Below are 55075 nucleotides of genomic sequence, written 5' to 3' on the forward strand. Positions count from 1 at the left end.
GCGCGAAATCTTCGAGCACTGTATCTGGTACTTCCTCCGCGACGGCGGCGCTCCCGACGTGTTCGTGTCTGACGACGATGAGACGTTCTCGCTCAAGGACTTTGTCGAAGAGCTCGGGCACTCCGAGACTGCAGCGTCGTTCGAGGTCAAGGGCCAGACGTTCGAGATGCTCAACCTGCGCCTCAAGACCTCGGCCCGCAACGCGACGCCGCGCCTGCACTGGTGCGCCGCGAACCGGGTCGTCAAAGACGAGAGCATCGCGGGGAAGCTGCCGGGCCTCTACGCGCGCATGAAAGACGGCACCTCAACCGAGTTCACCTACGTCTGCTACCTGTCCTCGACCTACCTCAACGACCACGTCAGGGCCGACCGCACGGACTTCGACCTGCCGGAGCGCATGGCGGGCGACGCCCTGATCGACGAGCCGACGCTCGACGACATCCGTACAGGCGTCCTGCAGGAGGTCTCGAAGGCGCTGACCGAGCCGCTGGCATCGGCGCGGGTCGCGAGCAAGGAGCGGATCCACCAATACGTGAGCACCAAGGGGCCGAAGTACCGCCCGCTCATCAAGCGCATCGAATCAGCCGGGATCGTCGTGGACCCGTCGATGAAGGACTCCGACCTCGAAATGGAGCTGCACAAGCATGCCCAGAGGATCGAAACCGATTTACTGGCAGAGGGCCAGGCCGTATTCGCGGATTCGAGCGGAGACAAGCCCGAAGATTACGACGAGCGCCTCGCCAAGTACCTCGTGACAGTGAAGGATTTCAACCAGTCCGACCTGGCGAACTACGTCGCCCGACGACGAACGACCCTCGACATCCTCGCGAAACTCATCGAGTCGGACGGCAACGGCAAGTACGCCCGCGAGGACCGTATCCATGAGCTGCTCTTCCCGATGCGGCAGGACTCGAACGAGGTCGGGGTCGACGCGTCAAACTTGTGGATCCTCGACGAGCGGCTCGTCTTCCACGACTACCTCGCGTCCGACAAGACGTTCAAGAATATGCCCGTCACGGACGATGCCTCGACGAACAGACCAGACATTCTGGCAACCCGCGTGCTCGAGCCGGACTTGCCCGTGCTCGCGTCCGAAGGACAGAAGCTGCCGCTGCAGTCGATCGTCGTCGTCGAGCTCAAGCGTCCCATGCGCAATGATGCGACGGCGGAGGATAAGAACCCCATCGCACAGTGCCTCGACTACGTCGCGCGCGTCCGTGAGGGCAAGGCGGCGACTGCAACTGGGCGACCGATCCCGTCGAGCGCGCAGGAGCCGCCGGCTTTCTGCTATGTCATCGCCGACCTGACGCCGACGATGGAGCGCATGTGCAAGCTGTCGACCCTGACCAAAACACATGACGGGCTCGGGTACTTCGGCTACATCGAGCCCTACAAGGCCTACGTCGAAGTCATCAGCTTCGACGGTCTCGTCAATGCGGCCACAGAGCGGAACAGGGCGTTCTTCGATAGGCTCGGCCTGCCGTCGAGCTAGGCGACGATCAGCGACATGCTCCTCCGCGTAGCACGGCTGCATGTCCGATGTTGTGGGACCTTCGGGGAGGTGTGCCAGAGCTAGTCAAGTGATGGAGGTCCCGATCGGCTGATCGTCAGGCTGGAGGCGTTGGACGGCAAGTTCGACCCCTGGCGTCCGGCGGAGATCCTGCTCCGCAATCCGGCGAAACTGGAGAAGCTCTCCCAGACAACGCTCCAGTGCCGGGGGTATGTCTTTAACCGAGTATGCGTGAAAGTGTGCGAGAGGTGGCTTATGTCGCGGAGGCGTTGGACCTGAGGTCTTGAGCCGGTGGGTAGGTGTCAGCGGTACCAGCCGCGGCGGGTGGGTACTTCTATCCGCGGGATTTCGTGCGGTTTCAGCGGACGTTGGGGAACCGGGCGGATGGTGTAAGGGGTGATGCGGTCCTCCTCGTGCTCCCTCTCGATCATTTCTGCGGTGCCCTTGTCAGTCCTGCGGATGTGGTCCACAGCCCATGTCAGGAGGACGTCGAGGCGATTGACTTCCGCTTCTGCAGCCAAGAGCCGTTCATGGGCCGTCACCGAGCCGTAACCGCACCATTGGCGGAGGATCTCATGAACGGGCTTTTGGCGGCGCAGGTAATAGTCGTATTCAAACTCGGCAGAAGTCGTTAACGGTTCCCGGGTTTCCCAGTTTTCAATTGTTCCGCCCCGTTTGGATTTTTCTCGAGCCACCGCTTCCTGGGCCATGACGAGGTCCAGGACCGGGGCCGGGTTCCTGCGACAGGCCAGCTCCACGACAGCCAGCGCCGCACGCGGCGATAGGAACACCTCGCCGTCGTGAACCAGCCAGGAAAATCGGGCTTGGAAGGCAGCCACGGTCTGTCCGGTGAGCGCTTCGAAGGCGACGTGATCGTGGACCGTCAACGAATCGTCGCTTGAAGCGACAGACAGCTCGGCGACCTCCGAAGGTACAACCAGCTCAAGGGCCGCCCAAAGGGCCGACGCCTCATGTTCGTCGATGGCCTCGGCCTTGAGCCGCCTCCAGCCATCCATTGCGGCATCGTACGGGACTACGTCTTCCCACGGTACCTTGAGCCGCGAGCGAGGGACGTTCTCCTCCCTGCCCGGTGGATGGCCGTGCATGTGACGGATGTCGACCCGGAATCTTCGACCCTCCTGATGCACCGCCACGATGTGCACCCGCTCGGACGGCGCATTGTCACGCTGCCTGTAGGCCCACTCTTCCCCCGGGCAGGGACTACGGGAAACCTCAGCATTTGGTTCCATAGCCGCTCATTATCCGTCCACACCAGGCTGCTGTCTCCTAGCAGATTGGTGCCAACAATTAGCCGAACGAGAAACCATCAGCTGGAACTGCGCAGGACCGGGCTTTTGTTCAAAGCTACGTTTTCGGGATGATGTCCGGCTTGTTCCTAGACTTGGGTGACGCTGTGGACGAGCATTGAATAGTGAGCGCCGCCGACACTGCCCCGGTCGATGACCAGACACGTGAATCCGCAAGACTGCTGAAGCGAGTACCTGGGCGGGCGCGGCCTCAGAAGGAGGCCCTCCGGGAGTTCGAGGAGGGTGTCGCCCAGTTGCGTCAGCATTACGACCCGGTATTCTGGCCGCTCTTCGTCCCGGAAGCCAAGAACATGTTTCGCTGGCGCGTCGAGTTGGAGTGCGGATGTAAGCACGAGGTCAACACGCACGGAGAGGACAAGTATCCGGACGATCGCCGCTTCCCCGACCTCATCAGTCAGTGCAGGCTTCCCTCCGGGGAGTTCTGGTGTACGACTGACCACGGACCTGCTCAGAAGCCGTATCGGGACATCGTCGAGTGGGTCGATCGCAAGGTCACGGAGTTCCCGGCGGACCCTGTGGAGCCGGAATACGACTGGATGGACGCCGAGGACTGGGCGAAGATCCGGAAACCCAAGCCACACACGTCGGCGTTCTGGCGGGTCAGGCTCTCCTGCGGGCACTATGAGCAAGTCTGCACTGATGTGGATTGGAAGCCCGAGGACGGGCCCAAGCTGGTGTCCGAGGAGCGCATCGTGGAAATCCGCCGTGATTTCGAGGAAAGCTGGGCGGCAGCGGATAACCCTGGATGGCCTGAAAAGGGTGTCGAGCGAGACCACATCCGGAAGATGATCGATCTGCGCTGGCCGCGCCCCGAGCCCGAGAGGGACTGCTTCACGTGTACGCAGGTGCGGCGGATCACTGGCTATCAGCGGATCGGCTGGCTCGTTACGAGGACGACGCCGGCACCGCGTCCGTCGACGAACCTCGATCGGGAGAAGATCGAGGCTCGACTCGCCGCGGCGGAGGCTGAAGTCCAGCGGCTGCGCAAGCAACTCGACAACCCAGGCAACGCTTGAATTCACAACGACGCGATCTTGACTTCGTATTTTGGGAAGGGTCGCAAGAACTACACCCCCGATGGGAACGGGAAGCGGACCAAGGACGCCTATGACGAGTTCAGCGTTCGGCAGTTCATCGCGTTCACATCAGGGGATGTTCTATGAGTATTCGTAGGGCTATCCTCGGCAGATGAACCAACATGCAGTACCGACCGAACCAGGTCAATACATATTTGCGTTCAGCCTCAGCCGAGGGTGGCTTCGGATAGCTGGGACGTGTGCAGTTGCTGCGGTGGTTATGGCCGTCGTGGCAAACGCAACAGAGCCGTTCCGAGCCCCCTTGGGAATCGCGCTAGGCGTCCTCGCGATAACCCTACTCATCGCACTTGCCATCAAAGGTTCATCACGACGGCAGGCGCAGGAACCAGCGGCAGCCCGAGCCCGCACGGGCGGGCATCGGAGGTTGTTTGGCAAAATGCGGGGCAGAAGGTCCTTAGCGGCAGAACTGGCTCTCCTTGCAGAACTCCATGCGAAGGGTGCACTCTCTGACGAGGAATTCAGCGCCGCCAAGCTCCGTACCCTTGCGGACTGACATCCAGCGGCTGCTTCGTCAGTCTCTTAGCCACTTCAGGGGCAACTTCGGCCAAGAATTCGCCCATCGTGCCCCGCAGTGAGGGAAAAGAAGGCCCACCGATGGGGGACCGGCAGGCCTTCAGCACGCCACGCTACAGCAGCGCGCATGGAACATCGACTGGACTAAGAGGTGAAACAAACGAGTTCCAAGTTGTCGTTCTTCTCTTTGTCCGGGGCATGGATCGGGGTTGTTTCCGGCGTTGGAAACGCCGCCCGCCGCACGGGAATAACGCGTCTGTTCGGCTGCTGCTATCTGCCCGGCCATGGGGCTGGGCGCTCGGTCGTAGTGTCCCGGACGCTTTGAGGGGACATTGATACTCTGGGCAGAGGGGAAAAGGGGGAACACGGAAATGGGTCTTAGAAGTCTTTTTCAACGAAAAGCCGCAACCGCGGCACCCATAGGTCCAGTCGTGGCCGCAGGACCTGTCCCAGGCGCGCCCATGTCACCTGAGCTCCAAGCGGAACTGCGGGAAGCGTGGGCAGAACTAACTGAGGCCGCCAAGGCATCGAAAGTGACAAACTTCCACGCCTGTACACGTACGGCCCGGCACTGGACCGAGGACCCGGCGGCAGTCAGGGCCATAGCGGCCACACTCCGTGAATTCCCGGATACAGACAGCCAGCAGACGACATAGTGACCTACGGGCGTTCGATCGTAGGTCACTACAGCTCACCGGAAGGCCGGCGGTCGACATTTTCACTCAGCTCCTGGGACGGTTGCAGGGAATTGACATGCGGTGGGCGAGGATTGAGCCATGGTAAACGTATCCGCGGTTTAACCGCCGTGATCTACAAGCAGATTGAGTCCGTGTCGATGCTCCACCCTGTGTCCTCATGAAGAAGATGAGGCTCCGGTACGCCGGAGCGTGTCGGCTGTGCGGTGCATCTCTTCCGGCCGGGACGGAAGCGATCTACGAGAGCGAGACGAAGACCGTCCGATGCTTGGAGTGTGCCACCGAGACCCCGGAAACAACCCCCGACCTGGAACGACTTGGTGATGTGTCGTTGTCGGCTGTATCCGGAGTAGCTGGCTCGTCAGCCCGACGCGAGTATGAGCGTCGCAAAGCGAAAGACGAGGAAAAGCTCCGCGAGAAGTGGGGTCCATTCGGCGGCATCGCAGTCACCCTCTCTGACGAACGCCAAAGCACCAAGTCCTGGGATCGAGGCGCGATTGGCGAGGAACGCCTCGGCGCTCGGCTGGATGCCCTGGCCGCTGATGGCCTGGCCGTCCTTCACGACCGACGCATCCCCGGATCGAAGGCCAACATCGACCACATAGCCATCACTCCCAGTGGAATCTGGGTCATTGACGCCAAACGGTACAAGGGACGGCCTGAACTGAAGGTCGAGGGTGGCATCTTTCGCCCCCGCGTCGAGAAACTCCTCGTCGGCCGACGGGATTGCACGAAGCTGGTCGATGGGGTGCTCAAACAGATCGACGTCGTGCGAGACCTTATTGGGGATGTTCCGGTCACCGGGGCGCTGTGCTTTGTTGAAGCCGACTGGCCCTTGATCGGGGGCGCATTCTCGACCCATGGCATTCATGTACTCTGGCCGAAACGGCTGGCCAAAGTGCTTGTAGAAGAGCCCGCCGGCGACGTTGACGTGGCGAGGATGCGTGAGACGGTTGCCTCCCGGTTCAAGCCTGCTTGAGTCAGGTGGCCGCCTCGCCGTCGGAGCATCTTCCGCTGTCGCCTTCTACGCCATGCGTTGCGGTCTCCGAGTCGGTAGCACCAAGGTTCGCATGCTGTGTCGGTGCCGGACAGTATCTTTATAGCAATTGCTGACCACATTCGAAGCGTGCACTCAAGATCCAGGAGAACCTCCACATGACGACGATAGTCGGCGACGGACAACGCTCCGCGCTGCACCAAATGAGCCGAGGCACTGCGAATGCCCTGAGCGGTGATGTTCACAGCTGGACTCCTGATGTGCACGGAGCCATATGAACGATCGCCGCATGCGCCTAGGTGATTTCTCTCAGCTCGCCCGGCAATGCCGTGAGAGCGGGTACGGATTCGCCGAGTTCCGGCAGCTGGAGAGGGTCCACCAGCTTGGTTGGCCGGATGATGTTCTGGAGCAATGGGTATTTGACCACGCCGAGAATGTCTCGTTCCTGAATGACTACGGGGAGGTCGATCTCGCCCAGATCGATTGGCAGGTCGAAGTATTGCCCGTCGACGATTTCATGGTGATGCCGACAGGACCGTCCGACCGAGGAGCCATAGAGGATTTCGCAGAGAATCCGGACCACTGGGTCGCCGTTCGCAGGTACGGCGTACACATGGGTGTGGGGCTCTGTTGGGAAGTCCACGGCACCTGGAAGCGGTGGCCGATCGTGCTGGACCGGGACCTAGTCAACCCGGGAGATTTCAGTCTTCAGCTTGTCGAAGGGCGCACCCGTGTGGGCATCCTGCGCGGCCGTCGACTGTGTGGGAGTGTGGTGGCAGACCGGCATCTGGCATGGGTCGGCCGCCGACGAGCATGAGCGGCCAGACGACTGCCCTTGGAGTGGCGATCAATTCCCATCATGAGATGCCACGATGAAGTCCTCACCTATCCGGAAGCCCTCCACCATGACCTCGCCAGCCCAGCTCGCCACGATGATCCGCTTCTACCTCGAGACCCTTGGCGAGACCAACGCGCATCACCCGTTCGAGCAGCTGTGTCTCGGTCTGACCCGCCGTCGCATCGTCAGTAACGTCTTGCCTGCGACGGGCCCGGTCTCAGCCGGCGGCGACGGAGGACGTGACGCCGAGAGCTTCTGGAGCATGGTGGCCAAGGAGCTGCCGGACACGTCACTCTTCACCGCTCTTGCCACTGAGGATGCAGTCGTTCTCGCAGTAACTGCGCAGCGCGAGAACGTTCCGTCCAAGATCCGGTCTGATCTTGCGAAGATCTGCGGCAAGGGGGAGCCGGTCGACCGTGTCATCTATTTCACCGTCGCGCCTGTCGACACGGCGAAGAGGCATGAGCTCCAGGCACACGCGCGCGAACTGCATTCGATTGCACTGCAGATCTGGGATGCGCAGGCGATCGCGAACGAGATCGCCAGTGCGGACCTGTTCTACCTCGCCGTCGACTTCCTCCATCTGCCATCCTCCCTCGCGCCCGCGCGCGAAGAGTCCCGTGATGAGCTCCCTGACTGGTATATCGAGGAACGCAATCGCTGGCGAACACCTTCAGCCCGCTCAGGCTCGATGGGGGAGTTCGTCGACCTGCGGGAAGGCCTTCGGTTCTCCAGCCTGAATCCGGAGGCGCGTGCCGACCTGCCCGACTGGCTCGCTTCGGCGCGGGCACTGAGAGATGAGGCACATAGAAGAGACGATGTGCTCAACCGCATCGACTACGAAATCGTCCTCGCAACCGGGTTCGGGCTCAACACACTGAAGCCGGTCGACGGGATCCTCCGCGGCTACTTCGGGCGGCTAACCTCCCAAGCATCCGACTCCGGCGTGCTGGTCGACGCCATCACCCTGCTGCGCCTCGTGCAGGCGACGTTGCCGCGAGGCGGGACCACCATCACATCGGATGAAGCGGAGGCATGGACCGAGGACTTGGAGAGGGTGCTTGAAGCCAAGCTGCGTGCAGCGCCCGGGATGAATGCGAAGGCGGGCCTGCTGGCAGCCGGTGCGATCCTCGCTCTCGGTCCCCGGGGCTTCACGCCGGAGGAGCTCGACGAAGTCTCCGGACCTGGTCCGTTGATGTCGGAGATCCACCAGAAACTGAGCGCCGCCAAGCGGGAAGGACGCGGGCTTCCGGGTGTGCCGTCCGACGCGGAGCTGCGCGACCTCGAAGCAGGCATGAGGCATTTGGTCGACCTCGTGGAGACCCTGCCGGAGGCTCCGATGGTACCCCTGGATGAACTCATGTCGATCTTCGATTTCACATCGCCTGCCCTGATCGACCACCCTGACTATCTCAAGGTGCGCCAAGCGCTGGACGATGTAACGATCGAGCGCTCGGGGCGGGCTTCGGCAGGAGATCGGGCACAAAGCCGCGCCATGGCTCTGCTCCAAGGAGGCCGGGCCCTAGACGCCCTTCGTGAGATTCATTCCGCGAAGTTCAGCTGGCTCAACGGCGACGCTGCCGAGGGCGCGGCCATCATGATGCTGCTCGCGTCGGCCGTATACAGCGACCTCGGACTTCCGCTGGCCGCGAAGCAGTACGCGATGAGCGCGGTATCGGTCGCAAGAATGAGCGGCGGCCCCGATCTCGCCGTCCTCGTGGCCCGGGGCATCATCCTGACTGCGACGTACGAGCACCAGGCCGGCCAGTGGCTAACCGCCACCGAAACGTTCAAAATCGGGATCTGGGCGCAGGCGCAACTGGCGGGTGATCCGTGGAGCTTCGAGCGCTATCCGTATTTCATGGACATGCTGATCGACCAGTGCCACGTCCTGCGGGCCGCGTCTTCGCTTCGCCCCGGGCTGTTGCCTGCCATCGAACGCGTGGTCCAGTCCACCGAGCTCGATGAGCTCGTCGCTCCGATGCTGGCCTCGGTCGCGCACATTGAGCCCCCCGGAGAGGATGAGACCGCAGACGCGGCGGACCGCGGGGGCCTTGGGCGGCCCTTCTCCGATGCAGGCCCGGTGCGCGAGTACAGCTGGGCCGCGCTCGGCAATGTATGGGTCGTGACCGCCCCGAACGAGCGGGCCCACGTACTCGCGGCCGAGAGATTCGTGGCGGCTGTGCAGATCACCCTCGCTGACCTCGCCGGCGAGGACCTCCTTCTCGTGCCAGGTGAGATCCGCGTCGAGGTCGAAGTCTCGGACCGGCCCGTGGAGCCCGGATCGGTGTTCACCGCGGAGTCGGAGCGCGACCGTGGCACAGTCGGGCATCGGGTGATCCTCTCCCGTTCGGGAGCCTTGGCACCCGAAGCGGACCAGCTCGAGGTCACCTCCGCTGTGCTCCAGGCGATCGTCACCCAGTCGCTCCTCGGGCAGCCGGCATTCATCGCCGTGATGGAGCGGACCTTCGAACGCGGGCTTCCGCACATGCTGACCTGCGTGCGTCCCTACGACGACCTCGTCGACGTTCACAAAGATTCGTTCTACGACGGGATCAGCGGATTGTCAGGGGGTCTCATCGGAGCCGACAGGCCGCGGTCGCCAAAGCCCGCCACCGGACTGCGCAGGAAGCTTCCGGAACATGCATCGGCCTACGACCGTGCCGCGTCCATTGATGCGATCGCCGCACGATACGAGAAAATGCTGCCACCGGTGCGGCTGACGCTCCCGCGGCTTGCTGGGGACACGGACTTCATCAAACTTGTGACATCGCTGCGTGCCGAAGGGTGGAAGGACTGGCACCTTCTCCTCGCGGTCGTCAACATTGTGGTCAATGGACGCGCAGCGCAGCGCGGCCTGAACATGACAACCTCGATTACCAAGGCCGACGTCGAACGAGTCAGTTTGCTCACGCAGGAGGAGGAACGGGAGGAGGACCCGGAGCCGCCGCTGAAGATTTTCACCGAAGACAGGATGTGGTTTCACCTCTCGAACGCCGCGCTCACGACCGTACGTCGGTGGGGACTGGAGGTGCGCCTCAACCGTGTGGACCCACGATCGTTCCTCGGACTCCTGGGCGACCGCTTCAACTACTGGGACGACGACGTTGAACATGAGCCAATCTTCACGACGCCGCGCTGATCTTCCTGTCGCATGCGTCTCCTGTTCCGGCCAGACCCTGTTCAGCCCGTCAGCTACTGACAGCTGTGCGGGTGGCCGACTGTTGGGAGCGACGCTCGTGATGTGCCTGCAGAAATCGACGCGTGCCGCCTTGTGCTCATGCCGTTCGCCACGAACCGGACCAGCGGCTCGGCATCGTTCGTCAGCACGTCCAGAACCTCATCGGGCGTGTCAGGATTCAGTGCAACGAGCAATGCCAGGTCGACGCTGCGTGCCGCCAGATCAAGAAGTACGCCGGCAGGCGTAGCGCCGTTGAAGGCGACTGCCTGAAGAACAAGCTCGTCGCTGTCTTCGGCGAGGGAAGCGAGCAGGTTTGCCGGCGAGTGAGGATTCGCAGCCACGGCTCGTCGCACGTGTGTGCTTCGTCGTTCTCCGCCGAGGAAGGAGAGGATGTCCGCGTCTGCGTTCGGGTCAAAGGCCACCAGCAGCCGCACTTGGGCCCGGCTGTTCGCAGCCATTTCAAGGAGCATGGCGCGGTTCGTCGGTGTCGGGGCTTGTTTCTGGTTGAATTCGGCAACGGCATCATCGAACGATTCACCCCGGCGGTGGAACACCTCTCGTGCTCCAGGATTCGCTAATGCAATTTCCCGCACCTCTTGTGATTCGTCATTCAGCAGGCGCTCCAGCACGTCGAGAGGGAGATTGGCCCGGTCCGCTACGCCTTGACGCACCCTTGGCGACGCATCATGCGATAGTGCAATGATCGTCGCTGGCAGAGTCGATTCGTTTCCTGAAACCCGTGTTCGGACGTACTCGTCCGGGTCCATCGAGAGCTTCTCCAGAGCGTCGACCGGCGTGCGTGGGTTTGCCGCGACGGCCGCCTGGATGTAGCGGTCCGCAACGCGGGCGAGCCTGGTCAGCACAGCGGGCGGTGTTCGCTCGTGACTCGCTGCAACGTCGCGGACATCGGGGTCCCGATGACGGCTCTTGGACAGACGGACCAGAGCCTCCTCGATCACGCCCCCCGGTACCTCCGAAGACGCCAGATCGATAACCGCGGCGAGCACACCAGGAAGACGCCAGTCCGGCGCGTCGTGCAAAACCGAGGTCGCCGTATCAGCGATGAGCTCCGTGGGCGTGCTCGGGTTCTGAAGAACCTCAAGGCGCACCTCCCACTCCGGGTCAGAAGCAAGAGCAACCATAGCGCTCTGGGGGAGCCGTTCATGCCGTGCGACGGCGCAACGGACATCGAAGTCATCATCGGCGGCCAGCCGCATGAGCACGCCGAGCGGGAGGTCATCAAGCTCCGCAAGGAACACCCGTGAACCTGCATCCCGGCTCTTGAGCATCTTCTCGATGAGTATGCCTCGGTCCTCCGCGCCGACGGACGGGTTCGCCACCAGTCGCGCACGGATTGTCGGCGACGTGCTGGCAAGCAGCTGCTCCAGCACGTCAGGGGGAGTGGAACGATGCGAGGCCAGAACCGACAGCACCTCGTCGTTGTATCGTGCCCGATCCTGACGATCCATGTTATTGAAATCGCTGGATCCGTGCGTGCGGAACTGCAGCCGTGCAGCGCGTGATGTTCCGAGCTCAGTAAGCAAGGAAGCGAGGTGGTCGTCGACCTTGTGCACCGTCCGGCAGAGCGCGCGCCAGCGGATGGCGGGGTCAGGATCCTGCAGCAGGGCGTCACGTATTCCGTGATGATCGACAGGTCGTTGCCATGCTGCCGCTCTCCGCAGCTGCGCCGGACGGTCGGCGCTCATCAGATCCGATGCGATGTCATTCGGCAGTCCTGCCCGGAGCCATGCAGGCACCTCAAGCCGGCGTTTCGCCTGCATACCCCAGCGCCAGCTCGCGTCCGGAATCGGCAGTCTAGTTGCCCATATCGCTGACGCGCCGTTGATCATCATGATGAAGTTGCAGAGCCACGTTGCGTCCGACGTCGGGCTGACAGGGGCCCTGTCGATGCTCATGATGGTGCCCGCCGGAGCGGGCATCCCAGAAGGGCGCGCTCCTGGCTGAGACAACAGGACGACCGCTCCGTCGTTCGAGCGCGCCGTCCACTGCACGCTGGCGTCCGGATCCGACGCCAGGGCTTTGATGACTTCATGCTTCGCACGTGGATTCGCGGCGACAGCGCGGCGGACCGCGACGCTCTTGTCGCGCGCAAGAGTCAGCAGGATGTCATCAGGTGCCGCTTCGTTCATCGCGACGCCTTTGCGGACACTCCATGCGCGATCCGCGGCAAGCGCACGCACCGTTGCCTCTGGTGTGACAGTGTTGCGCCCGACGCGGCTCCGGATGCTTGGGTCCTCGCTCAGGGCCAGTTTGTCCAGCTTCTCAAAGTGCGTGTGCCGATTCTCGGCGAGGATCTGGTGTTTGTGGCGCTCGGGCACTGGCTCCTTGAGCGCGATCTGCTGGTTTCCGGTGGTGCGCACAAAGCCTTCCCGCAAGGAGGGGAGGAGCATCTCCGGGTCCCCGGAAAGCAGCCGCGTGAGGCTCCACGTCGGCATCAGACCCTGGCGCGGAAGCCAGATCCCGACCTGGCGGATGCCGAGACGGTCGTCGAGGTCGAGCATGACGTACCCGAGGAGCTGCAACAGGAAGCCGCGTAGCTCGGACACGCTGAGCCGGTTGTACACCTTGCAGTCGATCAGAGTGTCGCCGATGATCCAATCAGCGTCCGCGCCGCCCACGAGCTCCGACCCCGCGAACCCGGGGTTCGACGCAAAATCTGTTCCGTCTGCGATCTCGCCGCACCATTCCTCGAGCTGCATCCGGCCGGCCTCGACGAGAGAGCCGATGTCGGCCACCATCATCGGGCTGATCTGGTCCGCGAAAGAGGGTCCGTCGCTGGCATTGTCCAGCAGCTTCCCGGTTCTGCCGCTCAGCGCCCGTGCCCCGGACCGCAGGACACGCTCGCAATGGGCAAGAAGGACTGAGGCCCGATCAAGATCAGTGTCATTCGCCGGATGGTGCAGCAATGCCTGCGCGACGTCGAATGACTCAGCGAGAACTGACACCCGATGGTGACCGTTCTCGACCCAGGCAGTGTATTCGGCTGCCCGGGCTACGCCTGCCGCGGCGGCTGATGCCCGCGGATCGAAACCACCGAGTTCGATCCGTGCACGGAAATCGAAAGCCGTGCCTGAAAGTGTGCCATCAACCCCGGCCGCCCGCGGGATAACGACTTCAGCGTCAACGAGCGCGGTGAGTCCGAGTTCGCCGGCAGCAATCCGCGCGCCCGCGGTGTTGCCGGCCGAAGCTTCAAGGCGCGGTGAGACCCGCTCAAGGTAGGCCCGCACCGGTGAGCCGGAATCCTTCAAACAGTCAGTGAGGCTCAACTCTGGTCACGCTCTAAGAAACTTGGCCGTTGGTTCATGCCCTTAGCGTACGTGGGCCCTACGACACGAGAAGATCAGGCTGCCGAAGTCTTGCGTCGTCCGAGCACCGACTTCGCCGATTCACCGCGATGCTGATCTACCCATGAATCTATGATGATCCCGTGACGATTCCTGACTTGAGCGCACTTACTCTTTCTGAGCTGCTCCAACTGCAATCGCGCATCGGACAGGAGATTATTCGCCGCGGTGTCTCCCGCACATCCGGCAGTATTCAAGGTGAGGTCGGCGAAGCTCTGGCGCTGGCGGTCTACGGTGGCGTCCTTGCGCCCCCTGGGACGAAGGGATACGACCTAACTGACGCGCTGGATCGCAAGATCCAGGTGAAGACGCGTACGTTGCCGAGGGGAGTGGACCGCATGTTCCAGTTCGACTCGCTCGACATCGATCTGGCTCTGTGCATTAGATTCGACCGGGAAACGAACGCGTTGGATTGGGCGCTGGAGTTTACGGGCGAAGAGCTCCGGAATCTCGTCAGCCCTCACGCCCGTGGTCCGAGACTTCCGATGGTTCGGGCGCGCCGCAGTGGGATCGACGTGACGGCGAAGTTTCGGTCGGCTTACGAGGCACTGGCTGGCATGAAGGGTTGAGGTGTGCCGTTGATCTTCCATGATTGCTCCGCACCAGGCCGATGCTGCTCTCTCATCACCGACTCCACCAACGGTAAGCAATACATCGGGAAGGCGGACGGGGCTGAGCGTGTCCTCGGTCGGTGGACGAGCTACGCTGGCGATGGTCACGGCGGAAACGTCGCTCTCCGCGAACTTGCCTACGACAATGCAGCCGGAGAGACTACAAAGACAGACCACGCCCGGCACTTTGTCTTCAACCTTTGAGCGTTTTCGGACCCAGCACACCTTCCACGAAAGTGGATTCAGCGGAGTCGCACTACAAGGACGCGCTGATGACACGACAATTCGGCCCCGACAGAAACTGATCAATAGATGACACCACGTCCACGCCGTGCCTGGCGGGCGGCAGCAAAAGCCAAGCAGGAGTCCAAGGAATTGGGGGAGCTGCACGCGGTTGAACCAGCGTCGCGCCGTAGCGATGGTTCACCCAGGGTAGGCCCGGGCCAGGTTTACGCGGTGAGCTCGGGAAAGGTCTATCACCCGGCCTGGTGTAACTCAGTGGGCAATGTCTGGGACGAAAACCCGAAACGGCTTCTGGTCGTCGAGGAGACCGGTGTTGGCGGCCGGAAGGCCTGCAAAGCCTGCGACGAACCCTTGCAGGCCTGACTTTCTACATTTGGCGGCTAGCCGGAACACTAAGATCTTGTCGCTTCGTAGGCGGCTTCCTGGATGCCCCTAAGTATCTCACTGGTGCAGCGTCCGTTCCGGGTGGCTTGTCCTAGCGGTCCCGTGAGGGCGGAAACACGACAATGCCACGGACCGGGATGGGGCTGGACGGCGGCTAGTATCCAAGGATGGTCAAACAGATGAGGGACGCGGCCTTCAAAGCTGAGCAGTTCGCCGGTGTGCACCTTCCACACGTCACTGCAGTGAACCAGCTGGTCGAGTCCCTCCGGGAGCCTGAGCCTTCGACCGGCCGGGGGTGGGTGCCGTACGTCGCGCCTCTTCATGGGGGCTCGGAGGCCCGGATCCTGAGCATTTTGCGTGATCCCGGGCCGATGACCCACGAGACCATGGGCTCCGGAATGCTGTGCGTGGAGAACGACGACGATTCCGCAGCCCTCCAATGCCAACTGCTCGCCTCGGTGGACCTGACGCCTGCTGACCTGACCCCTTGGAACGCCTACCCGTGGTACCGCCACGATCAGTCCAGCGGTCTGAGGAGCCCGCAGATCACGGAAGGGCTGAACCCTTTGGCCCGGTTGATCGACTTGATGCCAAAGCTCGAAGTTGTACTCCTCCAAGGCGGCGAAGCGCAGACCCTGTGGAAGCGGTTCGCCCGCAAACACCCCCGTGTCGCTGCCCGATATGCAGCAGTGGAAACCTACCACCCCGGCAGGACGGCACTCAGAGACCCTGATCCGACAGTTCGGGAAGCCCGTGCCAACCGCCGTTTCGAAGCTTTTCGCGAGGTTCGTCAGATTCTGGACCGCGGGCAGGATGCCCGCTAGGTCGGGTACATGTGCAGCCATTTATCCATGCCCTCCACGAAGCCATCTGACTTCGGATACGGCAGAGCCAAGCCGCTAGTTGCGCTTTTCGGCCGGCCGGTACCTGTCACCAAAGGCGACCAAGGAGCTCTGGAGCAGCGTCATGCTGCCCAGTATGTCCACTGGCCGGGAACGGGTTTCTGCCGGCAGCGGGCTGACCATCCAGGCGGCGAACACGTTATGAGGAATCTTCAGGATCATCGCCTGATCAAAGAGACGCAGCACAGGTTCGTGGAAAAGCCCATCTTTGAGCTGGAAGCCCGGGCAGAAGGTTCCCTCGCCGATGAATACCCGAACTGCCCGGCGCATGGCCTCCGGGTCGCCGAGGGATTGGAAATGCGTCTCCAGGTCTGCCGCTGTCGGCAGGGTGAATTCTTCGCGGATGCTGTTCCAGATATGCTCCGGAACAGCCGGCCAAAACCGCTCAGCCTTCGCATTCGACGCAGTAGGCATGGCCGTCCTTCTCGCGGGCCTTCTGCGAACGGTGGCGGACCAGGAAGCAGGACCAGCAGGTGAACTCATCGTCAGCCTGCGGGATGACCTGGACGACCAGCTCTTCGGCAATGAACTCCCCGCCAGGGGTCAGGCCGTCCAGGGCGTCAGCCTCGTCGAGCTCCTGAACCACGGATTTCGCATCCGGGGCTTTGGCGGACTTCAGGGCCTCCAGGGAGTTTTCCTGGGATTCCTTGACGTCGGTGCGCAGTTCATCGTAATCGGTTGCCACGGAGGTGCATCTCTTCTCTGTTGATGGGGATTACCGATCCTGCAACGTACAGGACACGGGAAGAATTCCATAAAAAAGCGGCTGCATGGGCACACAATCAGAACCCCAGGGAACATGAGCATTGCCGAGAGTCAGTCGCACACGTGGGGTTTCAATATCAGGAAGTGACACCTAGTCTGGGACAGAGCCGATGGCCGCGACATTTGCGGACCCAACCACCGGTTCGTTCGTCTTATAACTCTGGTCTTTGGGGGAACCTTGAGTGATCCGGAATACCCGCAGCAGCAACAGCCGCGCGTCTTCGATACTTCGTTCAACTACATGACCGACACCCCTCCAGGGACTGACCCGGACAGTGGCAGTCCGAATCTCCGGGCGGACCACGAGCTGCTGTGGACCAAGACGCTGAACTCCGGCGTCCTGTTCGAACCGACCGCGCCGCCGAAGCGTACGGACGGCTACCTCATCTTCACCGACCCCTCCAGAGCGATGCATTGGTACGGCAGTGACGCCATCACCCACTCCTACACCGGCCGGGCACGTACGGCGTCTCTGGCGAACGCCATCGCCTCGCTGAATGAGGAGCAGCGGGCCCGCTACCTGAAGCCGCCGTACACCATCGGCAGTGCGATGATCTGGCCCGTCAGGAAGAAGGACCGACCCACGATGAACCAGGCGAGGGGGCTCAGGTCGCTCATCGCCGACCGGATGGATCTGACCCTGGAGTGCATCCGGCGTCATTACGCAGGAGAACCGGAGAGCCCACTGGCCAATGTCATCAACGCGTACGCGGACTTCTTTGCGTTCTTCGACGGATTCAAGGAGTTCGTGGACTTCTTCCACTTTCAAGACCTCGTGACGCCCGACTACGAAGAGGTTCGGTTCTACCTTCCCTTCGACAACTTCAAGCGTTCCGGGATGCCGGCCACAAAAGACGAGTACGTAACGTACCGGGAGGCCACGCTGGAGTTCATCGCGGCACGGAACCGTCGGATGGCCGCTTGGGTCATGGAGAACCACCCCGGGATTGAGGTTCGCCATACAGACTGACTACCCAGCGACGTCGCAGGGTCAGTCAGGGTCATAGTCCGCGGATTGAAGCCATAGGGGGATTCATGGAACTACCAGCCATCCTGAAAGAAGAGAACGTCGAAGCCGCAGCCGAACTGCTCCGGCGCTACTACCTTGAACCGTCCAGAAAGACGGGGCTGCTCAGTACCGGCAGTTACTTTGATGAATGGGCGAACCGCGGCGACAACCCGCAGGTGAGGGACAGGATCACCGACAGCGACGCTGTCGCCGTGTCCATGCTCAGCGTCAAAGTGCCGGCCCAGGCCATCATCGGACTGCAGGAGGAGCTGTTGGCGGGGAAAATACAGGATCTCCTGGCTGATATACCCACCGACGTGAAGATGAGCGACCTCACGGTCGCGGAAGCGGAAGCCACTCTCGGGGAGGGCAGCCCCTCATGGCTGCTCTGGCAGGAGCTGAGACGCACACCCAAAACGCGCTGGGATGTCGGGGCCACCACAGCCAGCAAGATCATGGCGAGGAAGCGACCGCATCTCATCCCCATCTGGGACAAAGTAATTGGGGCAGTCGTGGGCAAAGACACCTCTGAAGGCCAATGGCTGAATTGGCACAATCTCTTCATGAAAGACCCCGACCTTGCTGGACGATTGGGGCGCATTCACAAGCTTTCTACGGTCCACACACCCATTTCCGAACTGCGCATCATGGACGCCATCCTGTGGCGCTACGGCAAGGACCATGGCATCAAGGGCGGGCGAGCCGGCAAACTCGGAATCGCCGGCTGAAGCACAGCGAAGCCACGACAAACTTGGTCGAATCTCGAAACCGCCCGCGCCAGCTTCGCAGCCGGCCGATGTCGTCCGATGAAGGAATAGCTACGAGTTCGGAGCTTCGTATGAGTACGGAAACGAGCCCCCGACGCGACCGGACAATGCAGTCAGCTCTGCCTCGGTTTCCCTGAACCGGATCACTTGAGGGCCCAATGTGTTGACCCCCTCCGGTCCCTTCACCACGAGGGTTCGCGCTATGGTCCTGCCCAGTTGATCCAGTTCCTGGTTGAGTCGCCGCAATTCTGCCTGCTCGAATTTGGAGCGCTTCATCACTTCAGGGTGCCTGTCGCATTGCGTGCAGCGTCCCCTCGGGCCCACATCAGCCATCATGGTCACATAGATGCCTCTTTGGCCGGATCGCCACTGACCATCCATGATCGAGCACCACTGAGTGTGGAACAGTTTCCCGGTTCGTGTGACGTACACCTGTCCGTAACCTGCCACAGGTGACCCGTCGTCACGGTGGCTTTGCGGCTCAACGCGAACGAGCGGCCGTTCCTTTGCCCGGTGCTCAGCTTTCGCTTCTTCTTTGAGTCGCAGCCTCTCTGCCCGCTTCTCCGCACGCTCCAATTTGGAGCGCTTCTTCTCTGCAGGGTCCTGGTCGCATTGCGGGCAACGTCCCCGCAGGCCCACATCCGCAAGCATGGTCAAGTAGATGCCTCCATTGGTGGCGCGCCAGTGGCCGTCCATGATCCCACACCATTGAGTGTGGAACAGCTTGCCCGACCGGGTCACATACGCCTGACCTTCACCTGCGATGGGCGACCCGTCGTCACGGTGGCTTTGCGGCTCAACGCGGACGAGCGGCCGTTTCGTTTTCGCCCCGTGGTCGGCTTTCACTTCTTCGTGTGTGGTGCTCACAACCCGTTCCTTCTCCCAAGACCTCTGCCATATCCTTCCATGATGGGGAGGTCCACCTCCACCATGCCATCGAAGGGTTGACGGGCAAGCCCGCCGAGTCCAGTACCTGCGGATCAGCACGAACCCGGTGAACGCACTCGACGACACACAATTCCTCGCTGATACCGTGGAAAGAGGGCAAATAGTCTCCTTTTGAAGACGTGTGTGAGTCGGGGGAAGCATGACGGAGTGGAAGCCGGGTTGGTGGGCACGCGCGTTCAGAGGTGCCGGGTCATGGGTGCTGTCGATCCGTGAGGGCCGCCTGCGCGTCTGCGGAATCCCCCGGGAGGTGGACGCTGATGTCATCGACGTCCTCAGACTCGCAGTCGATGAAGGCTCAGGGCAGCTCATCGTCACTCTCGTCCACGGGACGGAGACGGTGCTCAATGGGCTGTCTCGTCGCGCGGTGCGTGAGGTTGCCGCTGCGTACCGCTCCGAGCTCGATGAGCGACGGCATCTCGCCGCCCTGCTCTCAAAGGCTGAGGAGCAGGGCGAGGCGGCCGGCCTGTGGTGGTCCCGGGTCCGGGATGTGATGGACCGACTACGGTGGGCGGACCAGGACACGATCGCCGCGCTCGCGGACTCCCGTCCGGACGTCGCTGTGTGGCTGGCTGCCGACAGCGATCCGCGGCTCTCCGGGCTTCCCAGGGGCAAACGTGAGGACCAGCGTGCCGCAGTCGACGCCTGCTGCACCACTGACTTGTCAAGGTGGGCTGCCCAGCGCAACGAGGCGTTCCTGGAGTGGGAGAAAAACGACCTTGCCGACTTCTTCCGCAAGGTCGAGAAGTCGCCGTTGACGGAAGAGCAGACGAGGGCGACGGTCTGCTTCGACAACCGGGTGCGTGTTATCGCGGCCGCGGGCTCCGGGAAGACGTCGACGATGGTAGCCCGCGCCGGGTATGCGATCCGGCGTGGCATCGCCCAGCCGACGGAGATCCTTGCCCTCGCATTCAACAAGAAGGCAGCCGGTGAGCTCTCGGAGCGGCTTGTCTCCCGCCTCGGCGATGACGGTGCGTCGGTAGCGTCGAGCACTTTTCACGCCTTCGGACTGCGAGTCGTCGGTGAAGCCACCGGTCGAAAACCTTCAGTCCCCGATGACATCACCAATGGCAACGGGATCGGGCGGCTCGCGGCGATCGTTGATGGGCTCCGTGACCGGGACCCGGCCTTCCGGCGTGACTGGGACCTTTTCCGGCTCGTGTTCGGCAGGCAACTGCCGGACCTCGGGGACGAAGACGAGCCTGAGACGTGGGACAGGAACAAAGGTATTAACGGCTTCGGCACTCTCGCAGGGGAGGTCGTTAAGAGCCAGGAAGAGGTGATGATCGCAAACTGGCTCTTCCTGAACGGCGTCCGATACGAATACGAGCGACCCTACGCGCACGACGTTGCGGACGCGCACCACCGTCAGTATCAGCCGGACTTCTACTATCCGGACATCGACGTCTGGCATGAGCACTGGGCGCTCGGTTCAGACGGCAACCCGCCGCCAAATTTTGACGGGTATGCCGAGAGTATGGCGTGGCGGCGTCAGACCCACACTCGATACAGCACAAGACTTATCGAGACAACCTCGGCAACCATCCGGGACGGGTCCGGGTTCGAGCACCTCGAACAGGAGCTCCGCCGACACGGAATCCAACTCGAGGAAGACCCCTACCGGGAGGCGGTAGGGGAGTCTCCGATCACCGAACCAGCCATGATGACGCTGATGCGGTCGTTCATGGCCCACGCGAAGGGCAACCGCCTCACCCCTGACGTGCTGACGCAGCGGGCCGGCCGAACCTTGCGGGCCAGGCTCTTCACACGCCTGTACGGCGTCATCCTCGCCGAATGGGACCGTCAGCTCCGAGCTGCGGGCCAGATCGATTTCGAGGACATGCTGAATCTCGCAACCGATCACGTCGAGTCGGGCCGGTGGACGAGTCCATACCGGCTCGTCATGGTCGACGAGATGCAGGACACCAGCGCTGCACGCGCGGCGTTGGTTCGGGCGCTGATGAAGACTTCTGGAAACTACCTGTACGCGGTCGGCGACGACTGGCAGTCCATCAACAGGTTCGCGGGCTCAGACCTCGGTGTGATGACCCGCTTCGATAATTGGTTCGGGACAGCGTCCACCATCTGGCTGGACCGCACCTTCCGGTCCCCGCAGTCCCTGTGCGATGTCGCGGGTGGGTTCGTGATGAAAAACCCCAATCAAATCTCCAAGAACGTCCGATCTTCAGCGCCGGAGGCTGGCGAGACCGTATGCGCCGTCAGTGTACGGGAGCGCAGCCACTACGGATCGGCCGTCCGGCAGCACCTGACAACCCTTGACTCAGAGCTCACGGAGCCAGCCACTGTGCTGCTGCTCGGCCGGTACTCCCGGTCCAAGGACGATGTCACCTCGGCCCTGGAAGCCAGATACGCCAACCTGACCATCGAGTTCAACACCGTGCACGCCTCGAAAGGAAAGGAGGCAGACTACGTCGTTGTGCTCGGCCTTGAGAGGAACGGATTCCCCAGCATTGTCGAGGATGATGCTCTCCTGCAACTGGCCATGTCCGCCCCTGACTCCTACCCACACGCAGAAGAACGACGCCTGTTCTATGTCGCACTGACCCGTGCCAAGCGCTCAGCGCTCCTGGTCACGCGCGCCGGTAGGGAATCAGCGTTCCTCCTCGAGCTGGTCGGAGATCGTGTCGTCAAGATCCGATCCGCGACAGGCGACGACATCACCCCAGTGGTCTGCCCGAAATGCAAGAAACACACGATGAGGGAACGCAAAGGGCCCTACGGCCGGTTCTTCGGCTGCGCCGGGTACCCGACCTGCAATGGAACGATGAAACTCGCTGATAGTTAGGGACAAGGATGCCTTCCATGTTCCGAGGCGCAGGTTCTACGCTTGGCGATATTTTGGCCGACTGACGCGTCCAACCCACGTGGTCGGCCAAGCCGAGCCTTGCGGAATGCAGCACTTGCAGAGGCCATCATCACACCGATACGCAGACCACGCGGGTCACCACCCTTAAAAATGTATGCTTTACGGGTGCGAGCCGTTGCCTATATCCGCAGGTCCAAAGACCCCACCGAGGGCAACGCGTCGCTCGTCGACCAGCGTGCCTGGATCATGGCGGAGAGCCGGAAGCTCCACCACACGGTCGCCAAGCACGACATCTTCGAAGAAGTCGTCAGTGCCTACCGTGACCGGCACCGCCCCGAGCGCGACCGCCTCGAAGGGGTCCTCGCCGAAGGCGACGTCAAGGCGCTCTACGTCCGGGACCTCGACCGACTGGCACGGCGGTTGATGGACACCGCCCGCATCGTCGACACCTGCAACCGCCACAACGTCACGATCTACACCCATGACCGCGTGTTCGCCCCTCGATCGCCCGACACCATCCTGCTGATCTCCGTCCTCGGCGGCCTGGCGGAGACCGAGGCGGCGACCACGAGCAAGCGGCTGAAGCGCACCGCCGAGAACATCCGCCAGAAGGGCGGCTGGAACGGCCCTGCCCCGTACGGCTGGATGCGGCCCGAACAGCGCAACGCCGACGGCGTGAAGACGCTGAAGCTGCACCCGGAGGAGAGCAAGACCGTCCGCCGCATCGTCGAATGGCGGCTCGACGGACTCTCCGTCGCCGAGATCGTCCGGGAGCTCAACCAGCAGGGCCTGACCAACCGCGAGGGCCGGCCATTCCAATACCGCGCCGTCGCCTCCCTACTGCGCCATCCGCTCCTGGCTGGATACAACTCCCTCACGGCCAAGGCCGATGGACGCAGCGGCGGCCCAGGTCCGGACTTCCGCGACACGCGCAAGATCGTCATCGACAAGGATGGGCGTCCGGTCAAGAGTCATGAGGCGGTCTGCACGGAGGCCGAGTGGGAAACCCTGCGCCTGCTGATGAAACCCCAACCGCTCAAGCGGACCCGGGCCCGCGCCGGAGGCCTTCCCCTGGTCGGCCTCGTCTACTGCGCCGGCTGCGGCACCAAGATGACCAGCAACAGGTCGATGGGTGAGTCGGGATCGTACGTGTGCAACGGACGGATGCGCGGCGCTGACTGCCCCGGCGTTGCAATCAACCGGGAAGCCCTGGAGCGCTTCATCCGCGACGTCGTCGCCGGATCGCTCGACAGCCCCGAGGTGATGGAGCTGCAGGCCGAGAGGCTGAACCAGGCCGCGGAAGGGAGCGCGAGCTCGGAGTTGTCCGAGCTCCACGAACAGGCTGATGCCCTGGGGGACTCCATCCTGATCCTGCGGGCCCAGATCAACACCGCGCCGGCCAGCGCGATGTCGGCACTGCTGAACCGCATCGGTGAGGAGGAGGCCCTCAAGGGACAGATCGAGATGCGGATCTCGGAGAAGACCGAGGGGCGACCGAGGGCGATCCCCGACATCAGCGGGGCCGAGTTCCTCGAGCTCTCCGAGACAGAGCAGAAGTCGATCATCAGGGCCTTCCTCCGCAAGGTCGTGGTCTACGCCGACGACGGAAAGCGCGGGTCGGTCAAGGGGATGTTCGGCTCCCAGGGCACGAACCTGAGCCGGATCGGCTTCTGGTATCTCGGCGAAGCTGACGACCAGGAGCCGCGCCGCGGGGGCGGGTACTCGCTCATGCCCTCGAACGGCAGCTACCAGTGCCCCAAGTGCGAAGAACCCCGGACGTTCCGCTACCGGAACAACCTGCGCCACCACATGAACTACGCGCACCCGCAGCCAGTGCCGTGTCCTGAGTGCGGCCAGGAATTCCCTTTGCCCGGGCTGCCCAGCCACCGCCGCAACAAGCACGGGGTCAAGGGCTCACGCCAGTCCTGGAGCTGACTCTCGGGGACTAGGCGGCCCGACGGCGACCCAAGCGCGCAGGCTTGGCAGCCTCAGCTGCCCCCGCCCGCCGGATGGCCACCGAGGCCGCCACGGCGGCTCCGGCCTGGATGGCCTCCACCGGGATCGGGCGGAGGGCGATCGCGGCTGCAGCTGCCGCCGAGATCTGCACTGGCCTGCGCGGGGAGGCAGATGCAGACAAAGCCACACCGCGTTCAGCGGTGGTGACCTGTCCTGCCATGACTGCCTGCCTCAGATAGCTGTGCTTTGAATGCCTATCGGCACTCTATCAACTAATGAGTCAGAGGATCAATCGAATGGAATCTGATACGAGTCGAATCGTCACACTCGGGGATGAGTCGACGGGATGGAGCGGGCTCAGGCCGCGGCAGCCCCGGTGTCACTGATCCCGGCCAGCAGCCACTGCTCGGACAAAGGGTCGCGGCGCAGCTCGAAGGTTCGCAGCGCCGAAGTGGACGTCAACCGGACCTGAACCTGCCAGTGTTCGACGCTGATCAGGTCGCCGCTGCCCACCGGTGCCCGCTTGGCGGTGTTCCACCAGTCGGCACGGGTGAACCAGTGCACAGGTTCCGCGGCCACGGCCCAGATCCTGCCGTCATGCCTGACGGCCAGGGGAACCCCCTTCGCCGTGAAGCGGACCTCCACCGGAGCGTCCAGAGGTTTGCTATTTGATGCTGTTGCTGCCACGGGTCCGCTCTTCAAGATTCCTGTTCATCATTTCTTCCCGGCGGGTAACCGCCGAACTCCACACCCAGGTCCGGTACGTCACCGGCCCGTCCTTCCATGTCACTTCGACCGCTTTCGCTGTCCAGGCGAAGACCTCGCCGTCCACCAGTTCGGCGCAGTTCGGGAACCGGATCCATGCCTTGACGGGGATTCCGGGATACCCGTTCTTTGTCGGGAAGTGTTCGAAGTCGAGCTCTTCCACGGTCAGCCCGATCGGGCCGGCCCGCCGCGCATACTGCGCTTGCAGTGCAGCGGCGAACTCTTCGGAGGACATAACACAACCTTAGAACACATATTCGAATAGGCGACCCACAAAGATGGCGGCTACGGCCGGCCGCCTCGCTCCCGGGAATCACCATTGGTCCTGTTTTTCGATCCCCTGGGCACCAGGCTATAAAAGGGCTCCGACAACGTCCGGAACGGACTGATCCTGGTCCGCTGCCGGCTCGGCACAAAACGGCGTAGTGTCCGACAATGGGGACATGCCAGCTGCTTCTGCCCCCTGCACCGTCCACCACCTCTACTCCACACCCGGTCACCTCCTCCCCGCGTGCGGTGTAACCCCTGGCCCTGACGGGTCCGAGTGGCACACCGGACACGACGCCGGGGTCCTGCAGGTGTTCTCCGCGCAGGGATCCGCGTGCTGCTCTCTGTGTCTGGAGTTGTCCCTGTCATCTCCTGACTGACATGTGCAAGGTGGTACAGGTGGTACGTGGTCTGCCATACTGGTAGAGAAAACAGGTATACGAGTGGAAATCCTGCTCAGCCCCGGCTGAGCAGATCGTCCGTCCAGGCGGGCGTGGATAGTCCAGCTTCGGCTCCCGGGCTTGGCCTGGGAACGGGGGCTCGGGGAAACAGTTCTGAACTGTGGAGCCGAGACGCTGGACCTTCCGAACACTCATTGCCTGGACACAGAGCCAGGACGACAGGACCGACCAGAAGGACGAGAAGGCCATGGACATCACCAGTACCGCACACGTGACGCGGACGAAGCTGGCCGCGACCGCTGCAGCCCTGGCATGCGCCGCGCTCGTGCTCAGTGGCTGCAGCAGCTCCGGCGGGGACGGGCGGTACTTCGCCACCTCGGAAGGACAGAACGGCGACATCGTCGTCGTGGACGGTGACCAGATCACCTACTTCGACACCGCGAGCCGCCAGGACCTCGCCTGCCACTCCATCAACTCCGTCCTCGACGACCCTAAGGCGGCCGCGGCGAAGGGCGAGCTCAAGGACGCCTACACCGTCCGCGGCACCGGCAAGATCAACGAGTCCAAGTCCTCCGTGGACTGGACCGAGGCTGGCCGCAGCACCACCGAGACCGGCTCGATCAGCTTCGGCAAGGACAAGTCGACCATGGAGTTCGTCTTCTCCAACGGCGTCAACGACGTCGTGCTCGTGCCCGTCGACAGCGAGCAGGGCAAGGCCGTCAAGACCAAGTACTGCGGCTAAGGAGGCTGACCCCTTGACTGCCCCGATCGACCTGCAGCACCGGAGCCCCGTGGACCACGCGTCCGCGGGGCTCTGCCTTTTCTCTCCCGGGATGCGCCCGCGCGCCAGACAGGATGCAGGAGGTCGGACATGACGCTCATCGGACCGATCAGGTACTACAAGGAGCGGGTGGCGTACCCCAGCGACGAGCAGCTGCGCGCAGCAAGAGCCACCTGGGATTTCGACGACATCCGCCGGCCGACGGACGATGTCGACTGCACGCACATCCAGCTGATCGAAGTCTCCGGCCGCAACGCGGGGGAGCGGCGGCAGCTCGAGGAGGAGAAACTCACACGCTTCTTCGACTACATCGGCACCCGGGCCGGCTTCCGGGTGCTTACCCACCAGAAGAAGCCGGACTCGGCCACTTCGGCCTTCGTCTCGCACGAGATCGTCTACGTCATCGAGTCCCGGCCGACCAGGGGGTATGCCAAGCTCACCCTGCGCTCGGAGCTGCCGCGCAGCGGGACCGCCGGTGCCGTCTCGGACATCTTCAGCGCCGAGGGAATCGACCGCATCTCGCGGATCTTCGACAAGGGCCCCCGGAGGGATTGAGGCCGGTGCTGCAGTACGATTGCCGCCCGACGGGAAAAGAAGACCCCGTGGACATCACGTCCACGGGGTCTTCTCGTGTCTGACTGGCTGGCAGTCCCGTATGAGTCCTACAGCCGTCCGCCCTTCAGGCGCAGCGCCCGGTACTCCTCGATCGTCTCCGGCGGCCGTCCGTACTTTGGCGCATATGTCTCGACGAAATCGATCTCGGCCCAGGTGTCCCGGTGCCGGACCCGCGACCTGGCCAGCACCGCAAGCGCAGTTACTGAAACGACCACGTTGGCCAGCCACCACAAGATGGCGATGAGGACCGCCGCCTGGACCAGTCCCCGTTCGGAGGAGCCCGTCTGTGCTGCCACGGCCGCCAGGGCCGTTGAACTACCCAAAGCCATGCACCCGAGCAGGAGCCCTGCCGCCCAACCCTCCGTCGGCACCCGCCGGCGCACCAGATCAGCGGGGCTGTCGCGATCGCGGACCAGCCGCAGCGCCTCGCGCAGGAATAACACAGCAGCCATCGCGGCCAGGCAGTTCACCGCCAGCTCGCGCGCTCCCTCGAGCCACCAGCGCCCCGAGTGCCACCAGCCCAGCGGAAACTCGTCGCGCGCCTTGCCTCGCAGATTCATCCGGTCCATCCTTTCCCCCGTGGCAGGCAAAGGGCGGCGCACCCCTTGTCGGAGTGCGCCGCCCTCATCACCAACGATCAGTTCTTCGGGTCCTCAGCCGGCTTCCTCCGCGACACGGGATCGTCCGTGCGCTTCGGAGCCGGATCCGCCGTCCGCCGCGGCTGGGCCGGAGCCGGCTGCGACGGCTTCGGGGCCGGGGCCGGGGCCTTCGGAGCCTGAGCCGCCGGTGCCGGTCGACGTCCGCTGCGTGGAGCCGGCTGGACACCCTGGCTGCCCTGAGCGCCTCCGGTAACCCGGCCACCGACACGGGGCTGGGTAGGAGCCGGAGCAGGAGCCGGGGCCTGCGGACGCTGACCGGACTGGCCCTGCGCCTGCGCCGGAGCGCCGGTGCGGGGCTGGACCGGAGCCCGGTGGGCACTGCCCTGGCCGGTCGGAGCCTGGACCGGAGCCTGCGGGCTGCGGCGCTGGCTGCCGCTGGCCTGCGGGATACCCGGTCCTGCCTGCACAGCACGGGAGCCGGAACCCGCGTTGGCCTGCGGCTGCTGGCCTTCGGCGGCCCGCGTCGCCCGGGTGCCCGGAATCCCCGGGACCGCTGCGACGACGGGGTTCACCTGCGCGGGCCCGACGGTGCCAGCGGTGAAGCGCGGGCCCTGGCCCGAGGAGGCAGGAGCCGCCTGCTGTCCGGTGCCGAACTGCGTCGGTGCCGACTGGCCGGCGTCCGCCTTGCGGCCACGGCTGGTGTGCGCACCGCTATCGGTGCCGCCCGTGAGCCCGTCCCGCTTCTGGCCCTGACCCTGGCCATGGCCCGGCTGCCCGGTACCAGGAGCACCCTGCGCGCCGCCGAGCCCGAAGCTCGTCTGGCCGCCGGTGGCCTGGCCGCCCCGCGAGGAGGGACCCTGGCCGGTGCTGTAGCCGAGGTTCGACAGGCCGCCCTTGCCGCTCAGGGTCTGAGCAGTCTCCTTGTCGGAGCGGGAGCTCCCCGCCTTGCCGCCCGTGAGCTGCAGAGGACCGCCCTTGTCGCCGGGACCCTCGGGACCACCAGCGGACGGGCCGCGGCCGCCGCTGTCACCACCACCGCCGGGAACCGGACCGGGGCCGGCGGGGCTGCCGCCGTCGGGGCCGGCTTCCGGACCGTCGTTCGGACCGGCGGCCAGGGCCAGCGCGCCCTTCCCGGCAGCAAGCGACTTCTGCTCACCGTTCAGGCCGCCGGCGTTGGTCGACGAGCCCTTGCTGCCACCGGGGGTGCCGCCGGGCTTCGTGGCCCCGCTGCCGCCGAGCTTGCCGCCGACGCCGGAGGCGAGCTTGTTACCCATGGCCATGCCCGCTCCGGCCCCGGCTCCCGCAGCCAGCGCGGGGAGCATGCCGCTCTTGTCCGGCTTCGGTGCGGTGTTGGTCTCGAGGAACTTGTCCACGAGCTTGGTGAACACCTCGTCCATCGCCTGCAGCACGACCTTGCGCACCCGCAGGAGCGCCAAGGTGATGCCGATGATCAGCAGCGAGGAGATCAGGGTCAGGATGACCACAATGATCCCGCCGAGCATGCCTGAGCCCCACAGGCCGTCCTGGGACACCCAGGCCGACACCGGTCCGGAGATGATGTCCGGGATGGAGATCAGCAGCTCCGAGACGAACTGGTAGATGAACAGCGTCACCAGCACCTCGAGGATCAGTGCGACGGAGTAGACGATCACCTTGCTGATCGCGGCGATCGCGCCCAGCGTGGCGAACGGCACCGCGGCCACGAGGCTGAAGGTGCGCTTGACCGCGCCCACCAGCATGCCGATGGCGTACCAGAAGCCGAGCAGGACCATGCTGCCCAACACGACGCCGGCGTTCTGCCAGTACATGAACTTCGCCGGGCCCGTGCCGACCTGGCTGACCGCCATGTGGTCCTCGCGGGTCAGGCCGCTGGTGACGTTGTTCGAGCTGTACATCGTCATCGAGTCGGGGCCGAAGCCGGTGTTCAGGTAGTTGTACGCCGACAGCGCCGACATGTTGCAGGAGACCGGGGCGTTGTCCGCCCAGACCGAGAACCCACAGCCGTGCTTGGTGCCCTGGGTCGAGAAGCTCGTCGTGTTCCCGCCCGGGTTCGAGGAGGTCAGGCCCTTGCCGCCGGCCGCCAGCACCGGGTGGTTGGTCGGGATGTAGTCCGACTCGCCGTGCCCGCCGAAGTTGTCGCTGTCACCGTAGGACTTCTTGTCGATGAACCACTCCTTCTTCACATCGCTGTTGACCGGCAGGTTGGTAATCGCGCTCTTGATGCCCGACTCGAAGTCCGACGCCGATGTAATCTGGCCCGAGATGTAGCTGTTGAGCATGCCGAAGGTCTCGCCCACGGCGTTGAAGTCGCCCGCCGGGCTGCCCTCCATGCCGACCAGGCTGTTCTTCCAGGCCGTCTCGGCATTGGTCGCACCGGGGCCCACGCTGATGTCGCAGAAGGTCGAACCGTGCGCCTGCTTGTTGATCGCCAGTGCCGTCGTGCGCACCGACATCATCGCGTTGTTGCTGGCCTGGCCGTTGTCCCAGGCGATAACGGCCTCATCGGGAACGCCGAGACGGTCGTTCATCATCCAGGCCTCGAAGTCCACGTACGTGGAGAGCACCACACGGGTCGGGCCGGCGTGCTGGCCCAGCAGCGAGTCATCGAACTTGTCCAGGACGCCGGTGTACATCGAACCCATCAGCGGAAGGCCCACGCCAATGAAGACGACGCGCACGACGAGCTTCTTGATCGCCGAGCCGCGGTCCATCTTCTTGAACAGCACCAGGCCAATAATCAGGAATCCGATGAAGAGCGGGACCAGCGCCTCCCAGGCGATGGACTGCAGCAGGCCGTACCAGCTTGCGATCCAGTGCTGCAGGCCCGCCAGGGCACCGCCGCCGGCCTGGCCACCGGTCATCCCGTCGGCGAGGTCCTGCTGGTGCGCGCTGTTCGTATTGCCGCCGGAGTCCGCGACGCCTGCGACCGCCTGGTAGAACCACATGAACGGGTTCAGCACCTTCAGCAGCTGGATGATGAGATAGAACAGCGTGCCCACGGCCAGCGCCATCGCGTAGAGCAGCCAGATCGCGCCGCCGCCGATGAGCGACAGGATCTGTCCACCGATGCCCGAGGACATCGTGTCCAGGCCGAGGTCGGCGTTGGCCGCGCCGAAGTGGGCGTAGTCCACCATGCCGGAGTAGACGTTCTTGCCGCTGCCGCTGGCTGTCGCATTCAGCGTGTCGTACCCGATGGTCTGCGTGGAGCCCGTCGCCTCGGCGAAGAGCCAGCCGACTACGTTGAAGAGGCTGAATTCGGAGTCGGCGTAGCCGAGCATGTCGCCGCCCGTCGCCGGGTCGGCGGTGATCGCCCGCCAGTCCTCGTTCATCCGATCCTCGGGCTTGTCCTTGCCTTCGGGGGAGTTCTCCTGACTGAAGTACGTCGAGGCATTCGACGCCAGCTGGTACAGCGAGTAATTGTCGCGGTCCTCGTCGTCGGCAGCGTGCGCCGATGGCGCGAACACCGTCATCAGCAGCGGCACAACCAGTGCCACGAGCAGCGACAGAGCCAGGACGCACACCAGCCCGCCCCGGGCAGTCGCCGCGGCCCGGGCCCGCGCCGCGAGCGTGATGGTCCCGTTCATCTTTCCCTTCCTGTCTGTCGTGTCCGTGATGGCCGTCATGACTTGCCCAGCTTCCGCGGGGCGGTCCCGGCCTTCTTCATGGCCTTCCTGCGGTCGGCCCGCCCCACCTGGTCCTCAGAGCGGTCCTCCTCGGACTCGACGCCCTGGCGGGCGCTGGTGAGCTTCGCGCCGGGTGCCGGCTTGTCCTTCATCAGCTGGTCCATCCGGGCCGCCTCGTCGGCCTTGGCGGCCTCCAGGCGAACCTGCCTGCGCTGGGCCTCGCGGAAGGGGTTGATCCCCAGCGCGAGGTCGAGGTGGAAGACCACGTTCGACACGTCCCGGCGAAGGTAGGTAAGGTTCTCGCCCTTGGTCGTGATGAGCTGGGCGAGGTCCGGCGGGATCTGCTGGTGCAGCTGCTTCTGGTACTCCGCCACCGTGCGGTCGCGCATCGGCCCGAAGAGCGTGTAGTCCGCGGCGTCGAACTTGTTGAAGTCCGAGTCCGCGAGCATCTTGTCGACGTCGTTGTAGCTGTAGACCACGCGGCCGCCGCGCTCGTGCATGTGGTCGAACTGGTCGCGCAGGTACTTCTTGACGCGGTCGTCAATCTGCTCGGTGCCGTGGATCACCACGGTGTCCCCGAGCCCGAGCTTGCCGACGGCGAAGCCGACGATGTTGACCAGCTGGGCCATGGCCACGCCCTTGCCGCGGCGCATCAGCCGCGAGAAGTCGTAGACCACGCGCCGGGCATCCCGGACCCCGTCCACGGCCGATGCCGTGTGGTTGTTGAACAGGTCGCCGTTCGTGCTGAGCATCGTGTTCGCGATGCCGCGCAGCACGTTGTACGCGCGCAGCTGGTCGGGGTCGGTCTTGCTTGAGTTCAGCAGGGCTTTGTGCGCGGTGTCGAGGTACGAGACGAACATCTGCAGCCGCGGCACCTGCTGGTGCGGGATGTTGACCACGCGCAGGCGGTGCCGCTGGTCCTTGGCGTTGTGCCGCCACATGCCCTGCTCGACGTAGAAGTCGGTCGCCGTGTCCTCCAGCGCGGAGCGGATGATCGAGCCGATTGCCCCGTCCGTGGTCTCGTAGAGCTGCTCAAACATCAGCTTGAGCTTCTCCATCTGCGCGGCGAAGACCGTCAGTTCGTCGTCCTCGTCGCCGAACAGCTCGAAGGGGTTGACGTCACCGCGGTTCAGGTCCACGCGCGAGGTCAGCCGCTCGAAGTTCGGGCCGAGCTTGTCCAGGTCCGCCCCGTCCAGCACGAGGTGGACCACCGAGCGGTTGCCGAGCATGCAGGCCTGCGAGATCTTCGAGCACCACATGTTCGACACACGCTGGCGGTCCAGGTACTCGCTCAGGGTCGCGTCTGCCACGACAACGTGGTGCTCGTACCGGTTCACGTCCATGAGTACGGCCGAGTTGTTGACGTCGCCGACCATGTAGCCGACGTACTCGCCGCCCCGGTCGTTCAGGCCGTTAGTCACCAGCGAGTACGAACCCGCGAGCTCGGTCGAGGTGAAGTGGAAGCCCTTGCCGCGCTTCTTCTCGTTGTTCTTGAACAGGCCCGAGAGTTCCTGGCGCTGCTCGCCGGCGTACGCCGCAGCCTTCAGCGTGCCGAAGCGGTCGATGTACAGCCGCGTGACGCGGTCGACCGAGTCGTCCAGCGTCTCCAGGTCCGGAGCCTTGAGAAACAGGCGGTTGTGCACCGACAGGTAGCTCGCGCCGTCCTGGATCTCGCCGATGGTGACCTCAAGGTCGGAGGAGATCTTGGCGGCCTTGCGCTTGGAGGAGGTCGTGCCGGTCTCCTCCTGCTCGTTCGCGTCAAGGCGGTCGAGCTTCTCCGACTGCTTGGTGAACGAATCCACCCACTTCTCGTCCATCCGGCGCACCTGCTCCAGGACGACCGCGGTGACGCGCTCGTCGAGCCCGTCCGGGATCCGGTCGATGCCCCAGAACGCGGCGAAGTTGTCGTGCGCGGCGTCGTCGTGGAAGAACGCGAGCACGCACGCCACGGAACCGTCGACCTCGAAGTAGTCGGAGCGGAAGACGTACTTCTCCCGAGGCTTGAGCGCCAGCAGGTGCGGATACGAGTCGAACCGCCCCTCCAGCTTCTTCATCTCCTGGCGGCGCTGCCACCAGTTCTTCTTCGGCTCGGCCACCTCGGCCGGCTCAGCGGCGACCGCCGGCGCGGTCACCTCGGACGGCTCCGCCGTCCCGTCCGTGGCGGGATCGCCGTCGAGAGCGGCCTCCAGTTCATCCACGCCCGGCACGGCCGTCGCGTCCCCGCCCCGGGGCTTCTTCCCCGGAATGCCCAGCTGCGCGCGGGCCTTCGTCATCAGCGCCATGTCACCCTTCGTCCTTCCTTTGTTCGTCCAGCTCGGCCCGGTCAGTTCAGTGAGGCCTTGAGAGAGTGCAGGTCGTCCTCGATGCCCTGGTAGAAGACCCGCAGCATGGGCTCGGTCTCCTCGCGGTCGAGGACCGTAGCCTCCTTGATCATCAGCGCGGACCCCTCGACCTCGGACTGCAGCACCATGTGCGCCCGGCGCAGAGCGTCAGCGCTCTTGCCCTTGAGCAGCAGGTACTGGTGGATCGAGGTGAACTTGCCACCGACGTGCTGCGTGAGGATGTCATACTGCTCGTTCTGCAGCTCGATCAGGTCAGGGTCGCGGACCTCGAGGGCGTGGTTGCGGTGCTCGAGCGAGGCCACCTGGTGGTAAATCCGCTGCGGCTCCTTCGTGGTGACGAAGGACCACTCGCAGTTCGTGTCGATCTTGCGCCAGAAGGCGTCGACCCGGTCCAGGATGCCGATGCGGTCCTCGTCGAAGAGCAGGTACGACGCTGAGCCCACGACCAGGTAGACCTGCCCCTCACCGCCGTCGGAGAAGTGGATCCGGCCGTCCTCCTCGATGCCGTCGATGCCGACGATCGAGTAGAAGTCGCTCGGGTCCGAGCTGCGGCGGGTGAAGACGTTGCGTGCCCGGGACGGGGCGTACGCCAGCAGGGCGGGCACGTTCATCGCCCGCAGCTCCTTCGTCTTGGTCATGCCGCCGAAGTAGACGATCAGTGCCAGGCCCCAGATGACGAAGAGCGTGATGAACACCGGACCCGAGCTCGCCACGAAGGTCTGCGTCACCGCCCACAGCAGCGCCAGCGCGCCCCCGCCGAAGAAGAACAGCTGCTTGATGGGGGAGGGCTTCGCCGCCCAGCCGCCCTTGCTGAGCGTGATCTCGTGGTCGAGGAACGACCTGTTGAGGCTCGTCGGCACCTTGTACGACATCTTCGCCATGAATCTCTCCCTGCTGCCACCACTGATTTGTCTGTGCCTGTCCGAATGCCCTCATAGACGAGGGATACATGACTACTCTACCTTAGATAGACCTATCGAATCGAGCGTGGCTGACGCAAGAATGGCACCGCCCAACGGACTCGGACGTGCGATCCGATGCCGTCGGGCGGTGCCGTGGCGTGCTGATGTACGTGGACGGACAGTCTATCGGACTGACCTCCGAATAATCATTCAGGAACGAGTCTGCGCAACCTCAGCCGAAGAAGGGGACGAGCTTCCTCTTGCCGCCCTCGTCCTTCCAGGCCAAGGTCGCGTCGAACTTCTTTCCCTTGCTCGAGGTGAAGCCCGTACCCTTGATCGTCTTGCCCGCGGCCAGTGCCGCGAGCTGATCGTCGGTGAAGGCAACCCCGCACCAGCTCTTCGGCGGGGAGTCCAGGGAGGCCTCGAAGTCAGGCACGATCTTCTTACCCTCACCCTTCTTCTCCTCGCGGAAGAAGACCTTGCACTGGAAGCGGTTGCCCTTCTTTGAGACGAAGTCGCTGGACTCGACGCCCTCGCCAGCCATGAGGAGGTCGATCTCCTCGGGCGTAAAGGTGTAGTGGCACCAGGACGCCGGCGGCAGAGCGTTGCCGCTGGCGTCGCGGCGGCCGAAGCCGAGCTTCTGGAACCCGACGAACTTCCGGCCCTTGAAGGTGCCCTCGCCAAGCTCGCCGAAGACCTCATAGGCCTTGCCCGTGGTGCTCTTCGCCGAAAACTCGATCGTCTCCCCGGCCAGCAGCCGGGCGACCTCGTCGTCGGTGAAGCGGTGGCCGCCCCACTCACGCGCGAACACCACATCCTTGCCCGTCTTGGCCCAGGTGCCCTGCGCCCGCTCCTTCCGGGTGACGGCCTCCTCCTTGAGCCCCAGTGCGGAGCGCATCGTCGCGGCGTTCTTCTGCATGGTCGCGATGTCCTCGCGCACCCAGTCGGCCACGACCGCGAGGCGCTCCTCTGCGCTCGGGCCGGTGCCTGCGGCAATCTCCTTCATATCGGCATAGACCTTCTCGGTCAGCGCCAGGTCGCCGATCCGGGTGCCCGGAAGCAGCCGCCAGCTCATGTCCCCGGCCTCGGCGAGGGTGAGCTTGCGGCCCTTCTCCAGCAGCAGCGGGTACTTCGTCTTCGTCGAGGTCACCTCGGAGTACGTCGAGGTCCGGGTGGCACCCGTGCCCACGTCGCGCTTCTCCAGCTGCTTCATCAGCCACTTCATGCTCGGGTGCTCGGGGCGCTTGTTCGCACCCTCGAAGACGAAGGGCTCAGCGTTGGTGCCCAGGCCCTTGGCCGACTCGTTCTCGTCGCCCTCGGCGGTGTCGTCGCCGGCGTCCGGATCGAACACCGCCTTCCAGCCTGCCGACATGGGCACGTTGGCGATGCCCACGAAGTCCGGATAGTCCTTGACGTGGCCCTTCTGCTGCTCGTAGACGTAGTCCTCGGCGATCATCGCCAGGTAGTTCTTGCCCAGCGTCTCGTAGATCAGGCGGCCGGCCTTGCCGAAGCGCTGCTCGACCTCGTCCAGTGAAGCGGGCACCTTCGGGCCCGGCCGGTTCGCACCGTGCGCGCCCTGGGGCTTGACGTGCGTCTTGCGCGGCTGGCGGTGCGTCAGGAGCTTCACGTCCACACCCACGACCCCGGCAATCTTGTCCACCAGGGGCGCGAGCTCGTCGAACTGCTCGGGCGTGATCGTCACGTCGGCAGTGCGCGGGTAGCTGACGGCCTGGGCCTCGTACATGGACTGGTAGGTCGAAAGCACGAGCTGGGCCTTGATCCCCTTGCCCACCAGGAGCGAGGACAGTGCGGCCAGGTCCAGCAGCTTCGGTGGCGCGGTCTGCTTCGTCGCCTTGCCGTCGAGCACGACGGGGGAGGGGCCGTACTGGTTCGTCACCTGGTCCTTCTGGTCGAACCGCGGCTCCTCCGGGTTCGTGTACATCACGTCGTTCTCGTCACGGAACCGGTTCTGGAAGAACGGCTTCTTGACGTAGTCGTTGTACGCCTTCAGCTGGTCGCCGACGAGCTTGACCATCGCCGACTTCAACCGGCCCTGGCGCAGCACCGTGTCCTGCCCGGACTGGCGGGCCATGTTCGTGGCGATGCGGGTGAACTGCATCGAGAGCAGGTCGAACTGTGAGCGGTAGCGCGCCTTGCGGTACTCGTCGAAGTCCAGGAGTGACGGAATGACCTTGCGCGCGGCGAAGGCCTTCTGCAGCGAGGCCGGAGCCTCATCAGTGAAGTACATGCGCGACCACTTGCCCGGCTTCAGCCCCAACTCGAGGAAGGCATTGACCGCGATCATGCCGCCCTCGCCCGTGGGGTCGACGTCGGTGGCGATCACGATCTCGTCGCACTTGCACAGGGTCCGCTTCACGTCCGCGGCGACAGAGCTCGCGTTCTTGATCACCTCCAGGCTCCAGTCCAGCTGCTGAGGGTCCCAGGGCAGGTTGCCCAGGTCCCAGGTCCGGTACTTCCCGGCCACGTCCGGATCCGCCACCATCCGGTGCGGATCGACGAACTCGTACAGGTGCCCCCGGGCGTGGGCGATGACGAACTGCTCCCCGTTGTACGTGCCGTTCATGCCGCCGAGGGCTGCAGCGAAGTGCCGCGCCGCGCTCGGCTTCTCGGTGAGGATCCCGACAACCATCATGACTCCCTTTCGTCGGTGACTCATAAACCAGTCGACTCATAAATCAGTCACAAGTCTATCGACAGAACGAGTCGAATGGCGAGTCTGAGCGAGTCGCCCAGCGAGTCGAGTGGGAGCGGCGAGGGCCCGCGCCGGCACGCCGGTCAGAGAGGGCCTGGATCATTCACGACGACCCCGGATCGAGGTAACGTCTATAGAGTCGCCACCCGCTCACGCCCGACCCAGGAGCACGAATCCCATGGCCCTCGACCACGCTTTCCTGCGCACACCACAGGACTTCAGCAGCATGCTCATCGAGATGCAGGAAGGCAGCTGGCCGCCGGACGAGGCGGACATCATCCGTATCGCCCAGGGGTGCTCGATGCTGATCGAGTGCATCGACGCCTGGGAGAGCGCCACGCACGGCAAGAACGTCTTCGACGTCGCCCGCGGAGAGATTTGCACGGCCGACGTACGGCGGCTCCTCGCCCAGGAGGTCTCACTGAGCTACGAGGGCGACGTCGCGGTGCTGCTGGTGCCGCCTGCGGACGAACGTGTGCGCGTGGAAATCCGGGCCGACGTCGACGAATACCAGGGCCTGCTGCGCCGTCCGGAGATGGTCCTGGATTGGGAGCAGGATGGCAAGCAGCACGAGCACTACATCTCCCTCAAGCCCAAAGGCGCGCACTGGTACATGCTGTCGCAGCTGCGCGACGACATGAAGGAAGGCCGGCTCACCGTCCGGTCGTAGCGGCCAGGCCGTGGGCCTCCTTGCAGCCTCTGGAATGAAAATCAGCCCGTTGCCTGATGGCAACGGGCTGATCGTTTCGACTACAGAGGGGCGCAGGTCAGCGGCCCAGGTTCACGGGACGGCCGGTTTCGCCATTCCGACGCGCCGGAGAGCCGCATTCACTGCGGCGATTCTTCTTCAGTATCGTTGGCACTGCCTGTCAACTCTGCGCGTCGGGCCTCAAACAGCATTTCATTGATTGCGAACTCCGCGTTCCCTGACCACGCTTCGCTGCCGAATGCAGTGATGTCGTAGTACTCGGGGATGCCGTCGCCTTCCGGATCGGTAAAGCCAACCCCAAGGTCGTCGCATTTCAGCATGACCTTCCGCTCGCCATACGAAGCCGTCAACTCCCAGTTGCCGAAGTAACTGCCGTAAAGGGTGAGATCCAAGGGGACCCCGGCAACGTCTACCAGCAGATTGGAGGATTGACTCCTCCTCTGTTCCGGCCAAGACGCCAGACCATCAAGTTCGACGGTGATCCCCGGGACCAGAGTAAGAGCATCCATGACGTTGTCCAGCGCGTCACTTTGCTCCCTCCAGCCACTTCCACCTGCATCGACATAGCAATTTGTCACCAGCGCATCCTCAGCTGACGTGGACCCCGCGGGCAGGGAAATATCCGCTCGCAGAAGGGCCCTTGGAACAGTTGCTTCCTGCGTCCTGGTGCTTCCACGGCTCCACGGAGATTCCAGAAGACCTGCGATCCTCACCTCCGCAAGATAGAAGGCCGTGAACGTCAATGCAGTGGCGTCCTGCTTGGTGTGGTTGAGTCCGACGAGTTTGGCCGAGGCGGCATCGACGTCGAACGAAAGGGAGGAAATATCGTCGGGTACCAGATCCTCCCAGTCACCCATATTCCCTTCGCTGATCGTGACGTCCCGCAACAGAACATTGCCCTCGTAGGCAAGCCGCAGAGCCAAGCTGAGCCCGTCGGCATCACTTGGAACTGAACCAAATATCTTTTCGGTGGCCCTCCTGAGATCGCTGAAGATGTGGGGACCTTCGGTCCCGAGCCACTGCTGATAGGCGGTGCGGGTGTCCTTATCTGCCGAGACAACTACATACTCCAGGTCCCGGCTTCGCCCCTCATGGATGTACGCCCGGAGGTGAGCACTGTCGGCTGCGCCGGTTTTTACCTCACTCTTTCGTTTGGCCGGTCCTTCCAGCAGGATCTGGTCACGAAGAGCTTCATGGGCAAAATCTGCGGTACTGAGGACACGGATGCTGGACCCCAAGGATGTGATGACCCCGCTCAGGTCCAGCGCGATGTCTTTGGCTGTCTTTTCATCCGGGACCTCCACCGAAAACCCGGCACTGTGAAGCTTCTTTGTCGCAGCCCGGAGTGATACGTGGTGGCCGTGTAGGTGCTGGCCCCATTCCCAGATAACGGTGTCCGTTACCCAGATTTCAATGCGCCCGTGCTTATCAGCGCGGGAACAAAGAGACCTCAGTGTTTCCATGCCGGGCGCTTCGGCGAAGATGTTTGTGTCGAGCGCGATTGCTCCGACGCGGCTGAAGTTCGGATCGGACCCGGCAGCAGTTTCCATGCCCTGATCGTCGGGCAAAGTTCACCGATTCGACAAATTGTCCCGTCACAAGCCACCCTTTTTACGGTTCGCGGAGACGCACCCCAGGACCGTTCGCTGTATTCCAGTGCGTCACGGCGCTCATCGGATCGGCCGCCCTTCCCGCTCGCGCTCGAGCTTCGCCTGCTTCTTCGTCGCCTCCCGCACCCGGTCCCGGACGAAGACCGCGTCCTTGTGCGTGATCGGAGCCTCGTGGACATTGTGCGAGCCGCGCAGGAAGTTGCTCGTGCGGTCCGCGATCGAGTACGCGAGTGCCTGCTCGATCGCCGCGCTGGTCTCCTTTACCTCACCCAGCTGCCCGTGCAGCGCGGCCAGGCCCTGGGTCTGCTCACGGCCCCTCCGCTCCAGGGATTCCATGCGCGCCGCGATGCTGCCCAGCAGCGGATCACGGGAGCGGAACAGCTGCGCCGCGCGCCGGGTGGCAGCATCAGTCGCCAGTCCAAGGTCGAGCTGGGCCAGCAGAAAGGCCGTGACCAGGCTTGCCTGGCTCAACCGCTCGGCGAACTCGCGGGCTGCCGTGTCGCCGACACCGAGCTCACGGACGGCCGCTGAGCGCAGCTGCTCCCGCAGCGCGCCGACGATTGCCTCGGGCAGGGCCCGGACGGCAGGCTGGCTCTTCACGCCGTCGAGCCGGAAGCCGCTCTGTGGCAACGACTCGCTGCCCTCGTCCCCTCCGCCGGAGCCGCCCCTGGCCGCCGCAGACTGCACGGCCTCCTGATGGTCGGTGTGCTGGAGCGGGACGGGCGGGAGGAGGTTGGCATCTTCCGGCGGCGACACCGGGAGGGCCGCGGGGTGTGCTTCGGCGTCTGCGTCGTCGTGCACCTGCGGCATCGCTGCTTTGTCCACGGCGACGGCGTCGCTCTGGGCCGGGGGAGTGGCGCTGCCTGCTCCCGAGCCTCCACGCTGGCCGGCACCGGTGTCCCGGTCAAGGTTCTCGGCGCTCTGCTGCGGGGCCTCATCCTTCTCCGGCGTGTCCTGCTCCGGCTCCGCCGGCTGTGCCCCTTCCTGGGCCCGCTTCAGGCCCTCGCTCCCGCCGGTCCGGTACGCATCGAGGAAGGACGTGTCGACGTCCATCAGCTCGTCGGTGGACGGCATGATCTCGTTCAGCCCCTGGCTCACGTCAGCTCCCCGTTCTCCTCGTCCAGCAGATAGTTGTCGCCCCTGGTCAGCCCGAGCAGGGAATCGAAGCCCATGGTCACGACCCGCTCGAGGTTGGCGTTGTTCGTCGAAAGCGCCTTGAGCTCGTCGACGACCTGGTTGATACGCGCGGTGAGCAGATCAGGGATGTCGAAGTCGAGATTCTCGCGCCGGATCTTCTCGGCGATCGCCTCGGCGTAGTACTCGTTGGCGGAGGGGTAGCCGCGCCGCTGCGCCCAGTACTCCGCCCGCTGCTTCTCGTCCGAGGACAGGCGGGTAAAGACCCGCTCCCTGCGGTCGCTGCCGTTCTGGTCGATGCTCGGTCCACCGGACCTGGTCGCAGCCCGCGCAGCGGGAGGCGCAGCCTTCGGCTCGTCGACGACGGTCATGTCTGGCCTCTCCTGTCATATTCGACTGATGTACGAGTCCATTCTAACGTCATTCGATTGTCTGTCACGAATGATTGGGCAATGACTTGTGACAGACCTTTGCGGAGAGGTCGGGCAGAGAGGTGGAGTCATCTGCGTCACCCGGTCAGCGCCTGATCGCGTGTCCCAGGCGGCCTCGGTTCCTCGACCCCAAGGCCGGGGCCGCTGAACGTTGGTTCGCACCTCCCGTTCGTGCGAAAAAGAGAAGGCCCCGACGCGCATGAAGCGCACCGGGGCCTTTATTCCTGCCCGCAGTCCCAGAGCCCAGGCCTGTCCGGTCCGCCCGGCAGTTGCTCCACGTTGCGTGCCGTTCCCGCCCGGGCGTACGATTCCATCGAACATATGTTCGAAAAGGAAGTGGACATGCAGGCCTCGCAGCCAGAACCGTTGGCGCTCGACGAGCCGCTGATACTCCCGTTCGCGCCGGAAGCCGTCGCCTGCGGCTTCCCCAGCCCTGCAGAGGGATATTGGTCCGGGGACCTTGATCTTGTCCAGCACCTGGTCCGGGACCCAACATGTACATTTGTCTGGCGTGCAGCCGGCCATTCCATGACCGGAGCCGGAATCAATGACGGCGACCTGCTGCTCGTGGACCGGGGGATCGATCCCGTTCCGGGCAAGATCGTGATCGCCGTCGTTGACGGCGAATACACCGTCAAGCGGCTGGACGTCATCCAGGGACGTACCGTTCTCGTGGCAGAGAACCTTGACTATGCGGACGTCGTTCTCCACGAACACACCGAGATGTCAGTCTGGGGCGTGGTCACATGGATTCTGTCTCCTGCGAAAACCAAACGTGGTGTCAGACCCCGCCTATAGTCTCCAGCCGTGGCAATGACGACTCTCACCCCAGCATCCGATCAAATCGCTCTCGTAGACTGCGTCTCCTTTTACGCCAACGCGGAGCGCGTCTTCGACCCCACGCTGCATGACCGGCCGACCCTTGTCCTCTCGAACAATGACGGCTGTGTGGTTGCCGCGTGCCCGCTGGTGAAGGAGCTCGATCCTGACATCATGGGCAAGCCGTGGTTCAAGATCCGCGGCTGGTGCCAGGCCAAGGGCGTCGAAGCCAGGTCATCGAACTATGAGCTCTATGGCTCGCTGAGTGCACGGGTTGCCACCATTCTGGGCCGCTTCAGTGCGTGGCAGGAAGTGTATTCGATCGACGAAAGCTGGCTGAAGCTGCGGGGCGCTCCTGAAGAACTCGAATCACGGGGACAGGAGATCCGACGGACTGTCCTCCAGCTGACCGGAATTCCTGTCCGCGTCGCGATCGGTCCCACGAAGACCCTCGCCAAGGTAGCGGCTCTCGGCATCAAGAAAAACCCCGCGTTCAATGGAGTTCTCGATCTCCGGCGGTTTTCGGAGGAGCAGCTTGACCGGATCCTTGACTCCCTCCATGTGACTGACCTCTGGGGCGTCGCCGGGCGTAACGGCAAGCGCCTGGCTGCGCTCGGCATCCACACGGCCAGAGAACTGCGTGACGCTGATGCCAAATGGCTCCGCAAACGGTTCTCCGTCGTCATGGAAAGAACCATCCTGGAGCTGCGCGGGCAAAAATGTATCGGGCTGGAGACCCAGCCGCCGGCTGCCAAGGACCAGCTGATCTATTCCAGGAGCTTCTCGCGCAAGCTTACGGACCCTGACGAGATGCATCAGGTTCTGTCGATCTACGCCCAGCGGGTCTCAGCCCGTCTTCGGGCCCAGGGGTCCGTCGCCGGCGTGCTCTCGGTGTGGGCTTCGACCGGCTGGGCCGACGAAGGAACCGTCCCGCATTCAGCCCACCGGGCTGTTCCGCTGGCCATGCCGACCGATGACCCGATCGCGCTTACGAAAGCTGCCAGTGTGATCCTGCCTGATCTGTTTCCGACCGCCGGTATCCGCTACGCCCGTGCAGGAGTTGTACTCACGGGACTGCGCGCGAGTGACGGCGTTCAGTTCCTACCTGTGTTCCAATCCGAATTCGAAGATCGGGGAGTAGGGAAGGTACTTGACGAAATCACGAGAAAGCTCGGCGCGCAGGCAGTGGGTGTGGGCCTGGGTGGCATGAAGACCCCGCCGGCGTGGGAGATGAAGCGCGCCATGCTCTCGAAGCGCTGCACGACCCACTGGGACGAGCTGCCGGTCGCTGTGGCATAGCGGGGTAAGGGAAGCGCAGGACCTCAACAGCACCCGCGCCGGCAGCAAACTCGAGCAGCGACCTGCCACATTAAAGCGCGGCTTCGAGTTCCTCCGAGGAATACCCGAACATGTAATCCTCATCCTTACCGTGTGAGGCCCAGATCTGAGCTGCATCGTAAACACTCAGCGCCTCGCTGTCGTCATCGTCATCGTCATCTAGACCGTAGCGACACTCAAGGCAGTACATCTCGGAGTAAACAAACTTTTTCACCAGGGGCGTCCCACAGTTGGGGCACGGGGGCGTTTCACCCTCGTAGACATCGATCTCGTCCCAGCTTTTTTCCTTCTTCGCAAGGAAATCAAAGATACCCAAAGGCCCTACCGTCCCAATACGTCCCGCCGAAGCCGTTTCTGATATGACATAAACCGCTGACGACAAGCACAACCGCAATTTTCGACACGGTCAGTATCGCATGCGCCTGTTAGGTACTACCTCCACGCGAGTAAGGCGATACCTGGACGAACTTTGTCTCGGTGCCGCCGGGACCGTAGTGCTGCACGCGCTGGTGCCCGCTGACATTATGCTCGGTCGGAGACTTTCTGCTGGCCTCCTCGCCGATGCCCTCGAAAGCCGCCTCCGTGAACTCAGGGATTTTCTCCCAGACCGCCGCGCTGACCTGCTTGAATGCTTCGGGCGACCTCAGTGTCAACAACGTGACCGCGCCAGCAGCCGCAAGAGCGCCAACGGCGAGACCTGTCTTGAAAGCCGGATGATCCTTGATCCGCTGCCAGCGGGTCGGGCCCTGGCTCATATCCTGCTCGCAGGCTCCGGCGGCCTCAGGGTTGGGCACTTCAATGGGCTCAGACTGGACTGACTTGTCCTTGGGCTGCTGAAGACGTGATGGATTGAGCGGCTGCGCCCGATCGAACGGGCCTTCTTGATCATGACCGGGCACTCAGGCAGTCTAGCCTTTACCGGCAATCCCAGTCTCGCTCCGGTCTTAGGCAGGCTACTCACTGCGCATGCTGTTACTTGACAGCTTTCTCTTCTCCAACGGACAGAGGACGGCCGGGCAGGGCTCTATGCTCAGAGCTATGGAGGTTGAATTGACCATTGAAGATGCCCAGGGCGAAATGATGCGCGTCAGCGCGACAGGCCCCGACTATGGCACCACCCTGGCCGCGGCGAAGGCCAAAATCCCGGAAGGATCCCGGATGATCATCATTCGCGTTCCGGACCGTGAGGTGTAACCGTTTCAGTATGCTCCTCCGCCCGGATACCCTGCTGAATTCACCTGGCCCCTTCCCAGCAAGGTCCTGGTCCGGCCTGAAGCAAGCAGTCCGGAATCAGGAAGCACCAGCCATACAACCAAGACAGCGCCCGTCAAGGTTGGTCATTGCCAGGTCTGGCCACACCAGCAACGGCCCTCTTTGTGTTCCTGGATGACCAGGACCCGTTCCTCGCCGAGCAGAATGATGTCTTCGTAGCTGAGCATGCCTCCAGTGCAGCATCGGTTGCCGACTGCCGATAGGGGAGTCCTGACGTATGTGGAAAACCGCAGGGACGATCAAGCTCGTTCCGGTATGCCCAGCCGCCTCGATCCGGTGGCCTTCAACCTCCGTCCGAACCGGGCCTATCATGAGGGAGGGGGACACGTATTGGCCGCTTGTCGGGACAGGTCATGGCACCACACAACGCGAATAGGCGGGACAACCGCATCCCTGGAATTGCAACATTGCGCCCCGGGCACCGCATCAGGGAAATACGCCAGGACCTCCATGACCGACACCCTGCCCGGGCCCGCTACCAGGTCATTGCTGCGCAGCATTCGGTCGCCGGCGGGGCACCACTTGTGCCCCCGGCCTCGGATGAATACCAGATCCGTCTCTACACGCGGTCCCGCAGCGGAGACGTAAGGGTGCGACTCGCCGCGGTCAGGGAGGCCATAGCAACCTCGCCATATGTCTGGGAGGACCTCGCCGACGATTGCGTGCGGGAATGGGTTGAGCCTTCGATTGAGGACGATGTGCTGTTGTCGGCTGCACTGGTGTCTCTGGGAACTTTGAGCGCCGAGGAACGCCCTTATTTGGGCAAGTTCGTGGTCGAGGAGATCTACGAGATTCTGACAAGTGCAGAAGCGGAATACTGGCACCGGGCCGTATCCGGCAGACGGCGGCACTGACCGAATCAGCCTGGTTCCGAGATCCTAAGCTCTCAGAGCGGACCAAACATTGTTCTTGAACCTATGAAGCATGGGCCTCTCGGCTGAACTCTGCAAGAATCACGGCATGGTCGACCGCACTGCGTCCGATGAGCACTACGTGCTTGACCTGTGCGACGGCGTCCTCGGCATGAGCAGCTGTCGCCAAGCGACGTTCGATTGGCTCCGCGGCGACCCGTCCCCTTTGCGACCCCTCGGCACCAAGCTACCCGTGGACGGCTTTTGGTCCGATCTTAAGCTCGTAGTCGAGTTCCAGGAGGAGCAGCATTCGAAACCGTCACCGTTCTTCGATCGGCGGCAGACCGTCTCTGGTGTCGGTCGCGGCGAGCAACGTCGCCTCTACGACGAACGCAAGCGCCTTCTTATCCCCGAACATGGATTGAAGCTCATTGTGATCGAGAAGTCCGCGTTCATCGTCAAGTCGAAGCGGATCCGGCGCGACCCGACGAGGGACATTGCCGTGGTGCGCGCGCACCTCGGCAATGCGCAGCCAAAACGGCTCTAGTGCCGACGTCGCCATCGAAGTGCTGTGACGCGGACTCCGCTCTGGAATGCTGCCATCTGGGTCTTGCTATGACTTCGGCAGCTTTGTGACCAGGAAAAGAAGAACCGGTGCGAGTATGCACCGGTTCTTCTTTTTTGATCGGTAGAAGCCAATCAACGGCAGGACGAAAAGCCGCGATGGATGAGCCTCAGACGTTGGCGCTGGCCGTGCAGTCCACGAGTGCCGAGGTGAAGTCCTTCGACTTCCAGATCTTCTTGTCCTCGTCCTTCGGCAGGAAGTCCGAGATCGATCCGGCCCCTATTGGTGCGCCGCCGGCGAGGAAGCGCAGCGTCTCCTGCGAGAACCCCGCCTGGAAGACGACGCCCGCCAGGCAAGCGCCCGAGGCTGCATAGGTCTTCTTCTGATCCTCGTTCAGCGCATAGGCGGAGAACGTCGAAACGAGCCCCGCGGTCAGCTGCGAGGAGGAGCTGATGCTCGTGCCCTGGGGCACCGGGAACTTCGGCGTGAGATCCGGCTGCCGGGCTTGGGGGAGCTCCTGTCCCTGATTCGGCGGCACGTAGACCTGATCCTTGCCGTCCTTGCCGTCCTTGCCGTCCTTGCCGTCCTTGCCGTCCTTGCCGGTCGTGGCATCCGGGGCCGGGGTCGGCGGGATCACCGCGTCGACGCAAACGTCGAACTTGTCGCCCAGCTCAGGGGAGAGCATGATCGCGGCGTCCATCGCGCTGACCTCGCGCAGGCCATTTGCCACCGCGGCGATGTCGTCGCTGCCCTTGCCCACGATGTAGGCCTGCGCGGCGTCCGAGAGCTTCTTGTCTTGGGCGGCGCGGACCAGGCACGCGCCGCCGTCGGTGCTCTTGGCCCCGGTGCCCTGGAACACGAGCCGGTCCAGCGCCTTGCCGAGGTCCTCGCTCGTCACCTTCGCCGCGCTGGTGCTCGGGCTCGGCGACGGCTGCGCCGTCTCTGAGCCGGCGGAGCATCCGGCGAGCAGGCTGCCCAGCACCGCCAGTGCGGCGGCGGACAATGCCGCCTTCCTCGTCATCGGGGTCTTCATCGCCATGGCCTCTCCTGTCGGGTCGATGTCTGCGCCGGATGGCACAGAGCCCGCATCCGACTGGTCTTCCAGTACATCTTATCCGATAGACCAATCGAATGGTCTATCGGATGATGCGCGAAGAGCGACACAAAAGACGGCTGACAGAAGGTCTGCGCCAGGCCCTGGCGATGCCTGGTATCGCCAGGGGGCAGCTGGGCTGGGAGGGATCAACGGAGTTGATCCGGACGGGTGCTCGACGCGTCCCGAGCGCGTCACCCGGTCCCTGGGTGGGCCGGGTCGGGACGGCATGCCGCGCCCGGACGACGCCGACCCGAGAGAGGGACTGCCAATGACCCGGACGACTGTGCCGACGGACCTGATGCCGCGCTGCCAGATCGCGGACCCGCAGGTGCAGGAGCACCTGCCGTGCCAGCACCACGAGAGCGGCGGCGTGCAGTGCGAGAACCCCGATCCGCACACGGACGATCACTGGATCTCGGAGCACACAATTTCCCACGCGCTGGCCGGAAACGCCTACGCCTGCACGGCATTCGACCCCGCAGAGCCGGCCCGAGCCGTCCAAGGGCCTGTCCAGACCTACACCGAAAAGCAGATGGTCGACGCGCTCCTGCGCTGCGCCGCGGACCGGGACAGCCTCCCGCGCAACGACTACATCCGCCGCAGACACGACGACGAACCATCCGCGCCGCTGCTGGAGCGCCGGTTCGGCTCCTGGAATGCAGCCCTGGAGAGAGCGGGCCTGAACACCACCGAGCAGCCGCTGCACTTCCAGGGCGCGACCACGAAGTGGACCGAGGAGATGATCCTCGACGCCCTGCGCGAGTGCTGGATCAAGACCGGCTCCATCGCCGTGCTCGCCTACGAGGCCTGGCGCACCGGCGGCACCGACGGCATTTGCCGGACCCATGTCCCGCCGGCGGCCACCATCCGGTTCCGGATGGGCAGCTGGTCGCGGGCCACGCAGCTCGCCGTGGGCTGAGCCGGCGGCCCTGGCGCGGGTGGCTGCCATCCCGCTCATCCCACTGACCGCACACAGACCGAAGGACTCCATCATGACGATCGCCCGCCCCCTCCATGACGTCATCGACGACGCACCGCCGTCGGACGCCATCGCACAGCAGATCCAACTGCAGGCCGCCGCTGCGCTCCTGCCCGAACAGGAGTGGTGCGGCGGCTGCACCCCCGGGGACGATCCGGTGCCCGATGTCGAGGGCGGCATCCCTGGCATGCCGCAGGACGTCGTCCTGCGCACGACGGAGCCGCTGCCGCTGCCCGCGGACTGGAAGGCCGCCTGGGGCCCGGCCCCGCTCTACGACATCGCCTACCTCGCCTGTGGGCACACCGTTGCCCGCCGGGCCTCCTGACCCGGGGCAGGGATGCAGCGACGCAGCGCAGCTGCGCCGGGGGACTCATCGACTGAACCATCGACCAGTGAAGGAGCGTCCCGCTCATGCCCATGACACCACTGCAGAGCTGGGCCCTCATCGTGCTCCTCGCCGTCTTTGTGCTCGGGCTCATCTGCCTCTACGCCGAGGCCGAGGCTGCGCTCCGGCGCAGACATACAGACAAGGTGGCAGCACAGCAGCCGCAGGCCGAGGAGGCAAACAGCTCACTCGTTCCCATTCCTATACCCACCGCCCGCCCGACCCTTCGTCTCATCCAGGGGCAGGGCCAGGGCTCCGCGAGGTCCCGTCGCGGTCCCGCCGAGGTCTACGACTGGGCCCGCCGGGGAATCTAAAGAGACCCCTTCCGGCCCCTGGCCTCCTGCGGGGCTGGGTCAAGACTTCATGCGGCCCACCGCCGCACCACGAACAGCCCCGGGCCGTCGCGAGAAGCGCCGGACACACCGTTCCTGCCGCAGCCCGGCAACGAAGCCACGGCGGCCCGGGGTCAACAACCATTCACCTGCCCGTGCAGGCATCGAAAGCGAGAAGAACCATGGACCAGACCATCGCACCGCCCGTCATCAGGCACAGCGTCGCCGTCGACTTCGGCGTCATCGAGCTCACGGGCACCCTTCAGCACGCCGACGCCCAGCGCAGCCTCATACTCCTGACCGACGAGGCCCCCGAGCGCATCTCGGTGAACCTCGAGGCATATGGCCTCGTAGCCGGCCCGGGGCGGGTGTTCATCAAGGACTGGTCGGAACACGCTGGCCTGGCCGAGCGCCTGCAGGATGCGGGGCTCGTCCGCATTATGCGCTCCGTGACCGTCGGCCCGTTCGCCTCCACCGCCCACGAGGTCGAGGTGACGCTCTGATGGCCGCGGACACCCATGCGCTGAGCGTCCTGAAAGTGAACACCGGCCACCTCGAGAAGATCGAACAGCTCCAGGGGCGGATGCTCGCCCTCGGCGAGGAACAGCTGGAGGTCGAGCGCCGCCAGCTCGAGGCCCAGGACACGCAGAACGTCCTCGCCTGGCTGCAGCTGCAGCAGGCCCAGGGACATACACCCGACCCGACGCTCATGGACCTGGTCCGCCGGCGGCTGCGGATCTGAAGCAGACAGGAGAAACGCCATGGACAACATCATCGAGAGCACCGGAGTCCTCATCACCACTCTTGCCTTCATGATCTGCCTCGCGTGGCTGGGCTGGTTGCTGTTCCGGCGACGGTTCCCGAACCGGGACGGGCAGATCGCGTACCTGGAGGAGGACTACCGGCGGGCCTGCGAGAGCGGAGACGTGGCCGCGGCCGATCAGATCGAGGCCGAACTCTGGGATCTGGGAGCAGCACCGGGCTGGCCTGGGGCCGGGCGTACCGGGTTCGATCAGCGCAGCTGATGCGGGACCCGTGATGCAAGGGCATCTGGGATCAACGCAGTTGATCCGGAAGGAGCACTGAGGAGCGCTCGATCAGCACAGCTGATCCGAGTCTTCATTCGAAAGATCATCGTCTGATCAGCACAGCTGATCCGGATGGGGGTCTGAGAGACAACCGAACACTTCAACTCACCATCGCGCGCGGAGCAGGGACACTGCCCGCGCGTTTCGTGCACAACGAGGAGAAACACTCATGTCGAACCCCCGCAACTCCGCCACCGTCATCGGCCGCCTGACCAAGGACCCGGTCGTCTTCAACAACCAGGACGGCTCCAAGAAGGTCGCGTTCACCCTGATGGCCGACCACAACTACACCGACAGCCAGGGCAACCGCGGCGCTGACGCTGTGCCGGTCGAGGCTTTCGTGCGCGCGACCACCAACGGCATCGGCCCGTTCGCGAGCATCCACAAGGGTGACCTCGTGGCCGTGAACCTCAAGCTGCGCCAGGACCGCTACACCAAGAACGGTGTCGAGGTCTTCGAACTCAAGGCAGTCGTCGAGGACATCACGTTCCTCGAGCCCCGCTCGGTGACCCAGGCCCGCGTGAACGAGCGCGTCGCTGCCGCCGAGGCGCAGAACCAGGCCCTGCAGACCCAGCCGGCTCCGGCTCCCGTCGCAGCCGCTGCCGCACCGCAGCCGGCCGTCGCCAGCGCCGTCCACAGCGAGGAGCTGCCCTTCTCCTGAGAAGCGCGCCCCGCACCCAGCACAACCCACAACTGAATAACAACCGAATAGGCGGCTCACGCACGCCGACAGTCCCCGTCCGAGGAGCCTCGGGCTGCTCGGACGGGGATCTGCTTTCGCTGGCCGCCGTCCTGCCCTGCCCCCAACGTCATCAGCCAAGAGAAGGAGTTCCGCCATGCAGATCGTCGCCGACGCGACCGTCGAGGCCACCGATCACGACCAGGCCCTGCACGCAGGGCTCACCGCCGTCGTCGGCTCGGTGATCACCGACCACCCCGGACCGGATGTCGAGGCCATGGTCGACGACGTCGTCACCGCCGTCATCCAGAAGCTGCGCCTTCACGCCAGCCAGGTCTTCGTCGCCGATCACGGCGGCACCCGCCCCGTGGAGCGCTTCCGCACCGTCACCGGGCGGATGGACCTGGAGGACCCGGAATGAGCCTGGTCCAGCAGCTCGAGCCCGCCGCCGAGGTCCAGCCGGCTGCCGGGCTTCCCGCGGCGGCGCGGATCCTCGCCGAGACGTATCCCCGGATCGTCGACTTCGACCCCAGTGGGATGACGATCGAAGAAGTGCACTACTTCCTCGGTGAGTCGGCTGCCGTAGCCTTCTTCCAGTTCCTGGTCCTCACCAAGCGGTGCAAGGCCGCCGTCGGGATCCGGCGCTGAGAGCTTCCGTGCAGAGCGGTTCGATCCCTCCGTGGCTCCGGCCCCACCAGCGCCCCGCGCGCCCTGCCCTGCCCTCCCGGCAGCAGCGGCGTGGCGGGGCGCTGTCTTTTCGTTCAGGTTTCGTTCGTGGCCTGTGTGGAGGGGATCGGCACAGCCGATCCGGATCTGACGACGAAGGACAACGTCCCCGTCCTGCCACACTTCACTGGAGGTCCGCCATGTCTGGTCTCAGCTGCCCCAACGATGGCGCGCCGATGGAGTCCGACGCCCCCGCCACGGCCCGCGAACGGGCCGGCCGGCGCGGTTGCGCCTGCACCCACACCTGCCCGGAGTGCGGCTACTCCGAGATCCGCTGATCACCACCCATCGACCGAGGAGGGGCCATGTCGACCTCCGTGCAGCACCGTCATCACCGCAACCACGACCACACCCTCACCGGCTTCCTGTCCGCCGTCGCAGCGGTCTTCCAGGAGCTGAACGCCGCCGACGACGCCGACGAGCTCGAGCGCCACGTCGGCTGGGTCTCGCACTCGTGCGAGCCGGACTACCAGGTGCTCGTCGAGCTGATCGGCCCCGCGCCGGGCCTCGCCCTGCAGCTGGTCATCGACCTGGACATCGACTCGACGGTCGCCTCCGCGCAGATCGTCGGCACGGCCGATGACGAGTCGTTCACGACGGACGTCGAGGTCGGAGTCCGGTTCCTGTCCCATCTCGTCGAGCACCACCTCGCGCCAGCGGCCAGGCCGTGCGACGGCTGCACGGCTCCGGACTCTCTGCGGGCACCGACCTGGAAGTGAGTGGCGAACGGCTCCTCGTCCCTTTCCTCACAACCCCTCGCCGGCTCCTTCCCGGAACCGGCCCACGGCGCTCTAGCTCAGCGGCAGAGCACTCGGCGTTCTGACTGCCCGCGGTTCGATTCCGCATCAATCCCTGGTCGGGCAGACCCAGGCTACAGGCCCGTTGCAGGGCGACGCACGAGAGGTCACGGGTTCGATCCCCGTGAGCGCCACAGACCCAGGGTCGTACAGGCCCGCGCGATCCATCAGCTGCACCAGCCAGGAGGGCAATGCCATGACCGACACCATCACCCCCGCCTTCCTCGACATCGTCAAAGACGGCGGTCCTGCGGTCCAGGAGGCTCTGTTGCGCTCGACCGAGCGCCACCGCATCCTCGGCGGCAAGAGCGCCCGGATGCTGCGCCGGGGCGACCGGGTCGCGCTGCGCGACCTGAACCCTGATCTGGATGGCGGCACAGCCGTCGTCGAGCAGGTGCGGCCCTCGGTGGGCAGCACTGTCCACATCCTCACCGTCGGCGGTGAGGCCCACCTCGTCCGCGGCTCGCGCCTCGTGCTCGTCGCCCGCGGACCGGAACAACCCTGACCAGCAAGGAAACCGCCATGTACACCGGACCCATCAGCAACGGCATGCTGCTCGGCATGACGCACAAGGGACGCAGCGCATTGATCCGCGAGCTCAGCCCGGACGTGCGCCGCAAGCTCGCACACATCGCCTCGCTCGGTGCCGAACAGGAGACCAGGAAAGCCGCAGAGCACTTCGACGCTGGCCGGCGTGTCTGGGCCGGTAACAGGCTCGACCACGCCCAGTCACTGAGCCGGCTCGCTGCTGAGCTCACGGGCGAGCCCGACGGCGTCTTCATCGTCGAACCCATCGACTCCGGATCCGTCGCGGCAGGCAACTGATCTCTCTCACTGGACCCCTGGCACCGAGCGCATCGCTCAGGGCCGGGGGTCCTGTCTTTCTCTTTCCGGAACAGCCAGCACAGCTGGCTCGGGCGTGCCCGTGGAGAAGCACGCCTGCCACCCCGGCCAGAGCGCCCGACGACCACTCCAGCAAGGAAACCCCACCATGAAGCGCACCCCCTCCGGATCTGTCTTCGGCGGCCTCATCGCCGCCGTGCTCTGTATCGTCACGCTGACCGGCTGCGAGGACCTGCCGAAGGCCCCCGGCGTCCCGAGTACGCCGTCCACCAGCATTGCGGCAGCCCAGGACCCGGGACAGGTGTCCTCTGGCAAACCGGCGAGCGTGGAGACCAAAGTCATCCGTGTCATCGACGGCGACACCGTCGCCGTGCTGCCGGTGGCCGGCCTGCTCGAGGCGACCGACAAGCATATCGGGATCCCCGAGCACACAGTCAGGCTCCTGGGCATCGACGCGCCCGAAATGAACTATCACAAGGATGCCGAGCCCGAGTGCGGCGCTAGGGCCGCCACTGATCATCTTGGCGGCATCCTGCCGCAGGGCATGCCAGTGACCATCGAGTACGACCCCGGGGCAGACAGAACTGACCGTTATGGCCGTTCTCTCGCCTACGTCATCACACCGGCCCACAACGATGCCGCGCGACAGCAGGTCACCGACGGCTACGCCATGCCCTGGTTCCCCAAGGGCGAGCCGGAGCCCCAGCGGATCCCCGAGTACCGCACGGCGGCTGACAACGCCGTGGCACTGCAAGCCGGTGCGCACTCACAGTGCTCCTCCATCGGCCGCGGCTGAGCTGCTGCACTTACAGACTACGAACCAGGAGAACCACATGCCCATCCCTACAGCACCCTCTGAGCTGGACGAACTCCAGGTCGGCGACAAGGTCCTCGTCAAGAGGGTCCTCGACCACCCCGCCTGGATGAAGCAGGTCCCGTGCGATCCCCGCAATGGCTCCACCGCGAAGTACGTCCGCGACCCGCAGGTCGTGGAGGAGCTGGGGGTGAGCTGCGTGATGGACCGCCGGGCGGTACCCGCGATCGCAGCTGCCGGCAACTGGCCAGGACGTGAGGCGCACACGCTGGTCCGCCTGCCCAACGGCTTCTGGTACGACTGCGCCACCGGCCTGCAGGACGGGTCCGGATCCACGCGCATCGAACGCATGCACTGAGCCTGAACAGAGCCCGGCACGGGGGAGAGCCCCTGGTGCCGGGCTCGTCTCTTTCCTGGCGGCTCGTCAGATCGGCACAGCCGATCCGGATCTGGACTCGAAGGAGACACCCGCTCTTTCCTGACCAGAAGGAGCAGCACGATGAGCCACGACGACCAGAAGTGCAGCCTGGCCCAGCTGGAGCGGGCGCTCGAGGTGCTCGACGGAAAGCTGAAGCGCCTGGGGCTGAACGCCCCGGTGCAGATCCGTGCGATCGGCGGCTTCGCGCTCATGAAGTACGGCATCCGTGCTGCGGACCGGGCATTCACCGTCGACATCGACAGCGTCACCGGCGATTTCGCGCCAGAGGTCATGGCGGCAATCCATGAGGTGGCCGACGAAATGAACCTGGAGCGCGACTGGATCAACAACGACAACGTGATGGACGGTGACGACGCTGAGCTCGTGGCCTCGATATACCAGGCGCGCTGGATCGACGACGACACAGCGTACGAGTGCATCAGGCTTCAGCTGGCCAGTGTCCCCACGCTGACCCGCGCCAAGATCATCGCCGCGGACACCGCGGAGTTCTCCGGCCGTGCACAGGACCTGCCGGATCTCCTGGAATTGCTCCGATTCCAGGGCATCACCACCGCTGCCCGGTTCGATGCTGCTTACCCGGATCCCTACGACGAATACCCCGCCGCCCGCGAGGCCGTGCACGAGCACTTCGCTGCGGACAGGACGTTCGCCTGAAGAAGACCCCACCGTCAGAGCGCGTGCTCCGGCGGTGGGGTCTCTTTTTTGTGTCCGTGGTTTACTGCTGGCCGGAATCTTCGGAGTTACCTCCGTCGTCGATGTCCTTCAGCCGCTGTTCCAGCCGGGTTGCGTGGGCCTCTTTGACTTTCCGGTAAACCTTGACGCCACCTGCAATGACCAGACCTGCAGCCGCCAAGACCCCCGCGGCGATCAGGTCCTCTGTACGCGCATCCTGCTTGCCTGCGTGGTAGCCCTTGCCATAGACCGCGCTTCCCGCCACGAATCTCTCCCTTTGTTGAATTTTGAACTCCGCCGAAAGCCTATCCCAGGGTGCGTGGAGGGGTTGTGACGATGCTGCGGATCATCCGCGTTTTGCCGGCGCGGGGTTGGAACCTTGTTGTTGTTCTTCTTCATCTTCGATTCTCAGGTGCAGCCAGCGGTGGTGACAGCGGAGCTGTCACGGAGGAGTCATCGACGAAGGACGGCCTGCAGTGCAGCGCCGTGCCCCACAGGATTCCGAGGAGAACCGCCATGAGCACCATCGCCGCACCCATGCAGGACGCGCTGCCA

The 55075-nt window shown here is 64.3% G+C and carries 60 protein-coding genes and 1 tRNA gene (2 of these 61 cut by a window edge); 41 read left to right on the forward strand and 20 right to left on the reverse strand.

Annotated features, from left to right (window positions below):
* Positions 1–1492: the 3' portion of an ATP-binding protein gene (locus tag QRN04_RS06205; protein WP_284975250.1), read on the forward strand. Its footprint begins 560 nt before the window's first position; the window shows 1492 of its 2052 coding nt (coding positions 561–2052); its start codon lies beyond the left edge, outside the window; the stop codon is at positions 1490–1492.
* A 320-nt stretch (positions 1493–1812) separates the two neighbouring features.
* Here QRN04_RS06205 and QRN04_RS06210 read toward each other — a convergent pair whose 3' ends face one another.
* Positions 1813–2760 (reverse strand): hypothetical protein, encoded by a 948-nt coding sequence (locus tag QRN04_RS06210; RefSeq protein WP_133830814.1) that lies wholly within the window; start codon positions 2758–2760, stop codon positions 1813–1815.
* A 182-nt stretch (positions 2761–2942) separates the two neighbouring features.
* On the opposite strand from QRN04_RS06210, the gene QRN04_RS06215 reads away from it, so the two are divergent.
* From QRN04_RS06215 to QRN04_RS06240, 6 genes are all read left to right on the forward strand, one after another.
* Positions 2943–3854, forward strand: a complete 912-nt coding sequence (locus QRN04_RS06215) for a hypothetical protein (RefSeq protein WP_133830813.1) — start codon at positions 2943–2945, stop codon at positions 3852–3854.
* 457 nt (positions 3855–4311) lie between these two features.
* Positions 4312–4428 (forward strand): SHOCT domain-containing protein, encoded by a 117-nt coding sequence (locus tag QRN04_RS06220; protein WP_267217940.1) that lies wholly within the window; start codon positions 4312–4314, stop codon positions 4426–4428.
* Between the two features lie 481 nt (positions 4429–4909).
* Positions 4910–5104 carry a hypothetical protein gene (locus QRN04_RS06225; RefSeq protein WP_133830812.1) on the forward strand — a complete coding sequence of 65 codons (195 nt, stop codon included), beginning with the start codon at positions 4910–4912 and terminating at the stop codon, positions 5102–5104.
* Positions 5105–5303: 199 nt separating this feature from the next.
* Positions 5304–6122, forward strand: coding sequence for a nuclease-related domain-containing protein (locus QRN04_RS06230; RefSeq protein WP_243835341.1), 819 nt, complete (start codon positions 5304–5306; stop codon positions 6120–6122).
* Positions 6123–6429: 307 nt separating this feature from the next.
* Positions 6430–6957, forward strand: a complete 528-nt coding sequence (locus QRN04_RS06235) for a hypothetical protein (protein ID WP_133831051.1) — start codon at positions 6430–6432, stop codon at positions 6955–6957.
* A gap of 55 nt (positions 6958–7012) precedes the next feature.
* A complete protein-coding gene (locus QRN04_RS06240) occupies positions 7013–10120 on the forward strand; it encodes a hypothetical protein (protein ID WP_284975251.1) in 3108 nt (1035 codons plus the stop codon).
* A gap of 53 nt (positions 10121–10173) precedes the next feature.
* Here the strand turns inward: QRN04_RS06240 and QRN04_RS06245 are convergent, their stop codons facing one another.
* Complete coding sequence (locus QRN04_RS06245) at positions 10174–13428, reverse strand: glycosyltransferase family protein (RefSeq protein ID WP_284975252.1); 3255 nt, start codon at positions 13426–13428, stop codon at positions 10174–10176.
* A 179-nt stretch (positions 13429–13607) separates the two neighbouring features.
* Here QRN04_RS06245 and QRN04_RS06250 point away from each other — a divergent pair, with 179 nt between their 5' ends.
* From QRN04_RS06250 to QRN04_RS06260, 3 genes are all read left to right on the forward strand, one after another.
* A complete protein-coding gene (locus QRN04_RS06250) occupies positions 13608–14093 on the forward strand; it encodes a hypothetical protein (protein ID WP_133830809.1) in 486 nt (161 codons plus the stop codon).
* A 354-nt stretch (positions 14094–14447) separates the two neighbouring features.
* On the forward strand, positions 14448–14741 hold the full coding sequence (locus QRN04_RS06255) for a hypothetical protein (protein ID WP_284975253.1): 294 nt from the start codon (positions 14448–14450) through the stop codon (positions 14739–14741).
* Between the two features lie 188 nt (positions 14742–14929).
* Positions 14930–15586, forward strand: a complete 657-nt coding sequence (locus tag QRN04_RS06260; RefSeq protein ID WP_133830808.1) for a uracil-DNA glycosylase — start codon at positions 14930–14932, stop codon at positions 15584–15586.
* Positions 15587–15661: 75 nt separating this feature from the next.
* On the opposite strand, the gene QRN04_RS06265 is transcribed toward QRN04_RS06260, so the two are convergent.
* Both QRN04_RS06265 and QRN04_RS06270 read right to left on the reverse strand, forming a co-directional pair.
* A complete protein-coding gene (locus tag QRN04_RS06265) occupies positions 15662–16078 on the reverse strand; it encodes a hypothetical protein (protein WP_133830807.1) in 417 nt (138 codons plus the stop codon).
* Positions 16050–16349, reverse strand: coding sequence for a DUF4193 domain-containing protein (locus QRN04_RS06270; protein ID WP_133830806.1), 300 nt, complete (start codon positions 16347–16349; stop codon positions 16050–16052). Before QRN04_RS06270 ends, QRN04_RS06265 begins: the two co-directional genes overlap by 29 nt.
* A 258-nt stretch (positions 16350–16607) precedes the next feature.
* On the opposite strand from QRN04_RS06270, the gene QRN04_RS06275 reads away from it, so the two are divergent.
* The gene (locus QRN04_RS06275) at positions 16608–17399 is read left to right on the forward strand and encodes a DUF6994 family protein (RefSeq protein ID WP_284975254.1); all 792 of its coding nucleotides are present in this window, start codon (positions 16608–16610) and stop codon (positions 17397–17399) included.
* 65 nt (positions 17400–17464) lie between these two features.
* Positions 17465–18166 (forward strand): DUF6308 family protein, encoded by a 702-nt coding sequence (locus QRN04_RS06280; protein ID WP_284975255.1) that lies wholly within the window; start codon positions 17465–17467, stop codon positions 18164–18166.
* A 90-nt stretch (positions 18167–18256) separates the two neighbouring features.
* Here the strand turns inward: QRN04_RS06280 and QRN04_RS06285 are convergent, their stop codons facing one another.
* On the reverse strand, positions 18257–19072 hold the full coding sequence (locus QRN04_RS06285; RefSeq protein WP_243835338.1) for a hypothetical protein: 816 nt from the start codon (positions 19070–19072) through the stop codon (positions 18257–18259).
* A 220-nt stretch (positions 19073–19292) separates the two neighbouring features.
* On the opposite strand from QRN04_RS06285, the gene QRN04_RS06290 reads away from it, so the two are divergent.
* A complete protein-coding gene (locus QRN04_RS06290; RefSeq protein WP_284975256.1) occupies positions 19293–21956 on the forward strand; it encodes a UvrD-helicase domain-containing protein in 2664 nt (887 codons plus the stop codon).
* A gap of 186 nt (positions 21957–22142) precedes the next feature.
* A complete protein-coding gene (locus tag QRN04_RS06295; protein ID WP_166651674.1) occupies positions 22143–23912 on the forward strand; it encodes a recombinase family protein in 1770 nt (589 codons plus the stop codon).
* 10 nt (positions 23913–23922) lie between these two features.
* Here the strand turns inward: QRN04_RS06295 and QRN04_RS06300 are convergent, their stop codons facing one another.
* From QRN04_RS06300 to QRN04_RS06310, 3 genes are all read right to left on the reverse strand, one after another.
* On the reverse strand, positions 23923–24153 hold the full coding sequence (locus QRN04_RS06300) for a hypothetical protein (RefSeq protein ID WP_133830802.1): 231 nt from the start codon (positions 24151–24153) through the stop codon (positions 23923–23925).
* Between the two features lie 137 nt (positions 24154–24290).
* Entirely contained in the window at positions 24291–24620 is a 330-nt protein-coding gene (locus QRN04_RS06305) for a hypothetical protein (RefSeq protein WP_374111515.1), read from the reverse strand.
* Entirely contained in the window at positions 24598–24933 is a 336-nt protein-coding gene (locus QRN04_RS06310) for a hypothetical protein (protein ID WP_133830801.1), read from the reverse strand. Before QRN04_RS06310 ends, QRN04_RS06305 begins: the two co-directional genes overlap by 23 nt.
* Positions 24934–25526: 593 nt before the next feature.
* Here QRN04_RS06310 and QRN04_RS06315 point away from each other — a divergent pair.
* Both QRN04_RS06315 and QRN04_RS06320 read left to right on the forward strand, forming a co-directional pair.
* Positions 25527–26108 (forward strand): hypothetical protein, encoded by a 582-nt coding sequence (locus tag QRN04_RS06315; RefSeq protein ID WP_284975257.1) that lies wholly within the window; start codon positions 25527–25529, stop codon positions 26106–26108.
* A gap of 129 nt (positions 26109–26237) precedes the next feature.
* Positions 26238–26702: a hypothetical protein gene (locus QRN04_RS06320; RefSeq protein WP_133830799.1), complete on the forward strand. Its 465-nt coding sequence runs from the start codon at positions 26238–26240 to the stop codon at positions 26700–26702.
* Between the two features lie 107 nt (positions 26703–26809).
* Here QRN04_RS06320 and QRN04_RS06325 read toward each other — a convergent pair whose 3' ends face one another.
* The 5 genes from QRN04_RS06325 to QRN04_RS06345 all read right to left on the reverse strand — a co-directional run bounded on the left by QRN04_RS06325 (position 26810) and on the right by QRN04_RS06345 (position 36881).
* The gene (locus QRN04_RS06325; protein ID WP_133830798.1) at positions 26810–27322 is read right to left on the reverse strand and encodes a hypothetical protein; all 513 of its coding nucleotides are present in this window, start codon (positions 27320–27322) and stop codon (positions 26810–26812) included.
* A gap of 77 nt (positions 27323–27399) precedes the next feature.
* Positions 27400–30984 (reverse strand): mediator complex subunit 15 domain-containing protein, encoded by a 3585-nt coding sequence (locus QRN04_RS06330; protein ID WP_284975258.1) that lies wholly within the window; start codon positions 30982–30984, stop codon positions 27400–27402.
* Positions 30981–33266: a hypothetical protein gene (locus QRN04_RS06335; RefSeq protein WP_133830796.1), complete on the reverse strand. Its 2286-nt coding sequence runs from the start codon at positions 33264–33266 to the stop codon at positions 30981–30983. Before QRN04_RS06335 ends, QRN04_RS06330 begins: the two co-directional genes overlap by 4 nt.
* Before the next feature lie 41 nt (positions 33267–33307).
* On the reverse strand, positions 33308–34207 hold the full coding sequence (locus QRN04_RS06340) for a hypothetical protein (RefSeq protein ID WP_133830795.1): 900 nt from the start codon (positions 34205–34207) through the stop codon (positions 33308–33310).
* 253 nt (positions 34208–34460) lie between these two features.
* Entirely contained in the window at positions 34461–36881 is a 2421-nt protein-coding gene (locus QRN04_RS06345) for a type IA DNA topoisomerase (protein ID WP_284975259.1), read from the reverse strand.
* Positions 36882–37119: 238 nt separating this feature from the next.
* Here QRN04_RS06345 and QRN04_RS06350 point away from each other — a divergent pair, with 238 nt between their 5' ends.
* Positions 37120–37611 carry a hypothetical protein gene (locus tag QRN04_RS06350; protein ID WP_056387674.1) on the forward strand — a complete coding sequence of 164 codons (492 nt, stop codon included), beginning with the start codon at positions 37120–37122 and terminating at the stop codon, positions 37609–37611.
* Positions 37612–37769: 158 nt separating this feature from the next.
* On the opposite strand, the gene QRN04_RS06355 is transcribed toward QRN04_RS06350, so the two are convergent.
* The 3 genes from QRN04_RS06355 to QRN04_RS06365 form a co-directional block, all read right to left on the reverse strand.
* Positions 37770–39200: a hypothetical protein gene (locus QRN04_RS06355; protein WP_284975260.1), complete on the reverse strand. Its 1431-nt coding sequence runs from the start codon at positions 39198–39200 to the stop codon at positions 37770–37772.
* 120 nt (positions 39201–39320) lie between these two features.
* On the reverse strand, positions 39321–40358 hold the full coding sequence (locus QRN04_RS06360) for a hypothetical protein (protein WP_208294366.1): 1038 nt from the start codon (positions 40356–40358) through the stop codon (positions 39321–39323).
* Positions 40355–40765, reverse strand: coding sequence for a hypothetical protein (locus QRN04_RS06365; RefSeq protein ID WP_208294365.1), 411 nt, complete (start codon positions 40763–40765; stop codon positions 40355–40357). Before QRN04_RS06365 ends, QRN04_RS06360 begins: the two co-directional genes overlap by 4 nt.
* Positions 40766–41167: 402 nt before the next feature.
* On the opposite strand from QRN04_RS06365, the gene QRN04_RS06370 reads away from it, so the two are divergent.
* Positions 41168–41623, forward strand: coding sequence for a LexA family protein (locus QRN04_RS06370; RefSeq protein ID WP_133830793.1), 456 nt, complete (start codon positions 41168–41170; stop codon positions 41621–41623).
* Between the two features lie 15 nt (positions 41624–41638).
* Positions 41639–42943 carry a Y-family DNA polymerase gene (locus QRN04_RS06375; RefSeq protein ID WP_133830792.1) on the forward strand — a complete coding sequence of 435 codons (1305 nt, stop codon included), beginning with the start codon at positions 41639–41641 and terminating at the stop codon, positions 42941–42943.
* A gap of 70 nt (positions 42944–43013) precedes the next feature.
* Here the strand turns inward: QRN04_RS06375 and QRN04_RS06380 are convergent, their stop codons facing one another.
* Together QRN04_RS06380 and QRN04_RS06385 are read right to left on the reverse strand one after the other, a co-directional pair.
* The gene (locus QRN04_RS06380) at positions 43014–43298 is read right to left on the reverse strand and encodes a hypothetical protein (protein ID WP_139126767.1); all 285 of its coding nucleotides are present in this window, start codon (positions 43296–43298) and stop codon (positions 43014–43016) included.
* Between the two features lie 109 nt (positions 43299–43407).
* Complete coding sequence (locus QRN04_RS06385; protein ID WP_133830791.1) at positions 43408–43881, reverse strand: hypothetical protein; 474 nt, start codon at positions 43879–43881, stop codon at positions 43408–43410.
* Between the two features lie 139 nt (positions 43882–44020).
* Here QRN04_RS06385 and QRN04_RS06390 point away from each other — a divergent pair, with 139 nt between their 5' ends.
* The 4 genes from QRN04_RS06390 to QRN04_RS06405 all read left to right on the forward strand — a co-directional run bounded on the left by QRN04_RS06390 (position 44021) and on the right by QRN04_RS06405 (position 45652).
* Entirely contained in the window at positions 44021–44176 is a 156-nt protein-coding gene (locus QRN04_RS06390) for a hypothetical protein (protein WP_284975261.1), read from the forward strand.
* A 146-nt stretch (positions 44177–44322) separates the two neighbouring features.
* On the forward strand, positions 44323–44457 hold the full coding sequence (locus QRN04_RS06395; protein WP_284975262.1) for a hypothetical protein: 135 nt from the start codon (positions 44323–44325) through the stop codon (positions 44455–44457).
* Positions 44458–44607: 150 nt separating this feature from the next.
* Complete coding sequence (locus QRN04_RS06400; protein ID WP_133830790.1) at positions 44608–45108, forward strand: hypothetical protein; 501 nt, start codon at positions 44608–44610, stop codon at positions 45106–45108.
* Between the two features lie 106 nt (positions 45109–45214).
* Complete coding sequence (locus QRN04_RS06405) at positions 45215–45652, forward strand: hypothetical protein (protein WP_133830789.1); 438 nt, start codon at positions 45215–45217, stop codon at positions 45650–45652.
* A gap of 187 nt (positions 45653–45839) precedes the next feature.
* On the opposite strand, the gene QRN04_RS06410 is transcribed toward QRN04_RS06405, so the two are convergent.
* A complete protein-coding gene (locus QRN04_RS06410; RefSeq protein ID WP_284975263.1) occupies positions 45840–46709 on the reverse strand; it encodes a hypothetical protein in 870 nt (289 codons plus the stop codon).
* A 325-nt stretch (positions 46710–47034) separates the two neighbouring features.
* On the opposite strand from QRN04_RS06410, the gene QRN04_RS06415 reads away from it, so the two are divergent.
* The 17 genes from QRN04_RS06415 to QRN04_RS06495 all read left to right on the forward strand — a co-directional run bounded on the left by QRN04_RS06415 (position 47035) and on the right by QRN04_RS06495 (position 54502).
* The gene (locus QRN04_RS06415; protein WP_284975264.1) at positions 47035–47685 is read left to right on the forward strand and encodes a homing endonuclease associated repeat-containing protein; all 651 of its coding nucleotides are present in this window, start codon (positions 47035–47037) and stop codon (positions 47683–47685) included.
* A 19-nt stretch (positions 47686–47704) separates the two neighbouring features.
* Positions 47705–48070, forward strand: a complete 366-nt coding sequence (locus tag QRN04_RS06420; RefSeq protein ID WP_284975265.1) for a hypothetical protein — start codon at positions 47705–47707, stop codon at positions 48068–48070.
* An 86-nt stretch (positions 48071–48156) separates the two neighbouring features.
* Positions 48157–48444 (forward strand): hypothetical protein, encoded by a 288-nt coding sequence (locus QRN04_RS06425; protein WP_133830787.1) that lies wholly within the window; start codon positions 48157–48159, stop codon positions 48442–48444.
* Positions 48445–48644: 200 nt separating this feature from the next.
* Positions 48645–48965, forward strand: coding sequence for a hypothetical protein (locus QRN04_RS06430; protein WP_284975266.1), 321 nt, complete (start codon positions 48645–48647; stop codon positions 48963–48965).
* Positions 48965–49204, forward strand: a complete 240-nt coding sequence (locus tag QRN04_RS06435) for a hypothetical protein (protein ID WP_133830785.1) — start codon at positions 48965–48967, stop codon at positions 49202–49204. Before QRN04_RS06430 ends, QRN04_RS06435 begins: the two co-directional genes overlap by 1 nt.
* A 19-nt stretch (positions 49205–49223) precedes the next feature.
* Positions 49224–49487: a hypothetical protein gene (locus tag QRN04_RS06440; RefSeq protein ID WP_133830784.1), complete on the forward strand. Its 264-nt coding sequence runs from the start codon at positions 49224–49226 to the stop codon at positions 49485–49487.
* Between the two features lie 232 nt (positions 49488–49719).
* Positions 49720–50211 (forward strand): single-stranded DNA-binding protein, encoded by a 492-nt coding sequence (locus QRN04_RS06445; RefSeq protein ID WP_021473537.1) that lies wholly within the window; start codon positions 49720–49722, stop codon positions 50209–50211.
* Between the two features lie 175 nt (positions 50212–50386).
* Complete coding sequence (locus tag QRN04_RS06450) at positions 50387–50650, forward strand: hypothetical protein (protein WP_133830782.1); 264 nt, start codon at positions 50387–50389, stop codon at positions 50648–50650.
* A complete protein-coding gene (locus QRN04_RS06455; RefSeq protein ID WP_056387625.1) occupies positions 50647–50877 on the forward strand; it encodes a hypothetical protein in 231 nt (76 codons plus the stop codon). Before QRN04_RS06450 ends, QRN04_RS06455 begins: the two co-directional genes overlap by 4 nt.
* Before the next feature lie 218 nt (positions 50878–51095).
* Positions 51096–51233 (forward strand): hypothetical protein, encoded by a 138-nt coding sequence (locus tag QRN04_RS06460; protein ID WP_156783993.1) that lies wholly within the window; start codon positions 51096–51098, stop codon positions 51231–51233.
* A 27-nt stretch (positions 51234–51260) separates the two neighbouring features.
* Complete coding sequence (locus QRN04_RS06465) at positions 51261–51674, forward strand: hypothetical protein (RefSeq protein WP_056387620.1); 414 nt, start codon at positions 51261–51263, stop codon at positions 51672–51674.
* 66 nt (positions 51675–51740) lie between these two features.
* Positions 51741–51886: transfer RNA gene (locus tag QRN04_RS06470), tRNA-OTHER, on the forward strand.
* 62 nt (positions 51887–51948) lie between these two features.
* Positions 51949–52257 (forward strand): hypothetical protein, encoded by a 309-nt coding sequence (locus tag QRN04_RS06475; protein ID WP_071416397.1) that lies wholly within the window; start codon positions 51949–51951, stop codon positions 52255–52257.
* A 17-nt stretch (positions 52258–52274) separates the two neighbouring features.
* Positions 52275–52577 carry a hypothetical protein gene (locus QRN04_RS06480; RefSeq protein WP_056387614.1) on the forward strand — a complete coding sequence of 101 codons (303 nt, stop codon included), beginning with the start codon at positions 52275–52277 and terminating at the stop codon, positions 52575–52577.
* A gap of 166 nt (positions 52578–52743) precedes the next feature.
* Complete coding sequence (locus tag QRN04_RS06485; RefSeq protein ID WP_284975267.1) at positions 52744–53391, forward strand: thermonuclease family protein; 648 nt, start codon at positions 52744–52746, stop codon at positions 53389–53391.
* A gap of 37 nt (positions 53392–53428) precedes the next feature.
* On the forward strand, positions 53429–53767 hold the full coding sequence (locus QRN04_RS06490; protein WP_056387609.1) for a hypothetical protein: 339 nt from the start codon (positions 53429–53431) through the stop codon (positions 53765–53767).
* A 141-nt stretch (positions 53768–53908) separates the two neighbouring features.
* Positions 53909–54502, forward strand: a complete 594-nt coding sequence (locus tag QRN04_RS06495; RefSeq protein WP_133830778.1) for a hypothetical protein — start codon at positions 53909–53911, stop codon at positions 54500–54502.
* A gap of 61 nt (positions 54503–54563) precedes the next feature.
* On the opposite strand, the gene QRN04_RS06500 is transcribed toward QRN04_RS06495, so the two are convergent.
* Positions 54564–54785: a hypothetical protein gene (locus tag QRN04_RS06500; protein WP_056387604.1), complete on the reverse strand. Its 222-nt coding sequence runs from the start codon at positions 54783–54785 to the stop codon at positions 54564–54566.
* 251 nt (positions 54786–55036) lie between these two features.
* On the opposite strand from QRN04_RS06500, the gene QRN04_RS06505 reads away from it, so the two are divergent.
* Positions 55037–55075 carry the start of a hypothetical protein gene (locus tag QRN04_RS06505; RefSeq protein WP_133830777.1) on the forward strand. 201 nt of this gene lie beyond the right edge of the window, so only the first 39 of its 240 coding nucleotides appear in the window; the start codon lies at positions 55037–55039; its stop codon lies off the right edge, out of view.

It is taken from the genome of Arthrobacter sp. efr-133-TYG-104 (genome assembly GCF_030208915.1).
Classification (GTDB): Bacteria; Actinomycetota; Actinomycetes; order Actinomycetales; family Micrococcaceae; genus Arthrobacter.

Excerpts from the sequence above, each read along its gene's own strand:
- QRN04_RS06235 (WP_133831051.1), top strand. The coding sequence starts at position 6,430 with ATGCGCCTAGGTGATTTCTCTCAGCTCGCCCGGCAATGCCGTGAGAGC.
- QRN04_RS06340 (WP_133830795.1), bottom strand. The coding sequence starts at position 34,207 with ATGGCGAAGATGTCGTACAAGGTGCCGACGAGCCTCAACAGGTCGTTC.
- QRN04_RS06440 (WP_133830784.1), top strand. The coding sequence starts at position 49,224 with ATGGACAACATCATCGAGAGCACCGGAGTCCTCATCACCACTCTTGCC.
- QRN04_RS06355 (WP_284975260.1), bottom strand. The coding sequence starts at position 39,200 with ATGGAAACTGCTGCCGGGTCCGATCCGAACTTCAGCCGCGTCGGAGCA.
- QRN04_RS06350 (WP_056387674.1), top strand. The coding sequence starts at position 37,120 with ATGGCCCTCGACCACGCTTTCCTGCGCACACCACAGGACTTCAGCAGC.
- QRN04_RS06390 (WP_284975261.1), top strand. The coding sequence starts at position 44,021 with ATGGAGGTTGAATTGACCATTGAAGATGCCCAGGGCGAAATGATGCGC.
- QRN04_RS06265 (WP_133830807.1), bottom strand. The coding sequence starts at position 16,078 with ATGCCTACTGCGTCGAATGCGAAGGCTGAGCGGTTTTGGCCGGCTGTT.
- QRN04_RS06405 (WP_133830789.1), top strand. The coding sequence starts at position 45,215 with ATGGTCGACCGCACTGCGTCCGATGAGCACTACGTGCTTGACCTGTGC.
- QRN04_RS06345 (WP_284975259.1), bottom strand. The coding sequence starts at position 36,881 with ATGATGGTTGTCGGGATCCTCACCGAGAAGCCGAGCGCGGCGCGGCAC.
- QRN04_RS06255 (WP_284975253.1), top strand. The coding sequence starts at position 14,448 with ATGACACCACGTCCACGCCGTGCCTGGCGGGCGGCAGCAAAAGCCAAG.
- QRN04_RS06430 (WP_284975266.1), top strand. The coding sequence starts at position 48,645 with ATGGACCAGACCATCGCACCGCCCGTCATCAGGCACAGCGTCGCCGTC.
- QRN04_RS06240 (WP_284975251.1), top strand. The coding sequence starts at position 7,013 with ATGAAGTCCTCACCTATCCGGAAGCCCTCCACCATGACCTCGCCAGCC.
- QRN04_RS06455 (WP_056387625.1), top strand. The coding sequence starts at position 50,647 with ATGAGCCTGGTCCAGCAGCTCGAGCCCGCCGCCGAGGTCCAGCCGGCT.
- QRN04_RS06280 (WP_284975255.1), top strand. The coding sequence starts at position 17,465 with ATGGAACTACCAGCCATCCTGAAAGAAGAGAACGTCGAAGCCGCAGCC.
- QRN04_RS06480 (WP_056387614.1), top strand. The coding sequence starts at position 52,275 with ATGTACACCGGACCCATCAGCAACGGCATGCTGCTCGGCATGACGCAC.
- QRN04_RS06335 (WP_133830796.1), bottom strand. The coding sequence starts at position 33,266 with ATGGCGCTGATGACGAAGGCCCGCGCGCAGCTGGGCATTCCGGGGAAG.
- QRN04_RS06495 (WP_133830778.1), top strand. The coding sequence starts at position 53,909 with ATGAGCCACGACGACCAGAAGTGCAGCCTGGCCCAGCTGGAGCGGGCG.
- QRN04_RS06365 (WP_208294365.1), bottom strand. The coding sequence starts at position 40,765 with ATGACCGTCGTCGACGAGCCGAAGGCTGCGCCTCCCGCTGCGCGGGCT.
- QRN04_RS06435 (WP_133830785.1), top strand. The coding sequence starts at position 48,965 with ATGGCCGCGGACACCCATGCGCTGAGCGTCCTGAAAGTGAACACCGGC.
- QRN04_RS06400 (WP_133830790.1), top strand. The coding sequence starts at position 44,608 with ATGGCACCACACAACGCGAATAGGCGGGACAACCGCATCCCTGGAATT.
- QRN04_RS06210 (WP_133830814.1), bottom strand. The coding sequence starts at position 2,760 with ATGGAACCAAATGCTGAGGTTTCCCGTAGTCCCTGCCCGGGGGAAGAG.
- QRN04_RS06320 (WP_133830799.1), top strand. The coding sequence starts at position 26,238 with ATGACGCTCATCGGACCGATCAGGTACTACAAGGAGCGGGTGGCGTAC.
- QRN04_RS06310 (WP_133830801.1), bottom strand. The coding sequence starts at position 24,933 with ATGTCCTCCGAAGAGTTCGCCGCTGCACTGCAAGCGCAGTATGCGCGG.
- QRN04_RS06475 (WP_071416397.1), top strand. The coding sequence starts at position 51,949 with ATGACCGACACCATCACCCCCGCCTTCCTCGACATCGTCAAAGACGGC.
- QRN04_RS06230 (WP_243835341.1), top strand. The coding sequence starts at position 5,304 with ATGAAGAAGATGAGGCTCCGGTACGCCGGAGCGTGTCGGCTGTGCGGT.
- QRN04_RS06300 (WP_133830802.1), bottom strand. The coding sequence starts at position 24,153 with ATGGCAGGACAGGTCACCACCGCTGAACGCGGTGTGGCTTTGTCTGCA.
- QRN04_RS06410 (WP_284975263.1), bottom strand. The coding sequence starts at position 46,709 with ATGGCGATGAAGACCCCGATGACGAGGAAGGCGGCATTGTCCGCCGCC.
- QRN04_RS06225 (WP_133830812.1), top strand. The coding sequence starts at position 4,910 with ATGTCACCTGAGCTCCAAGCGGAACTGCGGGAAGCGTGGGCAGAACTA.
- QRN04_RS06465 (WP_056387620.1), top strand. The coding sequence starts at position 51,261 with ATGTCGACCTCCGTGCAGCACCGTCATCACCGCAACCACGACCACACC.
- QRN04_RS06325 (WP_133830798.1), bottom strand. The coding sequence starts at position 27,322 with ATGAATCTGCGAGGCAAGGCGCGCGACGAGTTTCCGCTGGGCTGGTGG.
- QRN04_RS06415 (WP_284975264.1), top strand. The coding sequence starts at position 47,035 with ATGACCCGGACGACTGTGCCGACGGACCTGATGCCGCGCTGCCAGATC.
- QRN04_RS06460 (WP_156783993.1), top strand. The coding sequence starts at position 51,096 with ATGTCTGGTCTCAGCTGCCCCAACGATGGCGCGCCGATGGAGTCCGAC.
- QRN04_RS06490 (WP_056387609.1), top strand. The coding sequence starts at position 53,429 with ATGCCCATCCCTACAGCACCCTCTGAGCTGGACGAACTCCAGGTCGGC.
- QRN04_RS06375 (WP_133830792.1), top strand. The coding sequence starts at position 41,639 with ATGACGACTCTCACCCCAGCATCCGATCAAATCGCTCTCGTAGACTGC.
- QRN04_RS06370 (WP_133830793.1), top strand. The coding sequence starts at position 41,168 with ATGCAGGCCTCGCAGCCAGAACCGTTGGCGCTCGACGAGCCGCTGATA.
- QRN04_RS06330 (WP_284975258.1), bottom strand. The coding sequence starts at position 30,984 with ATGACGGCCATCACGGACACGACAGACAGGAAGGGAAAGATGAACGGG.
- QRN04_RS06450 (WP_133830782.1), top strand. The coding sequence starts at position 50,387 with ATGCAGATCGTCGCCGACGCGACCGTCGAGGCCACCGATCACGACCAG.
- QRN04_RS06260 (WP_133830808.1), top strand. The coding sequence starts at position 14,930 with ATGGTCAAACAGATGAGGGACGCGGCCTTCAAAGCTGAGCAGTTCGCC.
- QRN04_RS06290 (WP_284975256.1), top strand. The coding sequence starts at position 19,293 with ATGACGGAGTGGAAGCCGGGTTGGTGGGCACGCGCGTTCAGAGGTGCC.
- QRN04_RS06485 (WP_284975267.1), top strand. The coding sequence starts at position 52,744 with ATGAAGCGCACCCCCTCCGGATCTGTCTTCGGCGGCCTCATCGCCGCC.
- QRN04_RS06220 (WP_267217940.1), top strand. The coding sequence starts at position 4,312 with ATGCGGGGCAGAAGGTCCTTAGCGGCAGAACTGGCTCTCCTTGCAGAA.
- QRN04_RS06445 (WP_021473537.1), top strand. The coding sequence starts at position 49,720 with ATGTCGAACCCCCGCAACTCCGCCACCGTCATCGGCCGCCTGACCAAG.
- QRN04_RS06425 (WP_133830787.1), top strand. The coding sequence starts at position 48,157 with ATGCCCATGACACCACTGCAGAGCTGGGCCCTCATCGTGCTCCTCGCC.